This window comes from Pseudonocardia yunnanensis, assembly GCF_039534065.1.
GTDB lineage: Bacteria > Actinomycetota > Actinomycetes > Mycobacteriales > Pseudonocardiaceae > Pseudonocardia > Pseudonocardia yunnanensis.
Map to the genome: position 1 here is coordinate 56,970 of NZ_BAAAUS010000023.1, position 57,671 is coordinate 114,640.

Genomic DNA, 57,671 nt, shown 5'->3' on the forward strand with positions numbered 1-57,671 from the left:
CGGCGGCTCGACCATCACGCCGAGCGGCACGGCCTCGGCGAGCGAGAGCTTCTCGGTGCGGACGCGGGCGCGGACAGCGGGATCGACCTGCTTGAGGTGCACGTACAGGATCCGCTCCGGGAACCGCCGGATGATCGCGACGTTGTCGCCGTCGCAGTAGGCGATGTGCCCGGTGTCGAGGCACAGGTTCACGTACTGCGGGTCGGTATCGGCGAGGAACCGCTCCACCCGCACCTGCGTGTCGACGTGGGTGTCGGCGTGCGGATGGAAGACCAGGTCGACGCCGAACTCCTCGTGCAGGAACTTCCCGAGCCGGTCGTAGCCGGTGGTGAGGTTCTTCCACTGCTCGGGATCGATGTCACCGGAATCGGTGGCCGCACCGGTGTGCATGTCGGTGTACTGCTCGGGCAGCAACACGAGGTGGCGTGCGCCGAGCGCGGTGAGCAGCCGCGACTCCTTGCTGCACGCCTCCACCGCCTCGTCCAGCGCGTCGGCCCCGCGGTGCAGCCCGGCGAAGATCGTGCCCCCGCAGAGCGTGAGGTTGCGGGCCTGCAACTCGTCGCGAAGCTGCCCGGGGTCCTGCGGCATGAACCCGGACGGGCCGAGCTCGGTGTGGGTGTAGCCGGCCTGCCCGATCTCGTCGAGGTACTGCTTCCAGTCCACCTGGTGTGGATCGGACGGGAACCACACGCCCCACGAGTCGGGGGCGGTGCCGAGGGTGAGCCTGTCCAGGGCAGCCATGATCAGGTCGCCGTCGGGAAGTGGTAGGAGGCGCCGGTCGCGGCTGTATCGATGCTCGCTCCGCGTTCGCTCCGCTCGGCCACGTGGGGCCACCGCGACGTGATGACCTTCGCCCGCGTGTAGAACGAGACGCCCTCGGGGCCGTGGACGTGCTTGTCTCCGAAGAGCGAGTCCTTCCAGCCGCCGAAGGAGTAGTACGCCATCGGCACGGGAATGGGCACGTTGATGCCGATCATCCCCACGTTCACCCCGCGCTGGAACCGCCGGGCCGCCTCTCCGCTGGAGGTGAAGATGGCGGTGCCGTTGCCGTACGGGTTGGCGTTGATCAGCGCGATCGCCTCGTCCACGGAGTCGGTGCGTACCACCGAGAGCACCGGGCCGAAGATCTCCTCCCGGTAGACGTCCATGTCGCGCCCGACGTTGTCGATCACCGTCGGGCCCACGAAGAAGCCGTTCTCGTAGCCGGGGACGGTGAGGCCGCGGCCGTCCACGGCGAGGGTGGCGCCCTGGTCGGCTCCGCTGCCGATCAGACCGACGATCCGGTCGCGGGCCGCGGCCGTGACCACGGGCCCCATCTCGCTGCCCGGGTCGCGTCCCGGCCCGACCTTCACGGCGCGGGCCTTCTCGCTCACGGCGGCGACGAGGTCGTCGGCGGCGGCACCGACGGCGACGGCCGCCGAGACGGCCATGCAGCGCTCACCGGCCGAACCGAACGCGGCCGCAACCAGGTGGTCCGCCGCGAAGTCCAGCGGGGCGTCCGGGAGGACCACGGCGTGGTTCTTCGCTCCGCCGAGCGCCTGCACGCGCTTGCCGTTCGCCGCCGCGCGCTCGTGGATGTAGCGCGCGATGGGCGTCGAGCCGACGAACGACACGGCGGCGACGTCCGGGTGGTCGAGCAGGGCGTCAACGGACTCCTTGTCGCCGTGCACGACGTTGAAGACGCCGTCGGGCAGCCCTGCCTCGGCCCACAGCTCCGCCACCAGCATCGACGCGCTCGGGTCGCGCTCGCTGGGCTTGAGCACGAACGTGTTGCCGCACGCGATCGCCACCGGGTGCATCCACATCGGCACCATCGCCGGGAAGTTGAACGGTGTGATCCCGGCGCAGACGCCGAGCGGCTGACGGAACGAGAAGACGTCCACGCCACCGGACACCTGGTCGGAGTACTCGCCCTTGAGCAGGGTGGGGATGCCGCAGGCGAACTCGACGACCTCCAGCCCGCGCTGCACCTCGCCGCGGGCGTCGGAGACGACCTTGCCGTGCTCGTCGGAGATGATCTCGGCGAGTTCCTGGGTGCGCGCGTTCACCAGCTCGCGGAACGCGAAGAGCACCTTCGTGCGGGTCGAGAGCGACGACTGCGACCACGTCTCGAACGCGGTGGCCGCCGTGGCGACGGCCGTGCCCACGTCGGCCGAGCTCGCCAGCGCCACCTCGGCCTGCTGCTCGCCCGTGGCCGGGTTCCACACCGGGCCGGTGCGGGTGGAGGTGCCGGGCTCCGGCTTGCCACCGATCCAGTGGGTGATTGTCCTCACGACGATCCCTCCTGGGAGCCGGGCACGCCGGACGGCCGCAGCAGGGGACGCTGCTCCGCCTTACGCGCCTCGTAGGTCTTACGGGCTTGCTTCGTGCTGTCGAGCTGGGCGACCTCGGACACCGGGACGTCCCACCAGCTCTCCGAGGACGGGACGGGCGCGAGCGGGTCGGTCTCGATGTGGATCGCCGTGGTGCGGGTGGACGCCCGGGACCGCGCCAGCGCGCCGCGGAACTCCTCGATCGTCCGCACCCGGATCACGTCGGCGCCGAGGCTCGCGGCGTTGGCGGCCAGGTCGACCGGGAGCACGTCGCCGTCGAGCTGTCCGGTCTCCGGGTTCCGGTAGCGGTACGCGGTGCCGAAGCGCTGCGAGCCCACCGACTCCGAGAGCGAGCCGATCGAGGCGAACCCACGGTTCTCCACGATGACGAGGTTGAGCTTGATCCCCTCGGACACCGCGGTGACCAGCTCCTGGGACATCATCAGGTAGGAACCGTCGCCGACCAGGGCGAACACCTCACGCTCCGGTGCGGCCATCTTGACCCCGAGCGCTCCGGCGATCTCGTAGCCCATGCAGGAGTAGGCGTACTCGACGTGGTACTGCTTCGAGTCGCGGGCCCGCCAGAGCATCTGCAGGTCACCGGGCATGGAGCCGGCCGCCTGCACCACGACGTCCCGCGCGTCCATCACCTCGTTGAGCGTGCCGAGCACCTCGGTCTGCGCCGGGAGCGGCTGGTGGCCCAGGTGCGCTGCCTCGTCGACCACCTGGTTCCAGCGCTCGGCGTGCTCGCGGTGGGCGGCGGTGTACGCCTCGTCCACGCGGTACCCCTCAACCGCGTCGACGAGTGCGTCCAGCGCCGCCCGCGCGTCGGCCACGACCATCGCGCCGGCGTGCTTCGCCGCGTCGAATGCCGCGATGTTGATGTTGACGAACCGGACGTCCGCGTGCTGGAACGCGGTGCGGGACGCCGTGGTGAAGTCGCTGTAGCGGGTGCCCACCCCGATCACGACGTCGGCGTCGCGGGCCAGCGCATTGGCCACGGGAGACCCGGTGGACCCGACGCCGCCGACGGCCTGCGGGTGCTCCCACAGCAGCGCGCCCTTGCCGGCCTGCGTGTCGGCGACGGGGATGCCGGTGGCCTCGGCGAACCGGCGCAGCGCCTCGGTGGCCTCGCTGTAGTGCACCCCGCCGCCCGCGACGAGCAGGGGGCAGCGGGCTGAGGAGATGATGTCGGCGGCCCGGGCCAGCGCGGCCGGCTCCGGCACCGGGCGCGGAATGTGCCAGACCCGCTTCTCGAACAGCTCATCGGGCCAGTCGTGCGCCTCGGCCTGCACGTCCTGCGGCAGCGCGATCGTCACCGCGCCGGTCTCGGCCGGGTCGGTGAGCACCCGCATCGCGCCGAGCAGCGCCGACGGGAGCTGCTCCGGGCGCCAGACCCGGTCGAAGAAGCGCGACAGCGGCCGGAACGCGTCGTTCACCGAGACGTCGTAGCCGAAGGGCTGCTCCAGCTCCTGCAGCACCGGGCTCGCCACACGCGTCGCGAAGATGTCGGACGGCAGCAGGAGCACGGGGATGCGGTTGGTGGTGGCCAGTGCCGCGCCGGTGAGCATGTTCGTCGACCCCGGCCCGATCGACGCCGTGCAGGCCATCGCCTGCAGCCGGTTGCGCATCCGCGAGTAGCCGACGGCGGAGTGCACCATGCCCTGCTCGTTGCGGGCCAGGTGGTAGGGAAGGTCGGCGCCCGTGCCGTCACCTTGGACGGACTCGAGCAGCGCCTGCGCGACGCCTGCCACGTTCCCGTGCCCGAAGATGCCGAAGCAGCCGGGGATCAGCCGCTGCTCGGTCCCGTCGCGCTCGCTGTACTGCGCGGCCAGGAACCGGACGAGCGCTTGGGCGACGGTCAACCGAATTGTCATCGCGAGCGCTCCTCGGTGGTCGTCAGCGGCAGCCGGGGGTCGATCTCCTGCTCGTCCCAGGTGCCGCGGATCCAGGCGTGGGCGGGGTCGTCGCAGATCAGCCAGGCCCGTTCCGGGCTCGGCCCGGCCATGACGTTGAGGTAGTAGAGGTCGTAGCCGGGTACAGCCATCGACGGCCCGTGCCAGCCGTGCGGGATGAGCACGGTGTCGCCGCTGCGGACCTCCGCGCACACGTCGATCTCGCGTCCCGGACCGGACGTGTAGACGCGCTGGTAGGCGATGCCCTCGCCCGCCGGGCCGGGCGCGACCTCGAAGTAGTAGACCTCCTCCAGCCGAGCCTCGCCCGCACGCTCCTCGTCGTGCTTGTGCGGGGGATAGGACGACCAGTTGGCGGCCGGGGTCAGTACCTCCACCGCGATCAGCTTGTCGGCGTCGAACGTCTCCGGGTTGCAGAAGTTGTTCACCTGCCGGCTGGCCTGCCCGGCCCCGCGCAGCTCGACGGAGACGCCGTCGGCCGGGCCGTAACGGGCGGTCAACCGGCGGGTGGCGCGGGCTCCAGGAAGTGCGAAGCGGCCGCCCGCCGCCGAGGAGACGGTCACCTGGGCGTCGCGGGGGACGTAGACGAAGTCCGTGACACGCGAGAACACCGTCTCGCGCCCGGCGACCTCGAAGCGCTCGCCGTCGGACTCGACCGTGCAGCTTCCGGAGAGCGGGAGGACGACCATCTCGTCCTCACCGGTGCCGAACGTGGCGGTGCCGCCCGACGGCAGTTCGAGCACGCGCAGGCTGCTGTAGCCCCAACCGGCGTTCTCCGGCGTGATGACGAGGGAGAACGTGTCGTCGCCTGTCTCGCCCCTGCGGACCACCGGGCCGACGGTGCGGGTCTCGCTCGCAAGCTCGCTCACGCCGCCTCCTCGCTGACGCTCGTCGGCCACGTTCGCGAAGCTGCTGTGTCCAATGGTTCGCTCGCAAGCTCGCTCACAGGAGGCTCACCGCCGCATCCACCGCGCCGGCGACATCGTCGTTCGGTGGATAGAGCAGGGAACGCCCGATCACCAGGCCCTGCACCGTGGGGAGGGCCAGCGCCTTGCTCCAGCTCGCGAAAGCGGCGTCCTGGTCCTCGGTCACCTCGCCACCGAGGATCAGCGCGGGCAGTGTGGTCGCGGCCATCGCCCGCTCCATCTCGTCGACGATCGGCACTTTCAGCCACGTGTATGCGGACGTCGGGCCCAGCCCCGCCGCCACGCACGTCGCGCGGATCATGGCTTCCGCCGTCAATTCGTTGCGGACGCGCCCGTCCACGCGGTGGGAGATGAAGGGCTCGACCATGGCCATCAGGCCGTGCTTCGCCAGCTCACCGATGGCCTTCGCACCGGCCTCCAGCGTGGCGGCCGTGCCCGGGTCCTCGGGGTCGATGCGGACGAGCATCTTGCCGCCCTCGAACCCGGTCGCGTCGAGGCTCTTCGCGTCGTAGGCGGTGAAGCGGTCGTCGATCTCGAACGTGGTGCCGGCCAGCCCGCCGCGGTTCATCGAACCGACCACGACCTTGTCGTCGAGGGCGCCGAGCAGCAGGAGGTCCTCGAGGATGTCCGGAGTGCCGAGCACCCCGTTCACGCCGGGACGGGACAGGGCGAGGCACAGCCGGTCGAGCAGGTCACGCCGATCGGCCATGGCCAGCGCACGGCCACCGGCCCGGAGCGCGCCGCGAGCCGGGTGGTCGGCGGCGATCATCATCAGCCTGCCGTGCTCGCCGAGAAGCGAGCCGGGCCTGCGGCGGCGGGCCGCGACCTCGGCCACGGACTGTGGCCTGCGCACGCGGCTGTCGATCAGGTCACGGAGCTGATCCTCACGCACCGATGACCTCCCGCAGCCCGGCCTCGACCTCATCGGTGGTGGGCATGGCGTCGGAGCAGGCGAGCCGGCCCGCGACGATCGCACCGGCGGCGTTGCAGAACCGCATCGCCCGTTCGAGATCCCACCGGGAGAGCAGGGCGTGGCACAGCGCGCCACCGAAGGCGTCGCCCGCTCCGAGGCCGTTCACCACCTCCACCGGCATCGGCGGCACCTGCACCTTGGTGGAGCCGTCCGACGCCAGCACGCCTGCCGGGCCCTGCTTGACGACGGCGAGCTCGACGCCTGCGTCGTGCAGTGCCTCCGCGGCGGCGTGTGGCTCGCTGACCCCGACCGCGGTCTCGCACTCGTCGAGGTTGCCGACGGCGACCGTCACGTGCGGCAGTGCCTCCTGCATCCACCGGCGGGCCTCCTCCCGGGAGGGCCAGAACATCGGCCGGTAGTCCAGGTCGAGAACGGTGATCCCGCGCCGGTTCCGCTCCCGCAGCGCGGCGAGGGTGGCACCGCGGCTCGGCTCCTGCGAGAGACCGGTGCCGGTCACCCAGAAGATGGCGGCCGCGCGCACGGCGTCCATGTCGAGCTCGTCGGTTCGGATCTCCAGGTCGGGAGCCTTGGGGAGGCGGTAGAAGTAGAGCGGGAAGTCGTCGGGCGGGAAGATCTCGCAGAACGTCACCGGGGTCGGCAGTTCGGGCACCGCCGTGACGTACCGGTCGTCCACGCCGTAGCCGCGCAGGGCGTCGTGCAGGAACTCTCCGAACGGGTCCTCCCCGGTCCTGGTGATCACCGCGCTGCGTCTGCCGTGGCGGGCCGCGGCGACCGCGACGTTCGACGCGCTTCCCCCCAGGTACTTGCCGAACGTCTGCACCTCGCGCAGCGAAACCCCGATCTGGAGCGGGTAGATGTCGACCCCGATCCGCCCCATGGTGAGCACCTCGAGGGCGCTCATGCGGTCGTTCCCGGCGTCATCGTCGCTGTCCTCCCGTTCGGGTCGTGGTCCGGGAGTGACCCGGAACACTCGGACAGATGTACTCTGACCCGCGAAACCTGTCAACACTTTGTCCTGACATAGAGGTCTTAAGGAGTGCTGAGGCGTGGAACGTTCGGCGCCAGGAAGCCTGGTCCCGGAGGTGGGTTTGGACCGGACCAGCCCGGTCCCGCTGTATTTCCAGGTGGCGAGCAGGGTGCAGCAGCTGATCGAGAGCGGGGAGATGCCGGTCGGCGGCCGGCTGGAGAACGAGCTGGAGCTGGCCGAGCGCCTCGGGGTCTCGCGACCCACGATCCGCCGGGCTGTGCAGTACCTCGTGGAGCGGGGCGTGCTCGTCCGCAAACGGGGTGCGGGCACGCAGATCGTCCACCCGAAGGTCCGCCGCCCCGTCGAGCTGACGAGCCTCTACGACGACCTCGCCAAGACGGGACAGAAGCCGCGCACCGAGGTGCAGACGCTCCGGGTGGGGCCCGCCCCCGACCACGTGGCGGAGGCCCTCGGTCTCGACGGCAACGCCCACGTGACATGGATCGAGCGGTTGCGGTTCGCCGACGGCGAGCCGCTCGCGATCATGCACAACGCCGTGCCGGTGGACGTGCTACCGCTGGGCCGCGCCGACCTCGAGGGGCACGGGCTCTACGAGCTGCTGCGGGCAGCGGGATACGCGCCACGCATGGCTAGCCAGGTGGTGGGGGCGAGAGTCGCCACCACGGCCGAGGCCAGGATGCTCGGCGACGTCAGAGGTGCGCCGCTGCTCACCATGACGCGCACGGCATGGGATGCGAGCGGTCAAGCGGTGGAGTACGGCTCACACATCTACCGCGCGACCCGCTATGCGTTCGAGCTCACGCTCTCGACGTGACGCACTACCGCTCCGCGTAGCCGTCGTGGCTCGGTCGGGCACATACCGGGTGCTCGACCGAACCACGGACAAGGCCCGAAGGCCCGGCGGTCAGCGGTACCGGCGGCTCGGGGCCTCGTCCTCGTCGTCCGCCTCGGGGGCGTACGGGTCGGCGTAGTCGTCCTCGTCACCACCACCGTTGCGAGGTGCCGCCGTCCCACTCCCGATCTCACGCTGCAGTGCGTCGAGATCCATGGTGGGGGAGCTGTACTTGAGCTCTCGGGCCACCTTCGTCTGCTTGGCCTTGGCTCGTCCGCGCCCCATGGCTGGTCCCCCTTACAACAGGGAAGGGGCGGCCGGATAGCTCGGCGGCCCCATTCACATCTCATCAATGTCCTGGTGACCACCGTACCTTGCGGACGGGCCGGTGTGCGATGTGGCACCGGTTGTGTGATTTCGGACGCCCCAGCTCGGTGGAACGCGAAGCGCCACGGACAGCCCACAGCATGACAAACCGGGGCGATGTTCGCAGGTCGAAGCCGCGGGGACGCTAGGCGTCGGCGTGGCGGTGCATCACGGGCTCCGTCAGCCGGCGCAGTGTGACGAACGCGGCAAGCGCGGCGACGCCACCCATCGCCAGCATCACGGGCAGGCCGGCCATCTCGGCGACCAGGCCGCCGAGGGCGGGCGCGGCCGCCGCCCCGACATAGTTCGCGGTGTTGGACACGGCCATCGCGGTGGCGGCCCGGTCCGGCGGCGCAAGCTCGCCCGCCGCGGTGAAGACGAGGCCGTTCCAGCTGATGGCGATCGCGGCCGCGGGCACCAGGATGGCGGCCAGCAGCGGCGCCGGGCCGGGTTCCAGCGCCGCAGCCAGACCGAACCCGACGGCGGACGCCAGCGCGATGATGCGCAGCGGTCCCAGCCTGCTCGCCACCCTGTCCGACCACAGGCCGTTGCCCAGCCGTCCCGCCGCCCCCAGCACCTGGGAGAGCGCCAGCAGGCCGCCCGCCAGGCCGAGGGACAGGCCCGCGCCGTCGTGCAGCACCTCGACGAGGAACACCGAGCCGAGGAATTGCGGCACGACCAGCAGCAGCCCGCTCAGACTGAGCCGGAGCAGCCGCCGGTCGGCCATTACGGCCAGGGTGCTCGTGGTCGGGCGGGTGCCACGGGCGGGCCGTCCGGGCGGCTCGCGCACCCAGATCGCCACCGCCGCCGCGGCGACGAGACACGTGAGGGCAAGAGCCACGAACACCGCGGGAACGCCCCACATGCGCGAGATCGGGGGCAGCGAGACCGCGGCGAGCGCCGTGCCGATGGGCACCGACGTCTGCCGGACGGCCATGGCCATGCCCCTGCGGGCGGTCGGGAACCAGGTGAGCACCGCCCGGCCGCTGGCGGCGTTCACGCTCGCGCCGGACGCCCCCGCGAGGAGGAGGAGCACACCGGCGACGACCGGGCTGCTCACGAGGGCCGTGCCGCCCAGTGCGGCGGCAGAGCCGAGCAGTCCGATGGTCATCACGCCGCGCTCGCCGAACCGGTCGGCCGCACCACCCCACGTGATCAGGGTGAGGACGAGACCGACCGAGATCGCGCCGATCAGCGTGCCGACGCCGGCCAGGCCGAGCCCGAAGTGGTCGCGAAGCGCTGGGGTGACGGCGGAGAGGCCCAGGAAGTAGGTGGCGGTGGCCGCTTGGGCGATGGTTCCCACCGCGAGCACGACCCACCGGTACCCGCTGCCCGTCCCCACGTGATCCGACCGTACGCGGGCGTCCCGCTGGTCAGGAGAGTCTTCCCACGATATGGACTGTGGGAAGCGGCACTGAGTGGACGTCCGCCCTGGTCAGCCCCGTAGTCCGCTCCTGATCTGGGCCGCGCGCCCGGGCGGGGGAGTGTCGTCCTCCGACGGCACCGAGGAGGGGTCGATCGCGGCCGGCGCGATCCGGTCGTCGACCCCGGCCAGCAGTTCGGCGTCCACCGGAACCGACCGTTTGACCAGGGCCAGCGCCACCGGACCGAGCTCGTGGTGCAGAGCAACCGTGCCCACCCGGCCGACCGGTCGGCCGTCGCGCACCACCGGGTCGCCGGGCACCGGCAGGCGCTCGTCACCCCCGTCGAGGTGCAGCAACACGAGCCGCCGCGGCGGGCGGCCGAGGTTCGCCACCCGCGCGACCGTCTCCTGGCCGCGGTAGCAGCCCTTCGTCAGGTGCACGGCCGAGCCGATCCAGCCCACCTCGTGGGGGATCGTGCGGTCGTCGGTGTCGACGTGCAGCCGGGGTCGCAGAGCCTCCACGCGCAGCGCCTCGAACGCCATGACGCCCGCAGGTCGCGCGCCGGCGGCCACGAGCCGCTCCCACCATGCGGACAAGGCGTCCCGCGGAATGAGCAGATCTGCCGCGTCGGGGCCCGGCCACGGCATCCGCCGCACCACGCCCCCGTCGGGCAGCGCCAGTGCGCCGTGCGACTCCGGAACCTCGATTCCCGCCGCCGCCAGCACGTCGGCAGTGGCCGGGCCGACGACGCTGAGAACCGCCAGCTCGTCGGTGGCGTCGCGTGGCTCGACCTTCGACCAGAACACCATCTTCTGGAGGTAGGCGAGCAGTTCGGGGACGTCACCGGGCTCGGTGTCGAGATAGACGGTGTCGCGGGTGTGTGCGACCACCATGTGGTGCAGCACGCGCCCGTTGATGTCGAGCACGAGCGCCTCGGTGCCGGTGTCGGCGGGCAGCTCGCTCACGTGCTGGGTGAGCAGCAGGTGCAGCCAGCTCAACCGGTCCTCGCCCGTGACGGCGATGACGCCGCGGTGCCCACGGTCGACCACCGCGGCCGTGCGGGCCATGGCCCGCTGCTCGGCCAGCGGATCGCCGCGGTGGGCGGGAACCTGGGGGTCGGAGTCGGCGCCGGGAAGCGTCTCCTCTTGCGCGTTCATGACAACTCCGAAGATGTCGGGCGGCAGTCGCTGCAGGTGCCGGACAGGGCGATGTGCGAGGCGTCGAGCTCGAAACCGATCTCGCGGCGCAGCCGCTCGGCGAGGTCGTCCATCAGGTCGGTGGCGGCTTCGGTGACGGTGCCGCAGGAGTGGCAGACCAGGTGGACGTGCTCGTGTTCCTGCTCGGAGTAGGTGGGTGCGCCGTGGCCGAGGTGCGTGTGGCGCACCAGCCCGATGCGCTCCATCAGATCCAGTGTGCGATAGATCGTGGTGATGTTGACCGCGGGCGCGGCCCGCTGAACCTGAGCGCAGATCTGCTCCGGCGTGGCGTGCCCGAGCTCACGTACGGCGTCGAGCACCAGTTGCCGTTGCGGGGTCATTCGGAGGCCACGCTGATGGAGCGTCCGGCGTAGCGCCGATGATCCGCCGGCGGGATCGAGCATCGACGGGGTGTCCATCAACTTGATGGTAGGCCGTCGGCGCTGTTGTGGTTTCGGACACCGCGCACTGTCGCGCCCGAACCGCCCACCCGGGGAGAGTCTCCGCTCCCGGTATACTCCGTAGGGGTGAACGGACAAGTCTGACCGCGACCATCTACCTACCCTCGGCGAAATGCAGGGTGACCATACGCTCGGGAGGGGCCGACGATGACGACTGACGCGGGAGCGCCTGGCGCCCCACGGTTCGATGTCGTCCTTCGCGGTTATGACCGCCGACAGGTGGACGAGCACGTGGCCCGTCTGCAGCGCCTCATCACCAGGATGCGGGCCGACCTGGAACTGGCGCGCAGCCAGCCCATCCCGGTCGTTCCGCAACAGGGCGCCGGGCACCCCGGGGCCGGCCAGCAGGTTCCGCCCGGTGCGAGGCCGCGCCCCACGCCGCGGCCGCGGCCCGGTGGGCCCGTGCCGCCCGGCGAGTCACCCGACATGATCGGCAGCTTCACCGATCGCATGCAGAGCATCCTGCAGGCCGCCGAGGACGAGGCCGCGGAGATCCGCAAGAAGGCCCACGCCGCCGCCCGCGCCGAGCAGGAGACCGTCCGGGCGCAGCTCGCCGACATGGTCCGCCAGCGCGACGCGGTGCTCGCCGAGCTCACCCGCATGCGTGGCCAACTCGAAGGCCTGCTCGCGGCGCCCACCGCTCGGATCACCCTTCCGCCCCGTGAGGGCGCCCCGGCCCCGGCGGCCCGGCAGCGCGACGGCTCCGGCGCGCCCAAGCCGGGCCCGGCGCCGGCGTCACCCACGGGCGGCCCGGCCTCCGGTGCCCGCACCGCCTCCCCATCGCCTGCCCCGGCCGGCCGCAGCTCCGGTGCGTCGCCGTCCGACGGTGGCCCTGCGCGTCCCGGTCAGGGTGGTGCGTCCCGCCCGCCCGCTGCCCCGGCTCGGAGCGGGTCGGCCCCGGGCGGGGGCGATCCATCGGCCAACCGGCCGGTCCGCCCCGACGCGCCCGCGAGCCCCAAGCCCGAGCAGGCTGCGGCGCAAGGAGAAGCGCGCAGCCCATCGCCCGCGGCCGCGCGCAGCGAGTCCGGCGCGAACGCCTCCTCCGGTGCCGATCGCGGCTCCTCCTCCCCTCCCTCGCAGGGCAAGACGGCGGCCCACCGCCTGCCGACCGGGGGCTATCAGGCGGTCGTGTCGTCCGTCGAGCAGTCCGGATCGATGCGTCCCAGCACCGAGCCGGAGCCGGAGCCGGGCGACCTGTTCCGTCCGGTCGCCGGCCGCCCTGGCGACGAACAGCAGGGCGCAGAACGCACCACCGCGGTGCCGCAGGTCCGCCCGGCCGAGAAGTCCGGGACGGCTCCGGTCACCGACGGTCAGGGGCGCACTAACGTCCCCGTGGACTCAACCGTCAAGGTGAATTCGGTTCGCCCTCCAGGGGGCCAGGACGCCGGCCGATTCGGCTCCCCGCCTGGGGCGCCACCAAATCGCGGTGAGCAGAAAAACCCACGGTCGGACGAGGCCAAGGACGGCCTGCGCGGCGATGGGGGCCCCGGTGCGGCGGGTAGTTCCGACCGCTCAGGACGATCTCCGTCTGCGTCACGCACAGGCTGACAACGATTGCGCACAGTGACCCGGTAAGGACTACCGTGCGCAGTCATGCAACTGCCCATGGCAAACGGGCTGGTCCCGGCGGGTGTGGCCGTGATGGTGGCCGTCGCGATCATCCTGCTGATCCTGGTCGCGTGGCGCCGCAGACGTCCCTTCGGCGCCGCGCCCTTGAGACACCCGAGCCTGAACGGCTGGCCCGGCGCCACCGCGCACCGCGCCGTCCGCTCCGAGCCGTCGCTGATGCCGTCGTCGCTCCTCGACCGGCCGAACCGTCAGGAGCCTGCGCCCCTCTTCGTGGCGCCGTCATTCGCGGCGGCGGAGGTCGCCGCAGCCACGGCTGCGCAGGCGGCGCAGCAGGCCACGACGGTGGCCGGAGGGCGACCCGATGCGCTGACGTCGTCGGACACCTTCACCCGAACCCCGGGGGCTGAGACCGCCGCCCGTCCGGCGGACCGGCCATCGGCCGAGGCATCCGCCGTCGTCGGGTTGGGCGCGGTCGGGGCGGACGCCCCGGACCTCGTCACAGGATTGGACGGCCTCGACGGCATCGACACCGTCGGTCGCACGGCATGGAAGCCGGCCAACGGCCAGGATCCGGCCGGGCGCACGGGTTCGGGCCGACGGTCCTCCCCTGCCGACACCTCAGGGTCCGGCCGCTCGGTGGCGGCGGCGGTCGCGCAGGCGTTCGCCGTGCGAGCCGCGGCGGCCAAGCGCAACGGGGTCGACCACCGCAGCGGTATCGACGACAAGATCAACGGGACCGACCAGGGCAACCGGATCGACCAGCGGTTGGGCAGCGTGGACCGGGACTCGTCCCCGTCGGACCCCGGGCCGTCGGACGCGTCGCCCCCGCCTCCGCCTGTCCCTTCCGCCCCGCCCACCCCGGCTCAGCCGTCCTCTGCACGGGCCGACATGCGGGCCGACGTACGGGACCGGCTGCTCGCCGTGCTCCTCGACGATCCGGCGCGAGCGGTCGGTGCCGCCGCCGAGCTGGAAGCGTGCCGCACCCAGCTTCAGGATGTGCTGCAGCGGCTGGTCGGCAGCGGCCTGCGCCCGGAGCAGCTCGCCCGGCTCGCCGGCCTCCCGGTCGACGAGGTGCGTGCCCTGGTGACTCCCGCCCCGCCCCTGAACTAGTGCCGAGGAAACGAGGTCGTCTTACCCGCCTCCGGGCAAGGAACCCCGTTTCCGCGACACTAGCGGCTTCACCCCGCGATGCGGCTCAGCCTGGCCGAGAGGTGCGGCTGCAGCGGATGTCCTTCCATCGCCCGCTCGTCGACGTAGGCGAGGTCGCCGCCCTCGACGAGCCCGTACAGCCGGTGCGAGGCCGACACCTCCTTGGCGGACGCCGTGCGCACCACCGCGTCGGTCTCGATCTCCCAGGACGTCAGGTTGCGGGCGCGGCCGTAGAAGATCTCACTGATCCCCGTGGCGTGTGTGATGAGCACCTCGAGCTCACCGTCCGGCTGTGGCCGCCAGAAGCCGACCTCCCGCGCCGCCGGCCGCAGCACCTCGCCGTCCGGCCCCAGCAGCCACGCCCGCGCCTCGTAGGACACGAACGGGCGCCCGTCGTGGGCGAAGACGAGCTGCTGCCCGTAGGCGTACGGCCCGTCGATCGTCGGATAGACGACTTCGCCCCCACCGCGCCACACACCGATCAGCGGGAGCAGGCCGAGGCACTGTTCATGCAGGTCGGGGCCTTCTCGTAGGTTGGCCGTGTCGTCCGGGATCGGTAGGTCGTCGAACCGCGGCCGGTTGCGGCGAGGGGAGTCGGGCGCGGCGTTGGCCGGCCCGGAGATCGTCTGCGGGGACTCGGCGTCCGGTCCAGTCACGGGCCGACCTCCCTGCTGACGTCCGGGATGCCCGGCTCCGTCGTGAAGAGCCGCCGGAGCAGGTAGCCGGTGAACCCGAGGATGCCGGCGCTCGCCGCGATCAGCAGGCCGGAGAAGAACCAGTTCACGGGCGGGCAGCCTAGTGCGTGCGACGCCGACCGGCCGGGCCCGCCACACGGGAAGAGCCCCGAGCCGCGAACGAAGTCGCGTGCACGGGGCTCTTCCGGATGCTCGGTGGCCCTACGCCACGGCCACCTCGGCCTGGTGCAGACCGGGTCCGTCGGCGCTGACCACGGTCTCGCCGTTGCCCGAGCGGGACAACGCGCGCAGCGTCCACGTGCCTGGTGCCGCGAAGAACCGGAAGTTCCCGCTGGCGGAGGCGACGACCTCCGCGGTGAACTCACCGGTGCCGTCGAGGAGCCGGACGAACGCGCCCGCGACCGGCTGGCCGCCGGCCAGCACGCGTCCGGTGAGCACGGTCTCCTTGGTCAGGTCGGTGCCGGGCGGGAGCGCGACGGCCTGGTCAGGTGCTCCGCACATCAGCGACCCGCTCCCAGCTCGATCGGGACGCCGATGAGCGAGCCGTACTCGGTCCAGCTGCCGTCGTAGTTCTTGACGTCGCCGTAGCCGAGGAGCTCGTGCAGCACGACCCAGGTGTGGGAGCTGCGCTCGCCGATGCGGCAGTAGGCGATCGTCGAGAGGTTCTCGTCGTAGCCTGCGTCGCCGTAGAGCTTCTTGAGGTCGTCGTCGGACTTGAAGGTGCCGTCCTCGTTGGCCGCCTTGCTCCACGGGATGTTGATCGCGGACGGGATGTGGCCGGGCCGCTGGGACTGCTCCTGGGGCAGGTGTGCGGGGGCGAGGATCTTGCCGGAGAACTCGTCGGGTGAGCGCACGTCGATCAGGTTCTTTCCGCCGATCGCCTCGACGACCTCGTCGCGGAAGGCGCGGATCGAGTTGTCGGGCTCCTGGGCGGTGTAGCTGGTGGCGGTGCGCTCGGTGACGTCGGAGGTGAGCGGGCGCCCGTCGAGCTCCCACTTCTTGCGCCCGCCGTCGAGCAGCTTCACGTTCTGGTGGCCGTAGAGCTTGAACTGCCAGTAGGCGTAGGCGGCGAACCAGTTGTTGTTGCCGCCGTAGAGCACGACGGTGTCGTCGATGCCGACACCCTTGGCGGACAGCAGCTGCTCGAACTGCTCCTTGTTGACGATGTCGCGGCGCACCGGGTCCTGGAGCTCGCTGGTCCAGTTGACCTTGATGGCGCCCGGCAGGTGTCCACCGTCGTAGGCGGTGGTGTCCTCGTCCACCTCGAGGAAGACGATCCCCTCGGTACCGAGGTTCTTCTCGGCCCAGTCTGCTGTGACCAGGACGTCCTGGCGGCTCATGCGGTGGCTCCCTGTTGGTTGTTCTTCCGGAAACGGGCGATCAGGCCGTACATCTCGCAGCCCAGGCAGAAGCCGAAGGCGGCGTTGAGGAAGGCGGCGGCCAGCGCGAATGCGGTGGCGATGACGCCGAGTGCGGTGACGTTCGCGAAATACCCCGCGGCGCCGACGAGGGCGAACACGAGCCCGACGGTCTGGGAGAACCGCACAGGCGCGGCCTCCTCCTTCTCCGTGGGCGGGACGAGCCGCGGCGCTACGAGCTTGCGGAACACCACCGAGTACGGCGCGAACCGGAGACCGGCGACCGAGCCGAGCGCGAACACCAGTGCCTGAGCGGCGAGCAGCCAGCCGCTGCCGCTGACGAGCACCAGTGCGAGCACGACGGTGGTGAGCGCCGCCGAGAATCGGACACCGCGCGGATCGACCGGTGGGTCTCGGCGCGCGGGGGTGGCGGATGTGGGCAAGAGAATGCTCCTGAGGACGGTGCGAAGGAACGCGTATCTCAGGAGGTGCGACAGAGGCAGCTCCCGACGCGGCACAGGTCAACTGCGCGTCGACGAGTCAGCGGCCAGCACACGGACGCGAGGGTAGCCGAGGTCGGCCACTTTCGGCAGCTGCGCTCCGAGGACGAAAGCAAAGGTCCGGACATTACGCCGGACGATCACCGGCGAGGCCGGGCGCGATCGCGGCTTCCAGCTCCGCCAGCCGCGGCACCCCCGAGACGCGCAGCAGCTCCGACCCGTCGGGTCCGAACGCCACCACCGTGGGCGTCCGCATCACCGAGAGCTCGCGGGCGAGGTCCGGCCGCTCGGCCACGTCGATCTCGCGGTGGACCACGCCGGGGCGGCGGGCGGAGAGCTCGGTCAACAGCGCGGCCGTCTGCCGGCACGGGCTGCAGACGGGCGAGGACAGCTGCAGCAGGAGCACCCGGTCCGAACCGCCGGCGGAGGCTCCGGCCAGCGCCCACCCGCCGGTGGCGATGCCATCGGTGCGCATCCGCCCGTTGCGGGAGCGCAGCACCAGGCCCACCGCCGTGGCGAGCACGAGCGTGGCCACGAGCGCCCAGACTCCTGCCGCGTCGATCACGTTCGTCCCCAACGCGGCAGCGGTGCTCGTTTACTCCCGGAAGGAGCGTTACCGACGGTCAGGAGGACGCCGGGGCGCCGCCGGCGCCGAGGGTGAGGTCCTTGGCCTCGCCGCTGATCTCCAGCGTCCCGTTGTCCGCCTTGAGCGACGTCGGGGTGATCTGCAGGGGCAGCGAACCGGGATCGATGCGCACGGTGAACAGCTGCTGCAGCGTGCGCTGCTGGGCCTGGGGGAGCGGCTTCTGGTCCTCGCCGAGCCGGATGTCGCGCGGGATGATCTCAGCCTGGCCGGAGTCGAGCTGCAGGACGGCGATCACCGACACGTCCTCCTTCTGGCCGAGGAACGTGGCCGTGCCGGAGAACCGCGCGGCGTGGTCGGGGTCGAGATCCGCGAGCGACGCGTCGCCGCCGTCGTCGACGACCTGCTCGAGCGCCTCGTCGTCGAGCGTGTCGATGCGCAGGTCCTTGATGCCGGGAAGGAGCCGTTGCACGTCGGTGGCCGACACACGCACGGTGCCCTCCGCCTCGCTCACCCGCAGCGTCTTCGGGCCGGAGCCCAGAATCATCGAGAGCGGCGCCGTGACGTCCCGGAGCTGCGCCGAGACGTCGAGCTCCTGCAGCTGCCCGAGGCGGATGCGGGTCGCGTCGACGTCGATGCTGCGGTAGTGGCCGGACACCGCCTGCGTGAGGAACGGGAAGCCGTTGATACGCACGGACGGGTCGTCCGCGAGCCCGATCTGTTCCCGCATCTGCCGCGACACGGCCGACTCGGCGAGCGCAGCGGACCCGTAGTCAACGGCCACGAGCAACCCGACCAGCACGAGTAGCCCGATGACGACGCGCCTCATCCGACCTCCGACCCTCGTGCCCGGCGTTCTGCCGGTGTGCGGGGTTCGACCGTAGAGCCGTCACCCCTGGTGAGTTCGCCCGGGCTGCCTGTTCTGGCCGCGGCGAGCGCCCATCGCGCGATCCGCTCGGCGAGCTCGGGGCCGGTGCCGCTCTCACCATGGCCCGTGCCGGGCTCGGTCCACAGGTGTGCGTGACCGCCGGAAGCCGCCATCAGGGCCTGTGCGTGGGCGGCCGAGAAGTAACGGTCACCGCTGAAGTGCACCAGCAGCAAGGGCACAGGTGCGACGTCGGCGACAACCTCGACCGGGGACGGCGGAACCACCTCCCACGACGAGTCGAGGCGTACGCCGAGCAGGCGAGCGACGGCCCGCCCGTGCGGCTGTTCCAGCAGCCAGTGCACGCGCCGCATCGCCGGGGTCTCCCGGGAGTACCAGCGGGCGGGGCCGCTGACCGCGACGACCGCGTCGGGCCGCGAGGTCCCCGGCGTCGTGGCATGCCGCAGCGCCACGGCAGCGCCCAGGGAGAAGCCGACCGTCGCGACTCGCGCGTAGCCGGCCGCGCGGGCCCACCTGACGGCCGCGTCGAGATCGAGCAGCTCGCGGTCGCCCACGGTGCTGCGGCCTCCCGACCGCCCGTGTCCCCGCATGTCCACGGCCACCACGGGGGCGTCGAGGCTCAGGGCCGCGAGCACCGAACGGGTGGCGGGATGGCGGGTGTGGTGGGTGAATCCGTGGCACACCGCGATCGCCGTGTCGCCCCCGGGACCCGGGAGATGGATGCCGGAGAGACGTACACCGTCGGAGCTGGCCACGTCCACCGCTCGGGGCGTGACCTCCGCCGCGCTGCTCGTGCCATCGGCCCTCACCCGGTTATCCTGCATCGATCCGCGTGGTGTGTTCCGACCGGGTCGCGCGGGTGTGAACGGTGCGTCAGAGCCGCCCGCCGTGAACGGTCGAGCGGTGCCGCACCGGCGCCTCGACTTCCGGTGTGGAAAGGAGGCAACCACGTGGAACTCCTTCTGCTGACCGCCGATCCCGATCCCGGGTCCGTGCTGCCGGCTCTGACCCTGCTCCCCCACGGGGTTCGCACGGCAGCTCCCGAGGTGGCCGCGCTCCTCGACGCCGGTCCGCACGACGCCGTGCTCGTGGATGCGCGCACCGACCTCGTGGCCGCCCGCAGTCTGTGCCGTCTGCTGGGCAGCACCGGCATGGACGTCCCGGTCGTCGCGGTGCTCACCGAGGGTGGGCTCGTGGCGGTCTCCGGGGAGTGGGTCGTCGACGAGATCCTGCTGCCCGGCGCCGGTCCCGCCGAGGTGGACGCCCGCCTGCGGCTGCTCAAGTCGCGTCCAGGCAGCGACAACGGCCGCGAGGGCGGAGCGCTGGTTCTCGGCGAGCTGGTGATCGACGAGGCCACCTACGCGGCGCGTCTGCGTGGCCGGCTCCTCGAGCTCACCTACAAGGAGTTCGAGCTGCTCAAGTACCTCGCGCAGCATGCCGGACGGGTCTTCACCCGTGCGCAGCTCCTGCAGGAGGTGTGGGGCTACGACTTCTTCGGTGGCACGCGCACCGTCGACGTGCACGTGCGGCGCCTGCGGGCGAAGCTCGGCACGGAGCACGAGCAGATGATCGGCACCGTGCGCAACGTCGGCTACAAGTTCGTCCGCCCCAGCCGTGGTGCGCTGGGCGGAGCGTCCGCGGTCAGCGTCGTCGAGGACGACGGTGGCAGCGACGACGCAGAGGAGAGCGACCAGGTCCCGAGCCGGGTGTCGGGTGTCGCCGGCATGGCGTGATCGCCGCCGGCACTCGGGACCCACAGTGGCGAAGGTCGCAGGGGTAGCGTCGAGCGACATGACCGAGCTGTCGTGGCATGCCGGATTGACCGGGTCGGAGATCGGCGAGGTCACCGCTCTCGCCACCGCCGCCATCGACGCCGACGGCGTGGCGCCGCTGGGCGAGCACGTGCTCCTGCACCTGTCCGACGACTCCACCGTCCACCTGCTCGCTCGCGACGGGCATGGGCACGTCGTCGGGTTCGCGCACCTCGACCCGGCCGGCGCGGACGCCACGGAGACCGGCGGCGTCGCGGAGCTGACCGTGCATCCCCACCACCGCCGCGGGGGCCTGGGCACCCGCATCGTCGAGGCGCTGCTGGAGCGCACCGGGGGCCACCTGCGCGTGTGGGCCCACGGCCGGCTTCCCGGCGCGGTGGCCATCGCCGAGCGTCTCGGGTTCAGCCCGGCGCGAACCTTGTTGCAGATGAGCCGCAGTCTGCTCACCCCGCTCGCCACCCCGGCGTTCCCCGACGGCGTGCGGGTGCGCCCGTTCGTGGTCGGCGCCGACGAGGCCGAGTTCCTGCGCGTCAACAACGCGGCGTTCGACTGGCACCCCGAGCAGGGCGGCTGGGACGTGGAGCAGGTCAAGGTGCGCGAGTCCGAGCCCTGGTTCGATCCCGCGGGCTTCCTGCTGGCCGTCGACGAGTCCGACCGGTTGCTCGGCTACCACTGGACGAAGGTGCACGGCCCGGGCGAGTACGGACCCGAACCGGTCGGTGAGGTGTACGTGCTCGGCGTGGATCCCGCGGCGTGGGGCAGGCGGCTCGGGGAGGCGCTCACCCTGGCCGGGCTGCACCACTTGCGTGACCACGGCCTGACCCAGGTGATCCTCTACGTCGAGGCCGACAACGCAGCCGCGGTGCGGGTCTACGAGCGCCTCGGTTTCGTCGTCTCGAACACCGACGTTTCTTACGCGCGGTGACAATCGTTCACCCTCTGGCAACCAAGGCGGCACTGCGGCCGATCACATTGATGCAGGTCACGACTAGATCACGACGCGGTTCTTGAGAGAGTCATGACCCACCGCCTACTTGCTGTTCATTTTCCGTTTACCTGAACGGGGGAGTGCGGCCACTCCGCTTCCTTACCGTCGCCTCGTGCGGCCACCCCGAGCCGCGCGTGCCCGGTCACGGGAACTCATGACGGAGGAACTCAGGTGAAGACCGTGCGGCACGGCTCGCGTGCCCGAATTGCCGCGGTGGGCATTGCCGCCAGCGGCGCCATGCTGATCGCCGGCTGTGGAGCAGCCAACGAGTCGGCTCCGTCGGGCGGTGCTGGTGCGTCGGCTGCGCAGAGCGTCTCCGGAACGATCGCCGGCGCAGGTGCCAGCTCGCAGCAGGCTGCCCAGGAGGCGTGGATCGCGACCTTCACGGGTCAGAACGCCGACGCGAACATCACGTACGACCCGAGCGGATCCGGTGCGGGACGCACCCAGTTCCTCGGTGGCGGCGTCGCGTTCGCCGGCAGCGACGCCTACCTCAAGCCCGAGGAGATCACCCAGGCCAACACGCGTTGCAAGAGCGACGTCGTCGAGGTGCCGGCCTACGTCTCGCCGATCGCGGTGATCTACAACGTCCCCGGCGTCACCAACCTGCAGCTCGCCCCGGCCACGATCGCGCAGATCTTCGACCGGAAGATCAGCAAGTGGAACGACCCGGCGATCGCCGCCGACAACCCCGGCGCCTCGCTGCCCGACCTGGCGATCACGCCGGTCAACCGCTCGGACAAGTCCGGCACCACGCAGAACTTCGCCGACTACCTGAAGGTGGCCGCCGCTTCTTCGTGGCCGTACGACGTCAGCGACAGCTGGCCCGTGCAGGGCGGGGAGGCCGCCCAGGGCACCTCGGGTGTCGTCGGCGCGGTGAAGGCCGGCAACGGTGCGATCGGCTACGCCGACGAGAGCCAGGCTCGTGACATCAGCCAGGTCAAGGTGAAGGTCGGCTCGGAGTACGTCGGCGCCAGCCCCGAGGCCGCTGCCGCCGTGCTCGAGGCCTCTCCGCGGGTCGAGGGCCAGGGCCCGTCGGTCTTCGCCTACAAGCTCGCCCGCGACACCACCGCGTCGGGCACCTACCCGATCGTGCTCGTGTCCTACCTCCTCGCCTGCTCCAAGTACCCGGATGCCCCCACGGCGGACCTGGTGAAGGCCTACCTGAACTACGTGGTCGGCGCTGACGGCCAGTCCCTCGCCGCCGACAAGGCCGGGGCCGCCCCGCTCAGCGACTCCCTCCGCAGCCAGATCACCCCGGCAATCAACGCCATCGCCGCGGGATCTTGAGCCGTACATCACATAGCCGACAGGACCGGGTGATTGTCACCATGACAGCCACCCGGTCCTGTCGGTGTTCCTTGCACCACCCGCAGAGGGGATGCCGTGACCACAACTACTGAGAAGGTCACTCCGAAGGCGCCGCCCAAGCCGGTGCTGCAGCTGGGTGACCGCATTTTCGCCGGCTCCGCGAAGGGGGCCGGAATCCTGATCCTTGTGGTGCTGGCCGGGGTCGCCGCATTCCTGATCCTTCAGGCCATGCCCGCGATCGTCGCGTCACCCGCCGACCTGCCGGGCGGGAAGAACCTCGTCGCCTACATCGGCCCGCTGGTGTTCGGCACGATCCTCGCCGCGCTGATCGCGCTCGTACTGGCCACACCGCTGGCCGTGGCGATCGCCCTGTTCATCACGCACTACGCACCGCGCAGGCTCGCGCAGGGCCTCGGTTACCTGATCGACCTGCTCGCCGCGGTGCCCAGCATCGTCTACGGCCTGTGGGGTGTGGCCGTTCTCGCGCCCGCCACGATCGGCGTGTCCACCTGGCTCAACACCTACCTCGGGTGGATCCCGTTCTTCGCCGGCCCGGTGTCCGTCACGGGCCGCACGATGCTGGTCGTCGGCGTCACCCTCGCGGTGATGATCCTGCCGATCATCACCGCGGTGGCTCGCGAGGTCTTCCTGCAGACGCCCAAGCTGCACGAGGAGGCGGCGCTCGCCCTGGGCGCCACGCGCTGGGAGATGATCCGGATGGCTGTTCTGCCGTTCGGCCGGTCGGGGATCATCAGCGGCTCGATGCTCGGACTCGGGCGTGCGCTCGGCGAGACGATGGCGGTGGCGATCATCCTGTCCGCCTCCGGCGCCGTCACGTTCAACCTGATCAGCTCGGACAACCCGTCGACGATCGCCGGCAACATCGCGCTGCAGTTCCCCGACTCCACGGGGCTGGCCGTCAACACGCTCATCGCGTCCGGCCTCGTGCTGTTCGTGATCACCCTGCTGGTCAACGCGCTCGCTCGCTACATCATCAACCGTCGTCGTGAGTTCTCGGGGGCCAACTGATGTCCATCGACACCGAGCGCTCAGAGGGCGCGCAGGCCACGAAGGCCACTGCGCAGGCACCGTCACTGGTCCGCGCGGAGCTGCCCCGATGGATGCCGTGGGCGGTGCTGGGTGGGGCGTTGGTCGTGCTCGGCGCCCTGCTTTCGGCCACCGGCGCGTTCAGCATCGCCGGGTGGCTCGTCGCGTCGGCGGTTGTGTACGCAATCGCCACCTACGTGATCTCCCGTGCCGTGGAGGGCAGGCGTAAGGCCACCGACCGCGTCGTCACGATCGTCGTGACGGTGGCGTTCCTCATCGCGCTGACCCCGCTGGTCTCGGTGGTGATCACGGTGGTCGGCAACGGTCTGGCCCGCTTCGACGCCGAGTTCTTCAACTCGTCCATGCGCGGCGTGATCGGCGCAGGCGGCGGTGGCTACCACGCCATCATCGGCACGCTGCTCATCACGGCGCTGGCCGCGGTCATGTCGATCCCGGTCGGCCTGCTCACCGCCGTCTACCTCGTGGAGTACGGCAAGGGCAGGCTCGCGCGGGCCATCACGTTCTTCGTCGACGTCATGACCGGCATCCCGTCGATCGTGGCGGGCCTGTTCGCGTTCGCGCTGTTCGCGCTCTTCTTCGGACCTGGTGTCCGGCTCGGCTTCGGTGGGTCGGTGGCTCTGAGCGTGCTCATGATCCCGGTGGTGGTGCGGGCCACCGAGGAGATGCTCAAGATCGTGCCGAACGAGCTCCGGGAGGCCGCCTACGCACTCGGCACCCCGAAGTGGCGCACGATCACGAAGGTGGTGATCCCCACCTCGATCGCCGGCATCGCGTCCGGTGTCACCCTCGCGATCGCCCGTGTCATCGGTGAGACGGCGCCGCTGCTGATCATCGCCGGCCTGACCACCGCCCTCAACTTCAACCCGTTCGAGGGCCGGATGGCCACGCTGCCGGTGTTCGCCTACACCTCGTACGCGGCACCTGGTGTCCCGCGCGAGCCCTACCTGGACCGGGCGTGGACCGCCGCCCTCGTCCTGATCATCATCGTTCTGGTGCTCAACCTCGTGGCGCGGCTGATCGCCCGGCTGTTCGCCCCCAAGACCCGATAAGAGGAACGACAGTGGGCAAAGCGATCGACGCCAAGAACCTGAACATCTACTACGGCTCCTTCCTCGCCGTCGAGGGCGTCTCGATGTCCATTCGCCCGCAGACGGTCACTGCGCTGATCGGCCCGTCGGGCTGCGGCAAGTCGACCTTCCTGCGGTCGATCAACCGGATGCACGAGGTCATCCCGGGCGCTCGTGTCGAGGGCAGCCTGGAACTCGACGGCAAGGACCTCTACGGCCCCGGGATCGACCCGGTGGGCGTGCGCCGGCAGATCGGGATGGTCTTCCAGCGGCCCAACCCGTTCCCCACGATGTCGATCTACGACAACGTCATCGCGGGCCAGCGCCTGAACAGCAAGAAGATGAAGAAGGAAGCCACCGACGCGCTCGTCGAGCAGTCGCTGCGTGGGGCGAACCTGTGGAACGAGGTCAAGGACCGCCTCGACAAGCCGGGTTCGGGCCTCTCCGGTGGTCAGCAGCAGCGCTTGTGCATTGCGCGCGCCATCGCGGTGCAGCCGGATGTGCTGCTCATGGACGAGCCGTGCTCGGCGCTCGACCCGATCTCGACGCTCGCGATCGAGGATCTGATCAACGAGCTGAAGACCGAGTACACGATCGTCATCGTCACGCACAACATGCAGCAGGCCGCCCGGGTCAGCGACTTCACCGGGTTCTTCAACATCGAGGGCACCGGCAAGCCGGGGCACCTGGTGGAGATGGACGAGACGAAGACGATCTTCTCCCAGCCGAAGCAGAAGGCCACGGAGGACTACGTCTCGGGTCGCTTCGGCTGATTCCCGGCCCGGGAACCGGGCGCGTTCAGATCGGGATCGCGTCCGGTTCCTCGCCGGTCACGGCGTAAACGGTGTGGTAAGCCACCACCACAGCGTGGTCGGCGAAGCGTTCGTAGTAGCGCGCGAGCAGCGTGATGTCGACGGCCGCGGGCACGCCGTGCGGCCAGGACGGATCCATGAGCACGGTGAACATGTGCCGGTGCAGCTTGTCCATCGCGTCGTCGTCGGTGTCGAGCTCCACAGCCAGGATCACGTTGCGGGACCGCGCCACCTGCGCCGCCTTGAGAGCGAGCTGCACCGCGACCGCACCCATCTGCGTGAAGTCGTCGCGGACCTCGGGCGGCAGCACAGGGCGCGGGTGGCGCATGCTGACCACCTGGGCGACGTGCAGGGCAAGGTCGCCCATCCGCTCGATGTCGCCGGCGGCGCGGATCGCCGACACCACGGCGCGCAGGTCGCCCGCGACCGGCGAGTGGAACAAGAGCGCGTCCGTGGCGACTTCCTCGAGCTGGGCCCGCATGGCGTCGATCCGGGCGTCGCCCGCGATCACCTGTTCGGCGAGGCGCACGCGTCCGTCGAGCATCGCCGTGGTGGCCCGGTTCAACGCCCCGGCGGCCGCCGTACACATCTCCCCGAGCAGGTCAGCGAGCTCGCTCAGCTGCTGAGGCAGGGGCACGGGCGGCATGACGGAAGGGTAGGGCCTTTCGGGCAGATGGGGCGTGAACGGGTGATGAAGGGCGCCTGTCAGACCGCGAGAGGGCCGGGCATCCGGCCCGTGACCACGTACACGATACGGCGCGCAACGGCCACCGCATGGTCGGCGTAGCGCTCGTAGAAGCGAGCCAGGAGCGTGATGTCGACGGCCGGACCGACGCCGTGGCTCCAGTGGCGGTCCATCAGCACCGTGAAGATGTGCCGGTGCAGGTCGTCCATCGCGTCATCGTCGGTCTCGAGCTCCGCGGCGGCGGCCAGATCGCGGCTGCGGATCACGTTGCCTGCCTTCAGCGCCAGCGCAACCCCGACCCGCCCCATCTCGGCGAAGTACGGTGCGACCTCCGCAGGAAGCACAGGGAGCGGATGGCGGCGGCGTGCCGCCTGGGCCACGTGCAGCGCCAGGTCGCCCATGCGCTCGATGTCGCCGGCCCCGTGGATGGCTGAGACCACGATCCGCAGATCGGTGGCCACCGGCGCCTGCAGAGCGAGCAGCGCGAACGCCCTCTCCTCAGCCACTGCCCGCACCTCGTCGACCCGGATGTCCTCGGAGATGACCTCCTCGGCGAGCTGAAGATCGCACTCGAGCAAGGAGCGGGTGGCTTTGCTCATGGCGTCCGCCACCTGGTTGCACATGTCGGCCAGTGCGTCAGCCAACTCGTCGAGCTGCTCCTGGTAAGCGTCACGCATATAGGCAGGGTAGAGCTGAGTCGGACATTCGGCGCGGTGGGCAGATGAACCAATGGTGAACACAGCCTGCCTGGTCACGAACATGTTGCGGTTTCCGCGGTGACGGGAGGGCCGTCTGCCTGCAGAGCAATGGGTTCGGCCGGAGCGCGGACCACGTCGTCGAACGATCGGCCCAGCACCAGTTGCAACACGCCGCTGGTTCCCGGATCGGGCACCGATGTCGCCGATGGGACGGTGCTGGCGAGCAACGCGGCTGCGGCGGCCTGGTCGGGGGAGAACCGGATGACCGTCTGCGGGGTCGGCTGGTCGGCATTGCCGACCTCACCCACCCCGAATCCGAGCGACCCCAACGTCTCCCCGACCTTGCCCGCGAGGCCGGCCTTGTCCGACGCGTTCAGCACGTCGACCTTGAGGTCGCTCGGCGCAGGCCCGCTGGGGGCTCCGTGCGGGTCGCCTTCCTGCTCGGGCAGGGGGGAGTCCTCCCGGACGGCGGTGAACAGCTTCGCGGCATCGGTGTCGCGAAGCACGGGACGGTCCGGGTTGTTCGGGTCGGTCGCCGTGGGCGTGGCCGCGAACGTGACGCCCTCGGCGTCCAGCTTCTGCAGGGACAGGGCAAGCGCCAGTACCTCGTCGATCCCTGCGCCGTCGGTGACGACCGCGTTTCCGAGTGCGGGGCGCAGCGCGGAGAGCTGCGAGATGTCGAGCAGCCCCGTTCCGGAGACGGCCTTCTCCAGCACGGAGGCGAGCAACTGCTGCTGGCGCTCGATCCGCCCGTAGTCCGACGGGGGGTCGCCCTGCACATCGGCGGCACGCGCGAAGTCGGCGGCGCGCACACCCGAGAGTGTCGTGGCGCCCGTGTTCGGCACGACCGGACCGAGCACGCCGTCGACCACCGGCTTCGTGACGCAGACGTTCGCCCCGCCCACGGCGTCCGCCATCGTGCCGAGGGCGGCCAGGTCGACGCCGATGTACTTCGTGACCGCGAGGCCGGTCAACTGCTGCACGACTCTGGTGACGCAGCGGGGCCCGCCCACGTCGAGCGCCGAGAGCAACTGCGTTCTCGCCTCGGCACGCTCGGGCTCGTCGGCGTAGGACGCCGACCCGCCATCCCATCGCTCGCACGGCGGGCGGTTGATCTCCAGGTTGTTCGGCACCGACAACACGACCATGGGGCCGCCGCCCGCCGGGATGTGGGCGACCGTGACGGTGTCGGCGCCGGTCTCGGGGGCCCCGGGAGCGGCCGGGGCCGCGGTGTCCCCGTCGGACGCAACGATCAGCACGTTCTCGTCACCCTGCTGAGAATTGGCGTCGACGACCGAGCTCGAATCGGGATCGAGGGCAGCGGCGTTGCGGATGGAGGTCTCGAGCCAGCCCTTCGCGCCCCAGCCCGCGGTGGTTGCCACGAACACGATCAGGGCCGCCGCCGCGCCCAGCACCCTGCCCGCCGTGATGCGCACACGACGCCTCGGCGCCACCGGCTCCGCGGCTTCGGAACCCTCGCGGGCCGGGAGGTTGAGACCGGCGTGGGCGGCGGTGAGTCGCGTCAGGGTCTCGTCGATGTGTGTCGCACGGTTCGCGACGGACTCCCGCTCCGAGCGACGCGTGAGCTCGGCCTGCTCGCTGCGGTCGGGTGCCTGACTCGAACTTGAGGCGCGGACGCGCGTGGTCGCGTCCGCCGGAGGCTGGGCCTGGCTGCGGCCGGAGTCGGAGACGGACGCGTCGCCGGTGGGCTGGGCGGCGCGGACGCGGGTGGTGGATTCGGGCGCCGGAGGCTGCGGAACCCGAGGCACCGGATGGGAGATGGGCCCGGCAGGGTCAGCAGCGGGGCGGGGCGGGGTGGCGCGGACGCGCGTGGTGGCTTCGGGAGCGGCTGCCGGGGGTTGCGGGCGGCGTGGCCCGGGGTTGGAGACGGGCGCATCCGCATCGGCGGCCGGACGGGTGGCGCGGACCCGGGTGGTGGCCTCGGGAGCGACTGCCGGAGGTTGGGGTCGGCGCACTCCCGGGCCCGAGGTCGGCGCGTCGGAGCCGGGGCGTGGGGCGGTGGCGCGGACGCGGGTGGTCGCTTCGGCCGTGGCCGCCGGGGGCTGGGCGTGGCGACGTCCGGAGGGGGTGACCGGGGCGTCCGGCTCGGGGATGGAGCGCGGACCCGTGGCGGGTGCGCGAGTGGCCTCCGGTGGGGCCGCTGTGGGCCGGGCGCGGCGGTGGCCGGTTTCGGGGACGGGCGTGTCGGCACCGGAGCGCGGGGTGGCGGCGCGGACGCGGGTGGTGGCCTCGGGAGTGGCCGCCGGGGGCTGGGCACGCCCGCCGCCGGAGTCGGCGATGGGGCCGGGCGCGTCGGGGGCTGCGCGCCGGCGGGTGCTCGCGTCGGGTGCGGGGGGTTGGGCGTAGCGGCGGCCGGAGTCGGAGACGGGGGCGCCTGCGTCGAAGGTGCTCTCGTCGAAGGTGCTCTGGGCGCCTGGCCGATCGGGCGCGCTCCGGCGGCGCCTCGGGGTGTCGCCTGCCGGGGCGTCGGGACGCACCGGCTCGCGAGCGGCTCGCGGCGGAACCGGGGTGGGCGGTGGCGGGGGCGGCGGCATGCTCCGACCCGCGTCGAGCGGGGGGACGCCCCTGGCTGAGTGGCGTCCGGAGTCGGACGTGCGGCCGCCGTGCCGTGGTGCCGCCTGCTCGGGGTCGAGCGCGCGGCGGCCGGAATCGGGTCGGGTGGCCGGGGGAGAGGCGTACCCGGCGTCAGAGGCCTCGGCTGCCTCCCTGCGAGCCGCTCGGCCTCCCGGCGGACGGGAACCGGCAACGGGGGGAGGAGCGGGTCGGGCTGCAGCCGCCTCGCGTTCCTCCTCGGCGCGCCTGCGGGCGGCTCGGCTCCCCGGCGGGGCCGGGGGAGCCGGGGGAACGTCCTCCTCGGGAGCGGAGCCGAGCAGCCCGTGCCGGGAGAGGACGTCGTCGGGCGTCTCCGGGTCCGGGGCTCGGCGACGTCCTCCCGACGCGGTCTCGGGGGCGCGCCTGCGGCCGCCGGATGTGGGGGAGCGCCGAGCACGGTCCGGACCGTCCTCCACGCCACCTCCCGCCACGAACAAGGGGCGGGCACGGGTGGTCACCCGGTCCCGCCCCCCTTGATGTCAGCGGAGCGAGCTTACGTAGATGGACCGGTTCGATCACAAGCGGGTGTCGACGAGCGTGCCCCTCTAGCGCAGTGAGCGGCGTCCGGCCGCTGGACCTGCGAGACACACGGATCCGTTCCCTTCGTCCCGATATGCGACGGCGTTGCGGCCGGCGTGCTTGGCGCCGTACAGCAAGTCGTCCGCCATGCCGACGAGCCGCTCGAACCCGCTGACCGGATCCGAGGTGTGGGCCACGCCGATACTGACCGTCACCCGGAGATCCCGGTGCAGCTCGTGCCAGGGGTGGCGGTCGATGCGGTGGCGCGCTGCCTCGCAGATCCGCACGACGTCCACGAGGCCGCGACCGGGGAACACGAGGGCGAACTCCTCGCCGCCGTAGCGAGCGCAGAACGCGCCCTCTGGCAGGCCCGCGTCGAGTTCCGTGACGAGCCGCTGGAGCACGCGATCGCCGAAGGGGTGGCCGTAGGTGTCGTTGACCTGCTTGAAGTGGTCGACGTCCACGAGAGCGACGCAGATGCCGGTCGTCCCGGTCTGGTCCTCGAGCAGCGCGACAAGGCGTTCGTCGAGGTAACGGCGGTTGTAGCTGGCGGTGAGGGCATCCCGGCGGCTCTGCTCGCGGGCCTCGGCGTGCTCACGGCGGAGCCGGTCGAGCTCGTCCGGGAGGCGCTGGCCGTGCAGGAGCCGTATGGCCGTGCGCAGGTGCTCGTAGGCCTGCTCCCAGCGGCCGGCGTCCGCGAGTTCCTCCGCGATCGCGGTGTGCCGCGCCGCTGTGGAGGCCGTGGTGGTGACGGGCTCCGCCCGAGCCGGCGCCTCTTGGGGCGGCACCTCGCCACGCGTCCCCGAGTGCGCAGCTGTACGTACCGTAACCACCGCTCACCTCCTGTTACTGGTGGTGTCGACGGGACGGCTGGTGCTCTTGAGGTGGCCGCACCCGTTCGCGGGGTGATCCACCCGACCGGGCCGTTAGCTGTCCGTGATCATGTCACTACCCGTCGGCGCGTCAGCCGCCGGAGTGCTCCAGCTCCGCCCCGAGCGGGACCGATGGGTCCTCGGGGTCATCCAGCCAGTGTTCGGGCAGCACCACACGCCCCGGCGAGCCCTGGCGGCCGCGTGGCCCATCGGCGTCGGCGGGGAACTCCTGGTGCGGGTCGAGCTGTGCGAGCAGCTCGTCGAGCTCGTCGAGGCTGCTGACCAGGCCGAGCCTGCGGCGCAGCTCCGAGCCGACCGGGAAGCCCTTGAGGTACCACGCGATGTGCTTGCGCATGTCGCGGATGCCCTTGTCGACGCCCATGTGCTCCTGCAGGAGCACGGCGTGGCGGCGCATGGTGGCGGCCACCTGCCCGAGCGTCGGGGGAGCAGGCAGCGGGCGACCGGCGAAGGCCGCCTCGAGGTCGCCGAACAGCCACGGGCGACCGAGGCACCCCCGCCCGACGACCACCCCGTCGCACCCCGTGGCCGCCACCATCGCGATGGCGTCGGCGGCGCAGAAGATGTCGCCGTTGCCGAGCACGGGCAGCTCGGCGGGCAGGGACTCACGGAGCCGGGCGATCGCCGACCAGTCGGCCGTGCCGGAGTAGCGCTGCGCGGCGGTGCGGGCGTGCAACGCCACGGCAGCCACGCCGGCGTCGGCCGCGAGGCGTCCCGCGTCGAGGTAGGTGTGGTGCTCGTCGTTGATGCCGATGCGCATCTTGACCGTCACCGGGATCCGGCCGGCGTTGTCCACGGCGGCGCGCACGATCGCCTCGAACAGTCGCCGCTTGTACGGCAGGGCCGCGCCACCACCGCGGCGGGTGACCTTGGGAACGGGGCACCCGAAGTTCAGGTCCACGTGATCGGCGAGGTCGCGCTCGGCGACGATCCGGACGGCGGCACCGACCGTCGCGGGATCCACCCCGTAGATCTGCATCGACCGCGGCTGCTCGTCCGGATCCATCGCGATCATGCGGAAGGTCAGCGGGTTGTTCTCCACGAGCCCGCGCGAGGTGATCATCTCGCACACGTAGAAGCCCGCGCCCTGCTCACGACACAGGCGCCGGAAGCCCGCATTCGTGATGCCGGCCATCGGCGCCAGCACCACGGGGGTGTCGGACGCGTACGGGCCGATGCGCAGCGGCTTCGGGCGCGTGGAGGCGACAGTAGGGGCACTCACGTTGTCCCATTGTCCTCGCCTTCCGAACTGCACGGTGATGCAGGCGGCGCGGTACGCGCAGCGGCCGGAACCAGCACCGTCGAGAATGGGACGTGCGGAGCGCATGGGACGAGAGCGGCGCTTGACGTGCGGTGACGATGATCTCCCCGACTTACCACGACCGAGTGACTGCACGGGCCGGGAGGCGGGGGTCGTAGTCTGGTGCGGCTGTCGTGCCCTGCGGGAGCGGCGGTAGGGGCCTCTAGCTCAATCGGCAGAGCAGCGGACTTTTAATCCGCGGGTTCAGGGTTCGATCCCCTGGGGGCCCACCAGGGTGTGACCAGGCACTTTTCCAGCGCTAGCGGCGTTGCGCTCGCCGTCATGGGATCAAACGTGGTGCGAGTGCTCGTACGCTCCTGGTCGTGGCAGCTCAGCGCAGGCGTCAGAAGCGGCCGCGAGGCAGCGTCGAGGAGCTGCCCAGTGGATCGCTGCGCGTCTCTGTCTACGCCGGGATCGATCCGGTCACCAAGCGGCGGCACTACCTGCGCGAGATCGTCCCAGCCGGCGCGTCGGCGACGAGGGAAGCCGACAAGGTGATGCGCCCCTTGCGAGCCAGGTCGACGAGCGCCGGAGTCGTACTTTCCGTCGTTGCTGGTGATCTGGGCTCAGCACCAGCACGTACTTCGGGAGCCGTCCTGGCGCGGGCCGGACCGGGAACGCTACTGGGTGGAATCCGGTCTGTGCGCCGACGTCGCGGCAGTAGCGGTCGGCGACGTCCATGGCTGCCTTCGTGGCGGCGCCTTCGTCCTGGATTCCGGAGATCGCCCGGAACGGCTCGTGCCACCAGTCCCCGCCGAGGAAGCGGTCAACGTTCGCCACGGTTTTGCGCTCCGCGACGGTCAGCCGCTGATTACCGCGATGTGCGTTGCGCACTAGCCCGCCAATGCGGGCGACGGTACTGACGCTGAAGTGCAACAGCACCTCGATGGGTGTGCGCCGGGCGCGGGTCAGCAGGGTGCGGCACAGCTGGTCTCGGTCCAGCGCCGTGCCAAACGGGCCCAGGAACGCAAACAGTGTCGCGCTGGCGGCCGCCCGCATAATCCTGGGCAGGTGCTGGCCCAGGTCGCCTGGCAGGTGTTGTAGCTGGCGTCCGGGGGTGCGGTTTCGCCCAGTAGCTCGGTGAGCCGCTGGTAGTTCACCTCATCTGCTTCGACGAAAACTGCGTTCACCGCACGCATGTTTCCGTGGTCGGAGCTGCTGCACTTGATCGACCCGGCGCCGCTGCCGGAGCCGACGGTCATCTGACCCGCGCACGACGCTGATCTGCTCGCTGAGCGGATGATGGACCTTAGCGGCCCACGTGTGGCCTCGAAGCAGGTGAGCAGCACTTCGAGCGACGGTGCCTCGCTGCTTATGACCCTGGCTCCGCCTTATACCCGGTGAACTCCTCACCCGTCTTGATGTTCGGGTATTTGGCGATGCTCTTTTCGTACTCGGCGACTGGCGCGGCGGCAACGCCGAACATCCAGCCCATGTCGAGCTTCGACGCGAAAAGGTTGACCGACTCGCCGGGATCGCTGCGAAGATCGTAGACCATCGGGAACTGCGGCGTGACGATCGGCCCCTCGATGTTGGAAGACCAACGGAATACGGCTTTGACGTTGCGCCACTTGCTCGACCAGATCTCGCCGTCTGGGCCGAAGTGCAGCAGCGTCTCGCGGCCGGTCGCGTCACTCTTGCCGAGCAGGAACTTCGAGGCGTCGACTCCGTCGATCGGCCGGTCGTCCGGCACGCGATCGGATGCTCCGGCGAGGGCCGCGAAGGTCGTGTACCAATCGTGACAGGAGAGCATTTCGTCGGTTACCACCCCGGCCGGGACCGTGCCCGGCCAGCGCACTATCGCGGCAGTCCGGTACGAGCCTTCCCACGGCAGATCCACGAACGAGCCGCGGAACGGGCCGTTCGAGCCGCCCTGAATGTCGTGCAGCTGGCCGCCCGGCGTGGCCGTGTTGTCGCTCGAGTACACGATCAGTGTGTTGTTGGCGATCCCGGCTTCCTCGACGCAGTCGACGATCTGGCCGACCCGGTAGTCGATCTCGGCCAAGATGTCGGCGTACGCGCCCAGGCGGTCCGGGGAGGTCTGGTCGAAGTCCGGGTGAGGGGCCTCCGGTGGGTGGATGTGAGACAGTCCGACGTAGGTGAAGAACGGCTTGCCCGCTGCGGCTGCGCGCTTGATGTAGTCGGTCGCCTTACCGGTGATCAGCTCCTCCAGGAACGGGCGGACCTCCAAGTTCAGCTCGCGGACCGCGGTCTGCTTGCCGCCCTTGGTGCCCTCCCAGATCTGCGGTGGCTGGAGCCCTCTCGCCTTCGCGATAGCGTCGAACATCGCATACGACGTCCAGCCGCATTCGTCGGCGCTGTTGCGGTAGCCCCACCACTCGTCGAAGCCCTGGTCGGTCGGCAGCCTTCCCTCGGTGTCACCGCAATGCCACTTTCCGAACAGTGACGTCGCGTAGCCCGCGTCGGAGAGTAGATTCGCGATCGTGTACTCCCACGGACAGAGGCCGCTCTTGCCCGCGCCTGGGAGCGGCACCGTATACGTGCCGCTGCGGACCGACTGACGCCCGGTCAGGATCGCTGAACGTGTCGGCGTGCACTGCGCTTCTACCGAGTAGTTGGTGAAGCGGATCCCCTTGCTCGCGAGCTTGTCGATCCGTGGGGTTGCGGTGCTCCCGCCGTAGCAGGAGTAATCACCCCAGCCCACGTTGTCGCTCAGGACGAACACGATGTTAGGCCTGCCGTCACTCACGCCACACCCCTTGATGCTTGCGGGCAGGCACACCTGTGGCCTTGCGCCCGGCCGCTATCCATCACTGCGCGCGCTAAGATCCAGGCAGGCCCGCCCGGCATCACCTGACGGCCGAATTCACCTAGGTGGAAACGGCCCCGGCGCTGAATTTGAGTGCGACAGTGTATCCCCTGCGCCCTGCGTGGGCACCTTCTGACCGGCGTCGCTCTACCGCGCTCTGTCCGAACCGGACAGCGACGCCGAGCGCGAGCAGGCCCCGGAGAACGTCGTGTCGGCACACGAGCCGTTCGTCTGCTCGGTCGTTCGGCGCGTTTGGTTCTCGCTGAGCAGCAGCTCGGGCACCGCCTCATCCGACGATGACGTCCGCAGTTCGCTGCCCTCACGTCCCGGCGTCGGGATGACCGCGTCCACCCGTGGCAGGTGAGGTGGCCGGCGTACCGGACCGGTAGGTGTGTGCTGGCCGGAGGTGTAGTGGGATGGCGGTCAGAGAGCGTGGATCCGGTGCGGCCTCGCCCGGCACAGTGGGGTGGCGGCTGGTCGAACTGCCGGGCGGGACCTTCATGATGGGCTCCACCGAACAGCGCTACCCGGCTGATCTCGAGGGCCCACCGCGGCGCGTCGAGGTAGCGGCCTTCCGGATTGCCCGGTGTGTGGTCACCAACGACGAGTTCGCCGCCTTCGTCGGCGCGACCGGGTACATGACGACGGCGGAGCGCGAAGGATGGTCGTTCGTGTTTGCCGGGCTGCTGCCCGCGTCCTTCCCGCCGACACGCGCGGTGGCGCAGGCGCGGTGGTGGCGGCAGGTCCACGGTGCGGCCTGGCTCCGGCCGGAGGGGCCGGGCTCGACGCTGGAGGGGCGCGGCGATCACCCCGTTGTCCACGTGTCGTGGCTGGACGCGACGCAGTACTGCTGGTGGGCCGGGGTTCGGTTGCCCACGGAGGTCGAGTGGGAGTGCGCGGCCCGGGGCGGGCTCGACGGGCGGCGCTACCCGTGGGGTGATGAGCTGACTCCGGCAGGCGAGCACCGGATGAATGTGTTCCAGGGAGAGTTCCCGGAGCACGACACCGGCGCGGACGGCTTCGTGGGCACAGCTCCGGTCAGATCGTTTCCGCCGAACGGCTATGGCCTGTTCGAGACCACCGGGAACGTGTGGGAGTGGTGCGCTGACCGGTTCGGCCGGACTCGACCCGGCCAGCGGAACATGCGCGGCGGCTCCTACCTGTGTCACGAGTCGTATTGCTGGCGCTACCGCTGCGCGGCCCGCAACGCGAACACCGCCGACAGCAGCGCGGGCAACATCGGTTTCCGGGTGGCCGCCGGAGCGCTGGATCAGGCGACCGAACCACAAGATCCACGTAACTGATCAAGCGGAACCGGATAGACGTGCGCCAGCGCGTGAGTGTGGTGTCATTCGTGGTGCGAAACCGAGTGATTGAGGGTGGCTAGACGTGGCCCGCGAGGTGTCACGTGCAACTGTCGATGCAGGTAGTGGCCCTGTGAGGCAGGATGCCGCCACCTTTTAATCCGCGGGTTCAGGGTTCGACCCCTGGGTGCCCACCTGCGGGAACGTTGGGACGCACTGGACGATCTACTGATCTGGCCACTCTGGTTGCCGGAATCTCGCACCGCGAGTGATCCCATGCGGGGCGCGACGCTGTGGCCCACGGCCACCGCCGGATCTTCAGATGTTCACACAACTGCCGCGCTGATCGTCCTCGGTCGCCGGACCTCAACCGGTGCACATCGCCGCTCCCCCGACGACGTTGTGCGCCCCTCATAGCCCGACACCGTCGGCGGCCGGCCGCCCCCTGCGCCGGTCTGTTTCCGGTGCAGGAGGCGATGAGGGCGAGTACAGCCACGAGAGCAGCAACGCCCAGCGAGACCTGGGCGTGCGACCCTCGGGTGGGTTCATGCGGCGAGCGTCTCCTTACCGATGGAGGCGTCTTTGATCACGCGGGCCAGGATGGCGAGAGCGATGTCCATGACCTCGGCGGTGACGTTGAGCGGAGGCAGCATGCGCACCACGCAGTCGTCGCGGCCGCCGAGTTCGAGGATGAGCCCGGCCCGCAGCGCCCGCTCCTGCACTTCTTCCGCAAGCCGGCCGGCGGTGCGGCCGTCGCCCGGTGCGACGAGCTCGACCCCCCACATCAGGCCGAGTCCCCGGACCTCGCGGACTGCGGGGTGGGCGCTCAGTGGTTCGAGAGCGCGGGCGACCTGCTCGCCTCGTGCCCGCACGTTGTCGAGCAGGTCGTCCCGGCGGACCAACTCGATGGCCTTGGCGCCCGCGGCGAAGGCGAGCTGGTTGCCGCGGAAGGTTCCGGTGTGCGCTCCCGGGGCCCAGACGTCGAGGTCCTGGTTGTAGATGATGACGGCGATAGGCAGGCCCATGCCGCTGAGGGCCTTCGAGGCCACGATGATGTCCGGCTCGATGTCGTACTGCTCGAAGGCGAACCAGGTTCCGGTGCGGCCGCCGCCGGTCTGCACCTCGTCGATGATCAGCGGGATGCCCAGGTCCCGGGTCAGTTTCCGCACCCGCTGCGCGAAGAGCAGGGTGGCGGGGTTGACGCCGCCCTCGCCCTGCACCAGCTCCATGATCACCGCAGCCGGCAGCGGGATGCCGCCGTTGGGGTCGGTCAGCGCCTCCTCCAGCAGCGCCGCGCAGGTCGCGTCCCAGGTGGTCGGGTCGATGCCGTCGGGGACGCCGCCGGTGGGGTAGGGGAAGAAGTGCACGCCGGGCACGCCGTTGGCGATGGGGGTCTTGGTGGAGAGGCTGCCGGTCACGGCCATGCCGGCGTGGGTGGTGCCGTGGAACCCGCCCCGGAACGCGATGATGTCGCCGCGGCCGGTAGCGGTCTTGGCCAGCTTGATCGCCGCGTCCACGGCGTTGGCTCCGGTCGGGCCACAGAAGTGAATCTTCATGTGGTCCCGCATCGGCTCGGGCAGCATGGATAGCTGGGCCTCGGTGAAGGCGTCCTTGGCGGGCGAGGGCATGTCGAGGCCATGGGTGAAAACGGACATCTGCCGCGTCGCGGCCTCCACCAGCTCGGGGTGGTTGTGTCCGAACGAGAGCACGCCGGCGCCGGCGAGGAAGTCGATGAACACGTTGCCATCGAGGTCACGGATGTAGCTGCCCTGGGCCTCAGCGACGGCGAACGGGAAGTGCCGTGGGTAGACGCGGGCGGCCGACTCGTAGCGTTCCTGGCGGGCAAGCAGTTCGGCGGAGCGCGGGCCCGGCAGCGACGTCGTCACTTGCGGCTGCCCAGAGGCCGACCAAGCTGCGGTGGACATGTAATCTCCATTCAGATCAAATGAACAAGACCCTGGTGAATCAGGGACGGGACCGGGCAGACTGCGGCTGGCATCGGCGCGGGAGCCGCCCCGACCGGTACCGGGGTGGTCACGGGCTCGGGTATCACGCAGAAGCCGCCCGGGGCCGCAGAGAAGCTGCCGGCGTCAGCAGTGGGGCCGGCGGCTGAGGCGGGCTCCCACCGCTGCGAGTCGAGCTGCCGCTATGAGACCAAAACGCTCGTCGTGGCCACCCGACTCGCGAATTTCATCAGTTCATCTTCTCCCTCTGCAGAATGCCCTGAAGCTTTCTCGTCCCGCAGTGCAGGGTCAGACCACCTCCAAGGACGTAATCGGTTCGTTCGCTTTCCACGTGACTGGTCAGGTACCCCCGCGCTGTGATGGTCGCAGGCACGGAGAGCCGGGCCCAAAAGTAGAGAGGAGCCTGGACGTTGCCCGGATACATGCCCGTGCCCAATTTCCGCCCACGTTACAAATCATCCCGTTCGGGTGTCTTGGAGGCGATTGACTGAATTGGTGGAACCCGGCTTCACCGGAAAGAGCATGCAGGGCCTCACGCGACTTCTGGAACCGGTGGCACGACGCCTTCCCCCGACAGCGCGTGACGACCCAGCCGGTGGTGGCCGAGGGCGACACGATCGCCCAGGCGTCGACGTTCCAGGGCACCCACTCCGGCTCGCTGACGACCCCCGGCGGTACCTGGGTTCCAGGACCTGGCGCCAGGCGAGCGCCGCGTTCGTGATGGTGCGCGGGAGCATGCCGTCCGGACGGGCCTTCTACCTCGACCAAGTCGACCAGCTCGGGTCGCACGGGGCGCGGGCGGGCGGCAGCCGACCCGCTGATCCGCACCCGGCCCTGCAGGCGCGACCGCGACAGACCCGCAACGACGCGCCCGGGCGGCAGCGGCAAGGCGTGCCGCCATTCCTGGACTATCCCACTGCCGCCGACATGGCCAATCAGTGAACACGACATGTCTGGGGCATTGTGCCCGTAGTGCAGTGCACCCCGGCCAAGTCGATGTACGTTCTCGCTGACGTCGACAGGCGGCGCCCGGTCAATGGTCAGCACCACATCGAGCTACCGCTGGATTTTTTCACCAGTTGGGGAGATGGCGTACCAGGTGCCATCGACGCCCTCGCCGTTCGCGTCGCCCGGGTTGTGGTCACCGCTGTAGTAGTACATCGGCCAGCCGCCCAGGGTGACCTGGCGAGTGCCATCGTCTCGATTGAGGATGCCGACCCGGGCGGTGGCCACGCCGTCGACGAAGATCCGGCCGCCCTGCGCAACCAGCACCGGCTCCCAAGTCTGCGCGCAGGCTCCCACGCAGTTCGACTTCGGCGGCTTTGCCGTGTCCTTGTCGAACCGGTACATGGTACGGCCCACCGCGTTGTGCACGATCGGGTTCAGTCCACCGGCCGAACCTGCGGTGAGCTGCACCCATTTCATTGCGGCCGGACTGTTGCTCGGGCCCCGGTAGAAGTCTCCGGTGTCAGCCGCGGCGTTGTTCTGTTGCGCGGTGCCGGTCGCGTAGGTCAGCCCCACCTGCTGGTCGGTACCGGTCTGCGAGAGAGCGGCCTTGGAGCCGTCAGGCGCGATGGCGAACCAGGTGCCGTCGACGCCCTGGCCGTTCAGATCACCGGCTTTGGAATCGCCACTGAAAAGGTACATCGGCCAGCCGTTCAGCGTCGCCTGCTCGGTGCCGTCGGTGCGCTTCACCGAGCCGATCAACGTATTGTCCACTCCTTCGACGAACACTTTGGAGCTGCCCTCGACCAGCAACGGGGGCCACTTCTTTGCGCAGTCGCCGTCGCAGTTCGACTTCGGCGGGTTTGCGGTGTCCTTGTCGAACCGGTAGACGGTCCGCCCAGTAGCATTGACCACCGCCGGGTTGAGCGGGCCCGCTGTGGCCGCGGTGAGCTGTATCCACGCCCTCGCCGGCGGATCGGTGCGCGACCCGGTGTAAAAGTCGCCGGTATCAGTCGGCGCATTGTTCTGCTGCGCGGTTCCGTTGATCAGCTGCAATTGGACAGCCGAGGTGGCCCCAGCCGCTTGCGCCTGCGCCGGGGTGTCGACCACGTCCGACCCGTTCCGGACGAAGAAGAAGACACCGGCGACCACGACGAGCAGGATGACAATTGTGACCCCGCGTTTCAGACTCACCTCAGGGTGCCTTTCGAAATCGAATTCATGGCGATGGGCTCCGAGCGGATTTTTTCCGGATCAGCCAGTCAGATTAAGTGACGTCAATGTGCCGCTCGTCAGATTTGTCACATACGCCCGCGTTCCGTCGGGCAGCACGCTGATACTGGTCGGCGTCTGCGCGGTGGGCACCGTCGCGGTGATCTTGCCGGTTCTGGGATCGATGGTAGAGACGGTGTTGTCTCCGTCGTTCACCACATAAAGAAATTGGCCGTCCGCCGCCCAGGCGACCGCCTGTGGATGTTGACCAACCGGAATTGTGGTGGTCACCGTGTCCGTGCCGGCGTCCAGCAGGGTGACCGAGTTGCCGTTGAAGTTGACGACAGCCAGTAGCGGCTGCCGGGGGTTCACCGCGACGGCATTCGGGGCGGCCCCGACCGGGACCTGGCCGGTGATCTTGCCGGAGGCAGGGTCCAGCACGGTGATCAGGTTGGCGCCGCGATTGACGACGTACGCCTTACGTCCGTCGGGAGACAGCTCTACCCAGCTCGGGTCCGGCGGGACCGGGGTCTGTCCCGTCACCTTCAACGAAACGGTATCGATCGTCCACACACTCTCCGGGTTGTGCACCGGCACGATCAGTCCCCGGCCGTCCGCGGTGACTGCCGGCCGGTATGGCTGACCAGCCACCGGAACCTGCCCGAGCACCTGGTTCGTGCTGGTGTCCAGCACAGCGATCTCAGAGCCCGCGCCGGAGACGTCGAAGATGCTGACGTAGAGCCGGCCGCCATCCGGGGAGAAGGTCAGAAACTGGGGTGGGCCGGCCGGAATCGGCACTGTGGCCAGCTTCGTGTTGGTCGTGGTGTCCAGCACGTTGAGCTCTTTGGCGTCCCCGTTGGCCACGTAGAGCAGTCGGCCATTGGGGGAGACGGCGGCGAACCCCGGGGTGGCACCGGCTGGGAGCGGGCTGCCTGCCGTCGGGATCGGCGCGCTGGCCAGCGGCGGAGTGTTCGAGATCGGGGCCAGCGCAGCGGCCGTCTGATCACCGGAACCCGGCCCGGAGTCCACGATGTGCGGGACGGCCAACACCACGCCGACAATTGCTGCCAGCACCACCACCGCGGCCACGGGGACGGGCCAGCGCCTGGACCGGGTCGACCCGTCGGTTTTGCCCCGTGCCGGCGAGTCGGCATCCTTACCGCCCTCCGCGGCAGTGTCGGTCCTGCGCTGGGTGAGCGCCTGCTCACCCCTCTGGGCCCTGGCCACGACGGCCGCGCCCAGCGCCACCGCGTACTTCGGGTGCGTGTCCACCACGGTCGGCCGGCCCAGCGCCTCGGACACCATCCGCGCCACCAGCGGGATCCGCGACGACCCGCCGACGAGCAACACTCCGCTCAGATCTGCCGGCGTGACCTGAGCCGATGCCAGGGCCCTGGTCAGCGCCGTGATGCTCGACTCGATCGGGACCTTGATCATGTCCTCGAACTCGGACCGGGTCAGCCGCACCTCGAACTGCCGGCCGGGCAGGAATACCGGGATGACGGTCTCGGTGTCCCGGGACAGCGACTCCTTGGCCAGCACGCAGTCCTGCCGCAGCCGGTCCAGCGCCACGGCCGCCTGGGGGTCCCGCCGGTCCAGCGCGTCCAGCGCCCCGCCCCCGACCACGTTGACGTGGGAGAGGATCGCCTCGTCGAAGTCGATGCCGCCGAGCCGCTCGATCCCCTCTGGCATGCCCAGGATCTCCACCCCGGCCGGGCCGCTGCGCAGCACGGTCGCGTCGAACGTCCCGCCGCCGAGGTCGTACACGGCCACCAACTCACCGTCGGTGAGCCGCCGGGATGACGCGTAGTGGGCGGCCGCGCCCTCCGGCTCAGTGATCAACCCGACGTCGGTCAGCCCGACCATCCCGGGTACCTCTTCGAGTAGACCTCGGCGAAATGGGCCCCAGTTCGCAGGGTGGGTCAGCACCACGCGGCTCGGCGGCTCACCCTCGGTCTCGGTCACCTTGCGGAGCACGTCACCCAGAACCGCACCGATCAGGTCGCTGACCGTGTATTCGGTGCCGGCTAACATCACCGGTGTCGGGTCACCGAGCCGCCGCTTGAATTCCCGCACGACCCGCTCCGGGTTGCTGACCGCGCGCCTGTTCGCGGCATCTCCGGAAATCAGTTCCCCGTCGTCAGCCCGGTAAACGACGGACGGTGTCACCACTGACCGGTCGCCCAGGGTGAACATCTCCGCTTGGTTCGGCCGTGCTACCGCCGCGGCCACGAATGTGGTCCCCAGGTCGACACCGAGATCGTACGTCACGCCATCCGTCCCCTGAACCCGCAAGAGATCGCTCGCCGACCTCCACCTGCACAATCAACCGCCGCACGCACAGTCTCCCCGTCTTGACCGGGACAAAAGGCGTAAGAAGTTGTCGCGCAGCTTAGCAGCATGCATAAGCGCAAGATCACCGGCTGGCACATCGATTCCGGGTAGCGCAACACGCACGGTGAGTAACAAAGCAATGCTTACATCCATCTCGGACAAGGCAGACAAAACGTGCAGGCATGCATCAGGAGATGTCATAGAGCAACCCCAATTCCCACTCGGGAGACTTCTCGGCTACCCTGATCAACCGCTTCCCACGCATACGTCATAAACATCCCTGACGTTGACGTACCGATATAGAGTTGTGACCTCCGTGGAGATGGATCGTGACCGACACCGGGCGCACCGAAACGCCATCCATCGACCAGCTCGTCCTGGTCGCCAAGGACGCTCCCCACGGCTGGCGCAATAGCCGGGGTGAACGTCTGGACCTGCTGTTCGAGGAACGCTGTGACTACATGAGCAGCTATGGCGGCGCGGACCGGCTCGCGGTGGACACCGGAGACGTCCAACTGACCTATGACGAGCTGGACCGCCAGGCCAACCAGCTCGCCCGCTACCTGCGCGCCCGCGGGGTGAGCCCCGGGGACCGGGTCGCGCTGCTGTTCGACCAACCGGTGAACTCGTATATCGCCATGCTGGCGGTGCTCAAGGTGAACGCCGCGTACGTGCCGCTGGACGTAGGCTTCCCCGGCGACCGGATGGCATACATCGTCTCCGACGCGCACGTCAGCCTGGTGCTGTCGCTGTCCGGGGTGGCCGAGCGCGTCCCGGACCTGCTGAAGCTGGGCGCTCCGGTGGTGTACGTCGACCAGATCGCGCAGCTGCTGGCCGAGCAGGACTCCCGCCGGCTGCTGGACGTCGAGCGCGGCGCCACCACCGCTGACCTCGCCTACATCATCTACACCTCCGGGTCCACCGGCCGCCCCAAGGGCGTGGCGATCGACCATCCCAGCATCTGCAACTTCGTGCGTGTGGCCGGCGAGGTCTACGGAGTGCGTCCGAGCGACCGGATGTATCAGGGCCTGACCATCGCGTTCGACTTCTCCGTCGAGGAAATCTGGGTGTCCTGGGCGTCCGGCGCCACGCTGGTGCCGAAACCGGCAGGAGTGAGCCTGCTCGGCGCCGACCTGCACGACTTCCTCACCCGCAACCGGGTCACCGCGATGTGCGTGGTGCCCACCCTGCTGGCCACCATCGAGGACGAGCTGCCGCTGCTGCGCTTCCTGCTCGTCTCCGGGGAGGCATGCCCACAGGACCTGATCAACCGATGGTGGACACCGCAACGGCGGTTCCTCAATGTGTACGGCCCCACCGAGGCGACCGTGACTGCGACCTGGACGGAACTGCACCCGGGGAAGCCGGTGACCATCGGCGTCCCGCTGCCCACCTACGTCACCGTGATCCTCGACGTGGACAACCCGTACCACGCGCTGCCGCACGGCGAGACCGGTGAGATCGGCATCGCCGGCATCGGCCTCGCACTGGGCTACCTGAACAATCCGGAAAAGACCGAGAAGGCGTTCATCAACGACTTTCTCGACATTCCCGCCAACCCGTCCAAGCGGATCTACCGCACCGGTGACCTCGGTCGGGTCAACGCCGACGGTGAGATCGAGTACCTGGGCCGCATCGACCTGCAGGTCAAGATCCGCGGTTACCGCATCGAGCTCACCGAGATCGAGTCGGTACTGCTCGAAGTGCCCGGCGTGGCCGCTTCGGTGGTCAACACCTACGAGCCGACGCCGGGCAACGTGGAGCTGGTCGGCTACTACAAGCTGCGCGCCGACACCTCATCGATCGACCAGAACGAGATCTTCGCGCTGCTGCGCGAGCGGCTGCCCAAATACATGGTGCCGGCCTACCTCGAGCAGATCGACGAGATCCCGATGACCACCAGCGACAAGGCCGACCGAAAGGCGCTGCCGCCGCCCGGCCAGCGGGCCAGCCGGATGCCCGCGCGCGAAGTGGTGGTGGCCGGCAACGAGACCGAGCGGCTGCTCACCGAGACGCTGGCCTCGGTGCTCGGCCAAGACACCATCTCGGTGGACGCCGACCTGTTCGACGAGATCGGCGCCAGCTCGCTCGCACTGACCCAGTTCTCCACCGCGCTTCGTAAGAAGCACGGACTGCCCCGGATCACCATCAAGGAGATGTACGAGGCGCGCACCCTCCGCGATCTGGCCACGCTGCTCGGGGCCGGCCAGCCAGGGATGGGTAACTCCGGCGCTGACGAGCGGGGGCCGGCGGTCCCACCGGCACCAGTGGTCACCGGGAGCAACGTGCGCTTCGCGCTGACCGGACTGGCCCAGCTGGTCTGCTACCTGGCTATGGCGCTGCTGGTCGGCTGGGTGCCGGAGCTCGGCTACGAATGGGTGTCGGGTGCACCGGACCTGTTGGTCGGCTTCGGCCGCGCGATCGCCTTCTCAGCGGCCTCGTTCGTCGGGTTCGCCGCACTCCCGATTCTCGTCAAGAACCTACTGGTGGACCGGTGGAAAGCCACCGAGATTCCGCTGTGGAGCCTCGGGTATCTACGGTTCTGGCTGGTCAAGACACTCATCCAGGTCAACCCCGCCGTACTGTTGCCCGGCCCGATATACCAGTTCTACCTCCGGCTGCTCGGTGTCAAGATCGGCAAGAACGTGCTGATCCTTTCCCGTTCGGTGCCGGTGGTCACCGATCTGATCACCATCGGGGACGGCACGGTGATCGAGAAGGACTGCATGTTCTCCGGCTACCACGCCGAGGCCGGCGTCCTGCGGCTGGGCCCGGTGACCCTGGGCCGAGACGTGTTCGTCGGTGAGAAGACCGTGCTGGACATCGACACCGCGCTGGGTGACGGCGCGCAGCTGGGGCATTCCTCCGCACTGCTCCCCGGCCAGTCGGTGCCGGCCGGAGCGAGCTGGCACGGGTCACCGGCGGAACCCTGCATGACGAACTACCGCACCGTCGAGCCGCTGCCGGCTAGCTCGGCGCGTAAGGCCGGATACGTCCTCGTGCAGCTGCTCGGCGTGGTACTGCTGGCCCCGGCGCTGCTCACGGCGCTGGTCGCGCTGCTGACCAGGGTGCCGGTGCTGGCCGCGATCCAGACGAGCGGCAGCACGCTGCTGCAGAGCCCGAGCTTCTACCTGATCACGCTGGCGGTCGGCGTCGTACTGTTCCTGGTCGCGCTGGCTGTCGGGCTGATGGTCATGTTCAGCGTGCCACCGCTGCTCAACCGGCTGATCACGCCGGACCGCGACTATCCGCTCTACGGAGCGCATTACATGGTCCAGCAGCTGATCACGAGGCTGACCAACTCCCGGTTCGCGATGTTGATGCTCGGCGACAGCTCGTTCATCATCGGGTACCTCCGTGACCTGGGCTACGACCTGGACCGGGTGGTGCAGACGGGCTCCAACTTCGGCACCCAACTGGTCCAGGACTCGCCGTTCCTCAGCCGGGTGGGTAGTGGGACGATCATCTCCGACGGGCTGTCGTTGATGAATGCGGAGTACTCGAACACCTCGTTTCGGATGCGCTCGGTGCGTATTGCGGAGAACAACTTTTTCGGCAACGACATCGCGTTCCCGGCCGACGCGAAGGTGGGCAACAACGTCCTGCTGGCCACCAAGGTGATGGTGCCGGTGGACGGCCCGGTGCGGGAGAACACCGGGCTGCTCGGCTCGCCGCCGTTCGAGATCCCACGTTCCGTGCCCTCCGAATCCTCGACGGACGCCGAGTACGCGTTCCTGGCAGACCCGGCACAGGTGGCCAGGCGGCTGGCCGCGAAGAACCGGCACAACGCCGGCACCATCGCCACCGTGGTGCTGCTGCGCGCCTTGGGCTTCGGGTTGGCGCTGGTATTCGGGGCGGTCGGGCTGGCTCTGCTCAACGCCGACAACGGGTTCGGGGTTGACGGTGCGCTGGTCGTGGTCGCGGTCGCGGTCGTGAACACGGTGTACTCGGCGCTGTTGGAACGCGCGGCGCTCGGCTTCCGTCGGCTTCGGCCCCGGTTCTGCTCGATCTACGACCATTACTTCTGGACTCATGAGCGGCTCTGGAAGGTCTACATCCGTCCGATCTTCGTAGGGACTCCCTTCCAGGGGATGATCTGGCGTCTGGCGGGCGTCCGGATGGGACGGCGGGTGTTCGACGATGGCTGTGCGATGCCGGAGAAGTCACTGGTCACCATCGGGGATGACGCCGTCCTGAACGCCGGGAGCGTGATCCAGTGTCACTCTCTGGAAGACGGCTTCTTCAAATCCGACTACACCGCGATCGGCGCGGGCGCAACCATCGGCGTCAAGGCGTTCGTGCATTACGGCGTGCAGATGGGCGAGGGCGCGGTGCTCGGGGCGGACGCGTTCGTACTCAAGGGCGAAGAAATAGAGGCCGGCTCCCGCTGGCGCGGCAACCCGGCTGCGGAGGCCCGCACACCGGTACCCGTCGCACCGCCGACCACTCCCGCCGCCCAGTCACGCGTGCTGCTACCGGCCTCGGCCAAGGCGAACACCGCCGCGCCGATTGCCGCCACGAGCAAAGGCCGCTAGCAAGCCCGAGCTTGGAGGTACCACCCGAGCGGGCGTGATCGTGGTCGCGGCGTGTGGTCAGTGGACGGTTCGGGCGGCGGCGAGGATCTGGTTGGTGACCTCGACCGGGTGCGAGATGAGCGTCAGGTGCGAGCCGCCGGGCACCTCCACGATGTGGGAGTGCGCCCGGTGGGCCATGGCGAGTTGCGACTGCGGCGTGATGATCTGGTCCTTCGTCCCGATCACGTACCAGGACGGGATCGTCTTCCACGCCGCGGCGGTCGAGGGGGTGTTGAACGCGGCCGCGGCGGCGGGGCGCTGCGTTGCCCACAGCTGTTGCGCGGTGCGCGTGGGCAGGTCGGGGGCGAAGTTGTGCAGGAAGATGTTCTCCTTGAGGTAGTACTGCACAGCCCCGGCCGGGGCGCCGACGTAGGGCGTGCTGTCGAACAGTGTGGCGGGGTTTCCGCTCAGGGCTGAGGTCTTGCCGCTGAGCTGTCCGTTTGTCTCACCCACGTCGGGTGCGGCTGCGTCGACGTAGACAAGGACTTTCACGTTGGGGTTCCCCGCGGCGGCGTTGGTGATGACCGCGCCGCCGTAGGAGTGGCCGACGAGCACGATCGGGCCCTTGATGGTCGACAGGAAGTCCTTGACCTCCTCGGCATCGCTGGTCAGGCCACGCAGGGGGTTGTCGATGGCCCGCACGACGTACCCGTCGCGCTGCAGGGCGTCGACCTCGGCGTTCCAGCTGGAGGCGTCGGCCCACGCACCGTGCACCAGCACGATGGTCGGCTTGGGTGCGGCCTGGGCCGGCGCGGCGTGTGCGACCGATCCGGGATCGGCCGGAGTTGCGGCCTGCGCCGTCGTACCCGTGACGGTGGCTACGCCGAGCGCGAGAACGGCCGAGAGCGCGCCGGTCAGGAGCGCAGAGTGCAGCTTTCCGGACGAAGTGTGCATGGGTGGATCTCCAAATAAGCGAACATATTGCCCGAAGGGATGAATGTGGTTCCGAATTGCTCTGCCCGAGGCCAGCTCTCACGGCGCACGAGCTGGCGTATGTGATCCGGAGAGCTTTCACGCATGCTGGTGGCGCGGGCGTCAGCGAAAGCGGTTCGGGCGAGGCGGGTGAGCGCGTCGCCGGGACACATCTGGAGGCGCCATCTGGAGTACGTCCTAGTAGTCCAGGTCCCCCTGCGTCTTCTCGATCGGCGCGTGCGGGTCATCGTGCGGATGTGATTGCACGGTCGCTCCTTTTCGTTCGCAACTAGCTGGATCGGCTCCGGCCAGTGCTCGTAGATCTCGAGTTCGACCACATCGCACGGCCGGCCTCCAGCCACAGCGAGCTCTGGCTCAAACCGCCCGCGGTAGAGCTGCGTCCCGAGATCCCTCGTTGACCCCGTACTCCTTCAGTTCCGGGGTGCGGAAGCGAGAGAGCACACGTTCGATCGAGCCTTGCTTTCCGCCAACGTAGACGGGTGTTCGCACATTCCCGGGGACGTCAAAATTTTCTGGCTCGCCTTGCTCGGACCGTGCTGACGTCGGCGCCGATTCTCGATCACCCAAGATTCGTCCGTACAGGCGAGTGTGCCGACAGCAACCGTTCGCGGCCATTGCGTAGACACCAGGATTGTCGCGATGCACACCTGAGGGCAGGGCTAGGGCGAACCCAACAGACGGCACCTACCGGCCTCCGTACGTTGAGGTGGTGGCCGCTCTGCGGGTTGTCGTCGGCGAGGACACGCCCTTGTCCGCGAGGGCATCGTCCGGATTCTGGAACGCGCCGGCGTCGACATGGTCGACGCGGTGGACAACGCGGACGAACGAAGCGAGTGTGCGCCGGCCGCTCTTCCAGGAGTGTCACGCCAGGCCCGCTCGCCGCTGGTAGTCCTCGACGAGCGTGCGCAGTTCCGGGCCGTGCGGGCGTCGTCCTGGTCGGATGTCGCAGGTGAGCACCTTGGACTCCTGGATGTGGACGTTGGGGTCGAGTGTGATCGAGAGGAGGTCGTTGGCGCTGTCGCCGGTGGCGAGCCCGTTGTGACCGAAGTGCCAGGGCACGCCGACCTGGTGGGTCTCGCGCCCCTCGATGCGCAGCGGTGTCATCCGATCGGTCACGAGCACCCTCAGCTCGATCGCGTTGCGGGCGGTGATGACGGTGGCCCAGCCGAGGTGGGTCAGGCCTCGCTCGCGGGCAAGTTCGGGGGAGACCTCGCAGAACGCCTCGGGCTGCAGCTCGGCGAGGTAGGGCAGGTGCCTGCTCATTCCACCTGCGGTGTGGTGCTCGGTGAGACGGTAGGTGGTGAGCACGTACGGGAAGACCTCGGAGCCGACCGGGTGGTGCCGGTTGCCTGGCTGGTCGTACAGCATGGCCGCCGGGTTGCGCGGCTGTTCCGGGTGCAACAGGTTGGTGTGCGGGGTCTCTGCTGGTTCGTAGTGCGTGGGCATCGGTCCGTCGACCAGCCCGGCAGGCGCGAACAGCCACGCCTTCCCGTCGGTCTGCATGATGAACGGGTCGTCGCCGGCCAACGCGGCTGCGGCCGTCGCGCCCGGTGGCGGGATGTAGTCCGGCGCGGTCCTGGCCGGGAAGTCCGGTACGTCGTGGCCCGTCCATTTCTCGCCGTCCCACCAGATCAGCGCTTTGCGCTCGCTCCACGGCCTGCCGGCGGGGTCGGCGGAGGCGCGGTTGTAGAGCTGGCGCCGGTTCGCGGGCCATGCCCAGCCCCACTCCGCGGCCACCCAGTCCTGCTCGCGGGCGGGTTTGCGCCGTGCGGCCTGGTTGACCCCGTCGGCGTAGACGCCGCAGTAGATCCAGCAGCCGCATTGGGTGGAGCCGTCGCCGCGGAGCTGGGAGGAGGTGGTGAGCAGCTGCCCGTCGGGCCCGTGGCCGTTGATCTCCTGCAGCACGGCTGCGGCGCTGGGCTCGGCAGTAGGCCCGTGCACGGGGTAGTTCCAGGTGAGCGCCTTGATCGGGGCGTCCCGGGGATCGTCCGACCCGGCCACCTTCTGCTTGATGATTCGGCCGAGGTGGTAGAAGAACCACAGGTCGCTGCGGGCGTCGCCGGGTGGCTCGACGGCCTTGTGCCGCCACTGCAGCAGTCGTTGGGTGTTGGTGAATGTGCCTTCCTTCTCCACATGGTTGGCCGCGGGCAGGAGGAAAACCTCCGTGTCGATGTCTTCGGTGCGCAGTTCCCCGGTCTCGATCTCGGGCGAGTTCTTCCAGAACGTCGCGGTCTCGATGCAGGCGAAGTCGCGAACGACCAGCCACTCCGCTTTCGCCAGGCCCAGCCGCTGCATCCGGGCGTTTGCGCTGCCGACAGCCGGGTTCTCTCCGGCCACGATGTAGCCGGCCACCTTCCCGTCGGCCATGTCGAGGACGGTGCGGTAGTTGTTGTGGTCCCCGGTCAGGCGCGGCAGCCAGTCGAAGCCGTAGTCGTTCTCCACGGTGGCGGCGTCGCCGAACCACGCCTTGAGCAGGCTCACGATGTAGTTGGGCATGTCGCCCCAGAACCCGGCAACGCCGACGTCCGGGGCGATGTAGTTCGCCAGTGACGTCCCGAGCGGGCCGGCCGGCATCGGCAGGTAGCCGGGAAGGATGTTGAACAGCGTGGGGATGTCGGTGGAGCCCTGGATGCTCGCGTGCCCGCGCAGCGCCATGATCCCGCCGCCCGGGCGGCCGATGTTGCCCAGCAGCGCCTGCAGGATCGCCGCGGCCCGGATGTACTGCACGCCGACGCTGTGCTGCGTCCAGCCCACCGCATAGGACCAGTTCGTCGTGCGGTCGCGCCCGCTGTTCTCGGTGATCGCCCTGGCGACCTCGAGGAACGTGTGTTGCGGGATGCCGCAGACCTCTTCCACGAACTCGGGGGTGTAGCGGGCGTAGTGCCGCTTGAGGATCTGGAAGACGCAGCGCGGGTGCTGCAGTGTCTCGTCCCGCGGCGGCTTCGTGGCGACCGACGGGCCGCCACTTCCGTACTTGTCACCGCCCGCGGTCAACTTGTGCTGGTGACCGCCTTGCTGGACCGATCCGCTCGGATCGACGGCGGTCGGGTCGGCGCTCTCGTACGCCCAGGTGTCGACGTCATAGCAGGACCTTTCCGGATCCCAGCCGCTGAAGAGTCCGTCGAGATCCTCGGTGTCGCGGTAGGCGTCGTTGATGATCGCCGCGGCGTTGGTGTAGGCGACGACGTATTCGCGGAACTCTTTGCCCTCGGTGAGCACGTGGTTGATCAGCCCGCCGAGCAGCGCGATGTCCGAGCCCGCCCGGATCGGGACGTGCAGGTCTGCCAGCGCGCTCGTGCGCGTGAAGCGGGGATCGATGTGAATGATCTTCGCGCCGCGCATCTTTGCGTTCATGACGAACTGGAAGCCGACGGGATGGCACTCGGCGAAGTTCGACCCCTGGATCACGATGCAGTCGCTCTTTGCGAGGTCCTGCTGAAAAGTCGTGGCGCCGCCGCGACCGAACGAGGCCCCCAGACCGGGGACGGTGGAGGAGTGTCAAAGGCGGGCCTGGTTCTCGACCTGTATCGCGCCGAGAGCCGTGTAGAGCTTCTTGATGAGGTAGTTCTCCTCGTTGTCCAGCGTGGCCCCGCCGAGGTGGGCGATGCCCATCGTGCGGCGCAGCGGCTGGCCGTGCTCGTCGGTGTCCTGCCACGTCCGGCGCCGCGTGTCGAGCACGCGGTCGGCGATCATCTGCATCGCCGTGTCGAGGTCGAGGTCCTCCCACTCCGTCCCGCCGGGACGCCGGTATCGAACCGTAGTGACGCGGTCGGGAAGTAGTACGAGTTGCCTGCTGGCCGCGCCCTTCGGGCAGAGCTTCCCCAGCGAGATCGGCGAGTCCGGATCACCCTCGATCTGCGTGATCTTCTCGTCCTTCACGAACACGAGCTGTCCGCAGCCGACCGCGCAGTAGGGGCAGATGGACTGGACGACGCGGTCGGCCTCCGCAGTCCGCGGTGCGAGGTGCTCGTTGCGCGCCGACCGGACAGCCTCACCCCGGGCGGTCCAGTCCGCTCCCGTGACCTGCCGTATCACCGGCCAACGCCCGATCCACTGCCTCACTCCCACGAATGGCCCTCCTCAGTCGTCCAGCGCCCCCGCAGCGATCGTGCCGCTCACCCGGTCGGCGACTTCCCCTGAGAAACCACCGTCGACCGAACGGCAGACTTGCCCGCGAACCCCGTGGTTACGCTCGTGGACCGCGACACGAGATTGTTTGTCGCGCATGCTGACTTTTCCGTTGTTGACCGACGCGGGCGGGCCGACCCGAGGGCTCTGCCGCGCCTTTCGGGTGCTCGCAACGGAGAAGTAATGTCGTTTCCCGCAATTGGAGGACCCCACTGCAACGACTGGCGGCGCCGAGAACTGGGGGCCCTCATCCTCCACGCCGTGGCCGGTCTACGGTCCCCAGCTTGCGCGCCGTGGACATCGCCCGTTCGGGTAGTCCTGGCCCCTCTTGTCCTGGCCGCAGGCGCACATAATCGATGGTGCTCGCCAGACCAGGACCGCTGGACCCGAGTAGCCGATCCCGTGCCTCAACCCATCCGAGGATCGCGAGAGCCAGCAGAATCAAGGCTGCGAGGTAGACGAACGCCACGGTGGGGGAGGCCACCGTGTACAGAAGTCCGGCGATCGAGCCAACTGCGACCTTCCCGATGGCTTGGACGGTCGCGAGAAGCCCGAAAGCGGATCCGCGGATCTCGACCGGGGCGAACGCGGCCACGGCGGCATGTTCCGACGGTCACCACATCCGGCCACATTGAGCGCATTCCGTCGAAGCCGCAGTCGCTTTGACGAGATTTCGCCGACCGGAGGAACGAAGTGAACAAATCGTCGATTCCTCCATTTTGAGGCGCAACTCAATATTTGCGGGTCGCAACGCTGCGAGTTAGCCTCGCGCCCGTGCAGATCCGTGAGTTCTCCGGTGAGGAGTTCGACGAAATCTCCAGTGAGTTCTTCATGCCGGCGGTCGTCCGGAGGGGTCTTGACTTTCGCGTGCGGGTGGCGTTGCAGGAACTGGACACGGGCTTGACACTCTCGCGGGTGCACTGGGGAGGGCCGAGGTCGACGACCCGCACCAACCGGATGGCAGCGAGAGCGTCGGACGCCAGCCGGATGCTCTTCGCGGTACAGGAGGCCGGCCGGGGCCACATGACCCAGTGCGACCGTTTCGCCGAATTGGCGCCCGGTACGGGGTTTTTGACCGAGGCGTGTAGTCCCGCCACATGGGTCTCGCAGACCGAGACCGAGCGGTTGATCTTGTCCTTTTCCCGCGAGCTGCTGCCGCTGCGTGCTGCCGAGATCACCGAGGGCTGTGCACGCAGCATGAACTCCGCATCCCCGGCCATGCAGACGCTTTCCGCCTACCTCGGTCGGTTTTTCGAGATCGCCGACGACCTCACCGCGCCGCAACGGCTGGACGCCGGGCGTGCCGGGATCAACCTGCTCGCCATGGCGCTGCGGGACGTCGTCCCCTCGGTACCGGGCGGCGACGGCCCCGCGGGGGTGCTGCTGGAGATGATGCTGACGCACGTCCGCAAACACCTGACCGACCCGGAGCTGCGGGTAGAGGAGCTGGCGCGGCGGCATTACGTGTCGGTTCGCCGGGTGTACAACCTGTTCGAACGGATCGGGACCACGCCCGGTGCGTACCTTCGCGAGCAGCGTCTACTCGCCGCCCAGACGATGCTGACCGACCCGAGGTATGACCGTCTCTCGGTATCGAGCATCGCGACTGCTGTCGGGCTCCTCGACCTCGGTACGTTCGAACGGGCGTTCCGACGGCAGTACGGGATGACACCAGCCCGCTGGCGCCGTGAACATCGCCACTCTGGATCTGCTCCTCCAACGGGGAGGAATTGCCTCCCCCGCTGACGAGAAAACGCCCGCTCCCCGAGACGGCCCGGTGCGGCAGACTGGGGTGATCCGGTTGGACCTCAGAAGAACTTCACGCGGGCCGGGTGCAAGCTGTTGCAACGGTTTCTTCTTCGGAATGGTGTCGCTCGTGGTGCGAGGTGAAGGGAGCGAGGGTGATGAGACGTGGCCGCCGAGGTGCCGCGCGTTGCCAGTGCCGACCGCCTACTTGAGCAACGCGTCCAACCCTTGCAAGAACCCGGGCGCGCCGTTGTACGTCTTGACGATCTTCATCGTCTTGGTGTCGATGAGCCATCCGCGCGGGTCGGAGATCGGCTTCACACCCTTGTTGAGTTGGTACGTCGGGTCGATCACCACGTCGTACCTGGAGGCGTACTTCGCAATCCAGTCCAGTGCGGTGCTCTGCCGGGCCGTGAAGTCCTTGGGGGTGCCGGGTGTGGGGTCCACCGGTTTGATGTCGGTGTGCAGCGCCTCGAGCTGGCGCAGGCCCTTGCTGCGGTACTGCGTGTCCCACGTGTTCATGCTTCCGGCCTGGGCCACGCATGCCCCACAGCTTGACCTGCCAAGGCTGAGGAAGAGCGCCTTGATGCCCTTGGTGCCGCTCGGGTCGTAGTAGTCGCTGAGGTCGATGTCGGTGAACTGGCGACCGCCGTCTTGGTAACCCAGGAAGGTGAAGTCGCTGATCGTATTGCCGACGTTGAAACCGTACGGTCCGGTTGGGTACACGGCCACGGGCGTCTCCGGCTACGCGATGGATCCGCATGATCACGCGGAGTGCGAACTTTACCCCGTTTCGCAGTCGATCCGGACCGGCTGATCAGCTGAAGTTCTTCGTCTCCGGCCGTGCTCGACACCGACGGCCTCCCCTGGTGAGCTCGGTGGCCGCCTGCTGGATCTCGTCGTTCGCCGCGGACATCCTCGATGGCCGAGAGCGCGCAGGCTCGGTACTCGTGGGCCGGCCCGATCACCCGGCCCGCATCACTGAGGCCGGTAGCCGTCCGCCCGCGGGCCGGGCGAGGCGGGTGCGAACGCGCCGGTCGTTCACCCCGGATGCCCTGGCCTTGGGCCCGTCGCCGCAACCGTCCGGTGGCAGGCTCAAGATCAGCGAATCGGGACCCGGAGCCGCGTCATCAGCGGTTACGGGTACCGAACTGGTGATCATGAGATCGCGCGCCGGGCCGACGGGTGGGCGAGCGGCCCGCTCGCGCAGACCTATCAGACGAGAGCGCCGCTCGTTCACCCGATGCCGGCCCCCGCACCTCCCCGCTGAAGGCCCCACCGGTTACGGCACCAGCACGACCGGCACATCGATCCGGACTTATCGCGCGAACGCGCCGGTCGTACAACCCGACCTGAACGCGGCGACCAGATTCAGCGTCGTTGCGCTAAGGGCTGCCCCGGTCGTCGTCCACCGACCAGGCCGTCTACGCCGGTGCAATGTGGACGAGCACTGCCGACTCAAGCAGTTCCGCCTCCTGCCGCGCCGAGATCGCCCGCCATCATGCTCTGGCTGCGCACCGACCTGCAGGGCACGCGTTAAACGCCAACTGGTGGCGTAGCGGCGAGAAGAATGGCGGCGGACTGTTTGGCGCGTCGGGCTGCGTCGGGCGTGCGTTCACGGAGTGCGGTGACAACCGCCCCGTCCATGAGCATGTGCAACGCGTGGGCGGTGGGCTCGGGCGCTGGATGGCCGGCGGCCTGCAGTAATTGCGTCAGATAGTCGATGACGGCGCGTTTGTGTTCGTTGGCAACGGCATGGGCGGTGCTCTCGGGGTCGGCGGTCTCGACGACGGTGTTGATGAACGCACAGCCCCGGAAGTCCTGCCGCCCGAACCGCTCCTCGAGGGCGTCGAAAACGGCCAGCGGCTTGGCGTCAGCAGTGCTCGCCAACGCGTCGACGCGCGTGGCCAACCACTCGCGCCACGCGGTGTCACGCCGGCGCAGCACAGCGACGATCAGGTCGTCCTTGCTCTTGAAGTGCCGGTAGAAGGACGCGCGTCCGACACCTGACTCCTCCAGGATGCGTTCCACGCCGACCGCGCGAGTGCCTTCTGCGTAGAACAGCTGCTCTGCCGTCTCCAGTAGACGCCGTCGTGCCTGGGTTGCCACGCCAAAGATGGTACCAGTCGGTTCCTTCTTGACAGGACGGTACCGATTGGTACCGTCCTGAGTGTCAAACGGAACCGACTAGTACCAACTGGAGAAGCCATGTCCCGCGTCCCGCAGCTCACCACCGACCAGCCCGACCTCGACGCTGACCAGCGCGAGCTGCTCGAACAGACGGCCGCCCAGCTGGGCAAGGTGCCCAACCTGTACGCGGCGATCGCCAACGGGCCGGCTGCTCTCCGCGGCTATCTGGTTCTCCGCGAAGCCCTCGGCAACGGAGCGCTCGATGCGCGAACCCGAGAGAAGCTGGCGTTGCTGATCGCCGAGGTGAACGGCTGTGGTTACTGCGTCGCAGCCCACACATTCCGCGGCACACGCCTGTTCAAGATGTCCGCCCAGGAGCTCCTGGACACCCGGCAAGCGCGTGACAGCGATCCGCACACCGAAGCGGTGCTCCACATCGCACGCGCCGTGCTCCGCACCGGTGGTCGGGTCGACGACACCGTGATCGAGCGCGCTCGCAAGGCCGGTGTCACGGACGCGGAGCTCATGGAGATCGTCGGCCACATCGCGCTCAACGTGTTCTCCAACTACGCCAACCACCTCGCCCAGCCGGAGCTGGACTTCCCCGCGGTCGATCTCGAGAAGCGCAGCGACATGTCTCGAGCCTGGCAGTACGCCGACGAGGTAGAACTCGTCGACGGCTACCGGGTGGCCGACGCCGACGGCGTTGACACCGGCACGGCGCGGAACGTGGAGATCGCGTTCAGCGGGGGGTTCGTGCACATTCGGCACTTCGGGGCCGACCTCGTGCAAACCGTGTCCGCGCCCGCGGTCCGGCGTATCAGCCAAGGGCTGTCTGCCGCGGCTTAGCCGACCGCCGGGCCGTGCTCGTGGGGGAGACCGTCCGCGCGCCAACACCGGAGCGTGGACGTCGGCGAGCAGGCCCGGCATGGGAATCGTCACCTGGCACAGAGAGGGCGTGGAGCCCGGCGTGGAGGGGGCGCCGGGGTCGCTCGCCTTGGCACGCACGGTGGAGGTGCCGGCCGGTTCATGGACACGGCCGGCCGGCCCTTTCCGTGCTGACCCTCTTGTGTGCAGGCGGGTTGTCGGCAGGTGTCGTTCAGACGTTTACGACCGTCGCCGAGGGCGGGGCCGGGAAACCCCCGACGGCTTGTTCGAACGTGTGGGCCACCCGCAGCACGGTGGCGTCGTCGAAGTGCTTGCCGATGATCATCATCCCGGTCGGCAGACCGTTCACCAGTCCGGCGGGCACGCTGCACGCAGGGTGGCCCGAGACGTCCAGCGGACAGGTGTTGGTCACCGGCTCGAAGGCGCGGGCGATCACCTCCTCGCGCGGGGCGTCGGCGGCCGGGATGATCGATGCCTGCATCGGAGTGGTCGGCATGACCAGCACGTCGTAGCGGTCGAGCGCCTCGTCGTAGGCCGCCCGCAGGCGGGGCACCAGGTTGCGGGCCATGGCGTAGTACTCGGCGTGGTGGCGGTTGAGTGTGTAGCGGCCGGCGAGCAGCACGAGCTTGACGGTCTCGGAGAACCGGCTGCCGTCCTCGCGCCACTTGGTGCCGTAGAAGTTCATGAGCTCAGGGTCGTAGCGGCCGTGCTGGCCCAGGCCGTGACCGTTGCCGTCCACCATCTGCGCGGTGCTGCCCTCGACGAGGATGACGGTCCAGAGCTTCTTGCCGAGCAGGTGCCAGGGGATGGAAACGTCCTCGGCGGTGAGCCCCGCGTCGCGCAGGATCTCGACGGCGGCGCGGACGGCGTCGTCGACGGCAGGGGCGGAGTCGGAGTGGCCGAAGCCCTCGCTGACCACACCGATGCGCAGCCCGTCGGCCGGGCGGGCCAGCGCGCCCACGTAGTCCTCGACGGCGAGGTCGGCAGG

49 protein-coding genes and 1 tRNA gene (2 of these 50 cut by a window edge) are annotated in these 57,671 nt (G+C 69.5%); 16 read left to right on the top strand and 34 right to left on the bottom strand.

Going from position 1 to position 57,671, the window contains the following annotated elements; all coding sequences use genetic code 11:
- The 6 genes from ABD743_RS20050 to iolC all read right to left on the bottom strand — a co-directional run.
- Nucleotides 1–741 carry the 5' portion of a TIM barrel protein gene (locus tag ABD743_RS20050; RefSeq protein ID WP_344723655.1) on the bottom strand. Its footprint begins 183 nt before the window's first position, so only the first 741 of its 924 coding nucleotides appear in the window; its start codon is at nt 739–741; the stop codon falls past the left edge of the window.
- 2 nt (nt 742–743) lie between these two features.
- A complete protein-coding gene (locus ABD743_RS20055; protein ID WP_344723656.1) occupies nt 744–2,273 on the bottom strand; it encodes a CoA-acylating methylmalonate-semialdehyde dehydrogenase in 1,530 nt (509 codons plus the stop codon).
- Nucleotides 2,270–4,189, bottom strand: a complete 1,920-nt coding sequence (gene iolD / locus ABD743_RS20060) for a 3D-(3,5/4)-trihydroxycyclohexane-1,2-dione acylhydrolase (decyclizing) (protein ID WP_344723657.1) — start codon at nt 4,187–4,189, stop codon at nt 2,270–2,272. The genes ABD743_RS20055 and iolD overlap by 4 nt, the downstream gene beginning before the upstream one ends.
- Nucleotides 4,186–5,094, bottom strand: a complete 909-nt coding sequence (gene iolB, locus ABD743_RS20065; RefSeq protein ID WP_379659318.1) for a 5-deoxy-glucuronate isomerase — start codon at nt 5,092–5,094, stop codon at nt 4,186–4,188. Before iolB ends, iolD begins: the two co-directional genes overlap by 4 nt.
- A gap of 73 nt (nt 5,095–5,167) precedes the next feature.
- Nucleotides 5,168–6,043, bottom strand: coding sequence for a Cgl0159 family (beta/alpha)8-fold protein (locus ABD743_RS20070; protein WP_379659319.1), 876 nt, complete (start codon nt 6,041–6,043; stop codon nt 5,168–5,170).
- On the bottom strand, nt 6,036–6,986 hold the full coding sequence (gene iolC, locus ABD743_RS20075) for a 5-dehydro-2-deoxygluconokinase (protein WP_344723659.1): 951 nt from the start codon (nt 6,984–6,986) through the stop codon (nt 6,036–6,038). The genes ABD743_RS20070 and iolC overlap by 8 nt, the downstream gene beginning before the upstream one ends.
- 145 nt (nt 6,987–7,131) lie before the next feature.
- On the opposite strand from iolC, the gene ABD743_RS20080 reads away from it, so the two are divergent.
- Nucleotides 7,132–7,887, top strand: coding sequence for a GntR family transcriptional regulator (locus ABD743_RS20080; protein ID WP_344723660.1), 756 nt, complete (start codon nt 7,132–7,134; stop codon nt 7,885–7,887).
- 90 nt (nt 7,888–7,977) lie between these two features.
- On the opposite strand, the gene ABD743_RS20085 is transcribed toward ABD743_RS20080, so the two are convergent.
- The 4 genes from ABD743_RS20085 to ABD743_RS20100 all read right to left on the bottom strand — a co-directional run bounded on the left by ABD743_RS20085 (nt 7,978) and on the right by ABD743_RS20100 (nt 11,250).
- Entirely contained in the window at nt 7,978–8,190 is a 213-nt protein-coding gene (locus ABD743_RS20085; protein ID WP_241041888.1) for a DUF3073 domain-containing protein, read from the bottom strand.
- A 226-nt stretch (nt 8,191–8,416) separates the two neighbouring features.
- On the bottom strand, nt 8,417–9,613 hold the full coding sequence (locus ABD743_RS20090) for an MFS transporter (protein WP_344723661.1): 1,197 nt from the start codon (nt 9,611–9,613) through the stop codon (nt 8,417–8,419).
- A 93-nt stretch (nt 9,614–9,706) separates the two neighbouring features.
- Complete coding sequence (gene ygfZ / locus ABD743_RS20095; protein WP_344723662.1) at nt 9,707–10,792, bottom strand: CAF17-like 4Fe-4S cluster assembly/insertion protein YgfZ; 1,086 nt, start codon at nt 10,790–10,792, stop codon at nt 9,707–9,709.
- A complete protein-coding gene (locus ABD743_RS20100; protein WP_344723663.1) occupies nt 10,789–11,250 on the bottom strand; it encodes a Fur family transcriptional regulator in 462 nt (153 codons plus the stop codon). The genes ygfZ and ABD743_RS20100 overlap by 4 nt, the downstream gene beginning before the upstream one ends.
- A gap of 189 nt (nt 11,251–11,439) precedes the next feature.
- Between ABD743_RS20100 and ABD743_RS20105 the strand changes: the two genes are divergently transcribed.
- Both ABD743_RS20105 and ABD743_RS20110 read left to right on the top strand, forming a co-directional pair.
- The gene (locus ABD743_RS20105) at nt 11,440–12,840 is read left to right on the top strand and encodes a hypothetical protein (protein ID WP_344723664.1); all 1,401 of its coding nucleotides are present in this window, start codon (nt 11,440–11,442) and stop codon (nt 12,838–12,840) included.
- 45 nt (nt 12,841–12,885) lie between these two features.
- Complete coding sequence (locus tag ABD743_RS20110) at nt 12,886–13,971, top strand: hypothetical protein (RefSeq protein WP_344723666.1); 1,086 nt, start codon at nt 12,886–12,888, stop codon at nt 13,969–13,971.
- A 68-nt stretch (nt 13,972–14,039) separates the two neighbouring features.
- On the opposite strand, the gene ABD743_RS20115 is transcribed toward ABD743_RS20110, so the two are convergent.
- From ABD743_RS20115 to ABD743_RS20150, 9 genes are all read right to left on the bottom strand, one after another.
- Nucleotides 14,040–14,633, bottom strand: coding sequence for a heme-binding beta-barrel domain-containing protein (locus ABD743_RS20115; RefSeq protein ID WP_344723943.1), 594 nt, complete (start codon nt 14,631–14,633; stop codon nt 14,040–14,042).
- 29 nt (nt 14,634–14,662) lie between these two features.
- Nucleotides 14,663–14,794, bottom strand: coding sequence for a hypothetical protein (locus tag ABD743_RS20120; RefSeq protein WP_344723667.1), 132 nt, complete (start codon nt 14,792–14,794; stop codon nt 14,663–14,665).
- Between the two features lie 112 nt (nt 14,795–14,906).
- Nucleotides 14,907–15,206: a DUF1416 domain-containing protein gene (locus ABD743_RS20125; RefSeq protein ID WP_344723668.1), complete on the bottom strand. Its 300-nt coding sequence runs from the start codon at nt 15,204–15,206 to the stop codon at nt 14,907–14,909.
- A complete protein-coding gene (locus ABD743_RS20130) occupies nt 15,206–16,045 on the bottom strand; it encodes a sulfurtransferase (RefSeq protein WP_344723669.1) in 840 nt (279 codons plus the stop codon). Before ABD743_RS20130 ends, ABD743_RS20125 begins: the two co-directional genes overlap by 1 nt.
- Nucleotides 16,042–16,506, bottom strand: a complete 465-nt coding sequence (locus ABD743_RS20135; RefSeq protein ID WP_344723670.1) for a DUF4395 domain-containing protein — start codon at nt 16,504–16,506, stop codon at nt 16,042–16,044. Before ABD743_RS20135 ends, ABD743_RS20130 begins: the two co-directional genes overlap by 4 nt.
- A 38-nt stretch (nt 16,507–16,544) precedes the next feature.
- Nucleotides 16,545–16,691 carry a putative leader peptide gene (locus ABD743_RS44520; RefSeq protein ID WP_379659320.1) on the bottom strand — a complete coding sequence of 49 codons (147 nt, stop codon included), beginning with the start codon at nt 16,689–16,691 and terminating at the stop codon, nt 16,545–16,547.
- Nucleotides 16,691–17,140, bottom strand: coding sequence for a thioredoxin family protein (locus ABD743_RS20140; protein ID WP_344723671.1), 450 nt, complete (start codon nt 17,138–17,140; stop codon nt 16,691–16,693). The genes ABD743_RS44520 and ABD743_RS20140 overlap by 1 nt, the downstream gene beginning before the upstream one ends.
- 46 nt (nt 17,141–17,186) lie before the next feature.
- Nucleotides 17,187–17,975 (bottom strand): LmeA family phospholipid-binding protein, encoded by a 789-nt coding sequence (locus ABD743_RS20145; RefSeq protein WP_344723672.1) that lies wholly within the window; start codon nt 17,973–17,975, stop codon nt 17,187–17,189.
- A complete protein-coding gene (locus ABD743_RS20150; RefSeq protein ID WP_344723673.1) occupies nt 17,972–18,841 on the bottom strand; it encodes an alpha/beta hydrolase family protein in 870 nt (289 codons plus the stop codon). The genes ABD743_RS20145 and ABD743_RS20150 overlap by 4 nt, the downstream gene beginning before the upstream one ends.
- 141 nt (nt 18,842–18,982) lie before the next feature.
- Here ABD743_RS20150 and ABD743_RS20155 point away from each other — a divergent pair, with 141 nt between their 5' ends.
- The 6 genes from ABD743_RS20155 (at nt 18,983) to pstB (ending at nt 25,011) form a co-directional block, all read left to right on the top strand.
- Nucleotides 18,983–19,765 carry a winged helix-turn-helix transcriptional regulator gene (locus ABD743_RS20155; protein WP_344723674.1) on the top strand — a complete coding sequence of 261 codons (783 nt, stop codon included), beginning with the start codon at nt 18,983–18,985 and terminating at the stop codon, nt 19,763–19,765.
- 58 nt (nt 19,766–19,823) lie between these two features.
- The gene (mshD, locus tag ABD743_RS20160; RefSeq protein ID WP_344723675.1) at nt 19,824–20,729 is read left to right on the top strand and encodes a mycothiol synthase; all 906 of its coding nucleotides are present in this window, start codon (nt 19,824–19,826) and stop codon (nt 20,727–20,729) included.
- A gap of 243 nt (nt 20,730–20,972) precedes the next feature.
- Entirely contained in the window at nt 20,973–22,082 is a 1,110-nt protein-coding gene (pstS, locus tag ABD743_RS20165) for a phosphate ABC transporter substrate-binding protein PstS (RefSeq protein WP_379659333.1), read from the top strand.
- A 96-nt stretch (nt 22,083–22,178) separates the two neighbouring features.
- On the top strand, nt 22,179–23,132 hold the full coding sequence (gene pstC, locus ABD743_RS20170) for a phosphate ABC transporter permease subunit PstC (RefSeq protein WP_344723677.1): 954 nt from the start codon (nt 22,179–22,181) through the stop codon (nt 23,130–23,132).
- Nucleotides 23,132–24,220, top strand: coding sequence for a phosphate ABC transporter permease PstA (gene pstA, locus ABD743_RS20175; RefSeq protein WP_379659321.1), 1,089 nt, complete (start codon nt 23,132–23,134; stop codon nt 24,218–24,220). The genes pstC and pstA overlap by 1 nt, the downstream gene beginning before the upstream one ends.
- A gap of 11 nt (nt 24,221–24,231) precedes the next feature.
- Nucleotides 24,232–25,011 carry a phosphate ABC transporter ATP-binding protein PstB gene (gene pstB / locus ABD743_RS20180; RefSeq protein ID WP_344723678.1) on the top strand — a complete coding sequence of 260 codons (780 nt, stop codon included), beginning with the start codon at nt 24,232–24,234 and terminating at the stop codon, nt 25,009–25,011.
- Nucleotides 25,012–25,036: 25 nt separating this feature from the next.
- On the opposite strand, the gene phoU (ABD743_RS20185) is transcribed toward pstB, so the two are convergent.
- From phoU (ABD743_RS20185) to dusB, 5 genes are all read right to left on the bottom strand, one after another.
- Entirely contained in the window at nt 25,037–25,696 is a 660-nt protein-coding gene (phoU, locus tag ABD743_RS20185) for a phosphate signaling complex protein PhoU (RefSeq protein WP_344723679.1), read from the bottom strand.
- Nucleotides 25,697–25,755: 59 nt separating this feature from the next.
- Nucleotides 25,756–26,412, bottom strand: a complete 657-nt coding sequence (gene phoU / locus ABD743_RS20190) for a phosphate signaling complex protein PhoU (RefSeq protein ID WP_344723680.1) — start codon at nt 26,410–26,412, stop codon at nt 25,756–25,758.
- 74 nt (nt 26,413–26,486) lie between these two features.
- A complete protein-coding gene (locus tag ABD743_RS20195; RefSeq protein ID WP_344723681.1) occupies nt 26,487–29,504 on the bottom strand; it encodes an LCP family protein in 3,018 nt (1,005 codons plus the stop codon).
- Between the two features lie 87 nt (nt 29,505–29,591).
- Nucleotides 29,592–30,398: a GGDEF domain-containing protein gene (locus tag ABD743_RS20200; protein WP_344723682.1), complete on the bottom strand. Its 807-nt coding sequence runs from the start codon at nt 30,396–30,398 to the stop codon at nt 29,592–29,594.
- A 130-nt stretch (nt 30,399–30,528) separates the two neighbouring features.
- Nucleotides 30,529–31,677 (bottom strand): tRNA dihydrouridine synthase DusB, encoded by a 1,149-nt coding sequence (gene dusB, locus ABD743_RS20205; RefSeq protein WP_344723683.1) that lies wholly within the window; start codon nt 31,675–31,677, stop codon nt 30,529–30,531.
- A gap of 235 nt (nt 31,678–31,912) precedes the next feature.
- Between dusB and ABD743_RS20210 the strand changes: the two genes are divergently transcribed.
- Nucleotides 31,913–31,988: transfer RNA gene (locus ABD743_RS20210), tRNA-Lys, on the top strand.
- Between the two features lie 190 nt (nt 31,989–32,178).
- Here the strand turns inward: ABD743_RS20210 and ABD743_RS20215 are convergent.
- Both ABD743_RS20215 and ABD743_RS20220 read right to left on the bottom strand, forming a co-directional pair.
- Nucleotides 32,179–32,754: a class I SAM-dependent methyltransferase gene (locus tag ABD743_RS20215; RefSeq protein WP_344723684.1), complete on the bottom strand. Its 576-nt coding sequence runs from the start codon at nt 32,752–32,754 to the stop codon at nt 32,179–32,181.
- A gap of 313 nt (nt 32,755–33,067) precedes the next feature.
- Nucleotides 33,068–34,465 (bottom strand): sulfatase-like hydrolase/transferase, encoded by a 1,398-nt coding sequence (locus ABD743_RS20220; RefSeq protein ID WP_344723685.1) that lies wholly within the window; start codon nt 34,463–34,465, stop codon nt 33,068–33,070.
- 476 nt (nt 34,466–34,941) lie between these two features.
- Here ABD743_RS20220 and ABD743_RS20225 point away from each other — a divergent pair, with 476 nt between their 5' ends.
- Nucleotides 34,942–35,829, top strand: a complete 888-nt coding sequence (locus tag ABD743_RS20225) for a formylglycine-generating enzyme family protein (RefSeq protein ID WP_344723686.1) — start codon at nt 34,942–34,944, stop codon at nt 35,827–35,829.
- Nucleotides 35,830–36,374: 545 nt separating this feature from the next.
- Here the strand turns inward: ABD743_RS20225 and ABD743_RS20230 are convergent.
- On the bottom strand, nt 36,375–37,754 hold the full coding sequence (locus tag ABD743_RS20230) for an aspartate aminotransferase family protein (RefSeq protein WP_344723687.1): 1,380 nt from the start codon (nt 37,752–37,754) through the stop codon (nt 36,375–36,377).
- A 526-nt stretch (nt 37,755–38,280) separates the two neighbouring features.
- Here ABD743_RS20230 and ABD743_RS44525 point away from each other — a divergent pair.
- Complete coding sequence (locus ABD743_RS44525; protein WP_379659334.1) at nt 38,281–38,514, top strand: nuclear transport factor 2 family protein; 234 nt, start codon at nt 38,281–38,283, stop codon at nt 38,512–38,514.
- 14 nt (nt 38,515–38,528) lie between these two features.
- Entirely contained in the window at nt 38,529–38,735 is a 207-nt protein-coding gene (locus tag ABD743_RS20235) for a hypothetical protein (RefSeq protein WP_344723688.1), read from the top strand.
- Nucleotides 38,736–38,849: 114 nt separating this feature from the next.
- Here the strand turns inward: ABD743_RS20235 and ABD743_RS20240 are convergent, their stop codons facing one another.
- Together ABD743_RS20240 and ABD743_RS20245 are read right to left on the bottom strand one after the other, a co-directional pair.
- A complete protein-coding gene (locus ABD743_RS20240; protein ID WP_344723689.1) occupies nt 38,850–39,932 on the bottom strand; it encodes a hypothetical protein in 1,083 nt (360 codons plus the stop codon).
- A gap of 60 nt (nt 39,933–39,992) precedes the next feature.
- Nucleotides 39,993–42,221 (bottom strand): Hsp70 family protein, encoded by a 2,229-nt coding sequence (locus tag ABD743_RS20245; RefSeq protein ID WP_344723690.1) that lies wholly within the window; start codon nt 42,219–42,221, stop codon nt 39,993–39,995.
- A 392-nt stretch (nt 42,222–42,613) separates the two neighbouring features.
- Here ABD743_RS20245 and ABD743_RS20250 point away from each other — a divergent pair, with 392 nt between their 5' ends.
- Nucleotides 42,614–46,819: a Pls/PosA family non-ribosomal peptide synthetase gene (locus ABD743_RS20250; RefSeq protein ID WP_344723691.1), complete on the top strand. Its 4,206-nt coding sequence runs from the start codon at nt 42,614–42,616 to the stop codon at nt 46,817–46,819.
- A gap of 57 nt (nt 46,820–46,876) precedes the next feature.
- On the opposite strand, the gene ABD743_RS20255 is transcribed toward ABD743_RS20250, so the two are convergent.
- Both ABD743_RS20255 and fdh read right to left on the bottom strand, forming a co-directional pair.
- On the bottom strand, nt 46,877–47,752 hold the full coding sequence (locus tag ABD743_RS20255; protein ID WP_344723692.1) for an alpha/beta hydrolase: 876 nt from the start codon (nt 47,750–47,752) through the stop codon (nt 46,877–46,879).
- A gap of 900 nt (nt 47,753–48,652) precedes the next feature.
- On the bottom strand, nt 48,653–51,859 hold the full coding sequence (gene fdh, locus ABD743_RS20260; RefSeq protein ID WP_344723693.1) for a formate dehydrogenase: 3,207 nt from the start codon (nt 51,857–51,859) through the stop codon (nt 48,653–48,655).
- 834 nt (nt 51,860–52,693) lie between these two features.
- Here fdh and ABD743_RS20265 point away from each other — a divergent pair.
- Complete coding sequence (locus tag ABD743_RS20265; protein WP_344723694.1) at nt 52,694–53,665, top strand: helix-turn-helix domain-containing protein; 972 nt, start codon at nt 52,694–52,696, stop codon at nt 53,663–53,665.
- 204 nt (nt 53,666–53,869) lie between these two features.
- Here the strand turns inward: ABD743_RS20265 and ABD743_RS20270 are convergent, their stop codons facing one another.
- Both ABD743_RS20270 and ABD743_RS20275 read right to left on the bottom strand, forming a co-directional pair.
- Nucleotides 53,870–54,397: a peroxiredoxin family protein gene (locus ABD743_RS20270; RefSeq protein WP_344723695.1), complete on the bottom strand. Its 528-nt coding sequence runs from the start codon at nt 54,395–54,397 to the stop codon at nt 53,870–53,872.
- A gap of 804 nt (nt 54,398–55,201) precedes the next feature.
- A complete protein-coding gene (locus ABD743_RS20275; protein WP_344723696.1) occupies nt 55,202–55,774 on the bottom strand; it encodes a TetR/AcrR family transcriptional regulator in 573 nt (190 codons plus the stop codon).
- A 99-nt stretch (nt 55,775–55,873) separates the two neighbouring features.
- Here ABD743_RS20275 and ABD743_RS20280 point away from each other — a divergent pair, with 99 nt between their 5' ends.
- Nucleotides 55,874–56,644: a carboxymuconolactone decarboxylase family protein gene (locus ABD743_RS20280; protein ID WP_344723697.1), complete on the top strand. Its 771-nt coding sequence runs from the start codon at nt 55,874–55,876 to the stop codon at nt 56,642–56,644.
- Nucleotides 56,645–56,894: 250 nt separating this feature from the next.
- Here ABD743_RS20280 and ABD743_RS20285 read toward each other — a convergent pair whose 3' ends face one another.
- Nucleotides 56,895–57,671: the 3' portion of an amidase gene (locus ABD743_RS20285; protein ID WP_344723698.1), read on the bottom strand. It continues 768 nt past the right edge of the window; the window shows 777 of its 1,545 coding nt (coding positions 769–1,545); its start codon lies off the right edge, out of view — the gene reads right to left on this strand; the stop codon is at nt 56,895–56,897.

Bases quoted from the DNA above. Each gene is read 5' to 3' on its own strand.
- ABD743_RS20145 (WP_344723672.1), bottom strand. From the start codon at position 17,975: ATGAGGCGCGTCGTCATCGGGCTACTCGTGCTGGTCGGGTTGCTCGTG.
- ABD743_RS20235 (WP_344723688.1), top strand. From the start codon at position 38,529: ATGCCGTCCGGACGGGCCTTCTACCTCGACCAAGTCGACCAGCTCGGG.
- ABD743_RS20280 (WP_344723697.1), top strand. From the start codon at position 55,874: ATGTCCCGCGTCCCGCAGCTCACCACCGACCAGCCCGACCTCGACGCT.
- iolD (WP_344723657.1), bottom strand. From the start codon at position 4,189: ATGACAATTCGGTTGACCGTCGCCCAAGCGCTCGTCCGGTTCCTGGCC.
- ABD743_RS44520 (WP_379659320.1), bottom strand. From the start codon at position 16,691: ATGTCCGGACCTTTGCTTTCGTCCTCGGAGCGCAGCTGCCGAAAGTGG.
- ABD743_RS20100 (WP_344723663.1), bottom strand. From the start codon at position 11,250: ATGGACACCCCGTCGATGCTCGATCCCGCCGGCGGATCATCGGCGCTA.
- ABD743_RS20110 (WP_344723666.1), top strand. From the start codon at position 12,886: ATGCAACTGCCCATGGCAAACGGGCTGGTCCCGGCGGGTGTGGCCGTG.
- ABD743_RS20215 (WP_344723684.1), bottom strand. From the start codon at position 32,754: ATGCGGGCGGCCGCCAGCGCGACACTGTTTGCGTTCCTGGGCCCGTTT.
- ABD743_RS20085 (WP_241041888.1), bottom strand. From the start codon at position 8,190: ATGGGGCGCGGACGAGCCAAGGCCAAGCAGACGAAGGTGGCCCGAGAG.
- ygfZ (WP_344723662.1), bottom strand. From the start codon at position 10,792: ATGAACGCGCAAGAGGAGACGCTTCCCGGCGCCGACTCCGACCCCCAG.
- ABD743_RS20105 (WP_344723664.1), top strand. From the start codon at position 11,440: ATGACGACTGACGCGGGAGCGCCTGGCGCCCCACGGTTCGATGTCGTC.
- mshD (WP_344723675.1), top strand. From the start codon at position 19,824: ATGACCGAGCTGTCGTGGCATGCCGGATTGACCGGGTCGGAGATCGGC.
- iolC (WP_344723659.1), bottom strand. From the start codon at position 6,986: ATGAGCGCCCTCGAGGTGCTCACCATGGGGCGGATCGGGGTCGACATC.
- ABD743_RS20230 (WP_344723687.1), bottom strand. From the start codon at position 37,754: ATGTCCACCGCAGCTTGGTCGGCCTCTGGGCAGCCGCAAGTGACGACG.
- phoU (WP_344723680.1), bottom strand. From the start codon at position 26,412: ATGCGTGACGCTTACCAGGAGCAGCTCGACGAGTTGGCTGACGCACTG.
- ABD743_RS20255 (WP_344723692.1), bottom strand. From the start codon at position 47,752: ATGCACACTTCGTCCGGAAAGCTGCACTCTGCGCTCCTGACCGGCGCG.
- ABD743_RS20130 (WP_344723669.1), bottom strand. From the start codon at position 16,045: ATGAGCCGCCAGGACGTCCTGGTCACAGCAGACTGGGCCGAGAAGAAC.
- ABD743_RS20125 (WP_344723668.1), bottom strand. From the start codon at position 15,206: ATGTGCGGAGCACCTGACCAGGCCGTCGCGCTCCCGCCCGGCACCGAC.
- phoU (WP_344723679.1), bottom strand. From the start codon at position 25,696: ATGCCGCCCGTGCCCCTGCCTCAGCAGCTGAGCGAGCTCGCTGACCTG.
- ABD743_RS20225 (WP_344723686.1), top strand. From the start codon at position 34,942: ATGGCGGTCAGAGAGCGTGGATCCGGTGCGGCCTCGCCCGGCACAGTG.
- pstA (WP_379659321.1), top strand. From the start codon at position 23,132: ATGTCCATCGACACCGAGCGCTCAGAGGGCGCGCAGGCCACGAAGGCC.